Origin of the sequence: Streptomyces sp. NPDC015661, assembly GCF_043077765.1 — a bacterium.
Classification (GTDB): Bacteria; Actinomycetota; Actinomycetes; order Streptomycetales; family Streptomycetaceae; genus Streptomyces.
On record NZ_JBIBST010000010.1, the window covers coordinates 55,218 to 110,218 of the forward strand.

Sequence of the window (55,001 nt, forward strand, 5' to 3'; positions counted from 1 at the left end):
AGGTCGGCCTCGGCTCCGACCCCGCCGACCCGGTCTTCGCCCGCCAGGACGGCATCGGCATGTGGGACCCGTACAACCACTACTTCCACCTGCGGAACACGGCGAACGCGGGCGGCAACGACGCCGGTGACTTCGTCTACGGCGGTACGGGGATGAAGCCGCTGACCGGCAACTGGGACGGTATCGGCGGTGACGGCGTCGGCATGTGGGACCCGGCCACGCACACCTTCTACCTGCGCAACTCGCCCAACCAGGGCGGCAACAGCTACGAGATCAGCTTCGGCAGCCTCGGCGACATCCCGGTCGTCGGTGACTGGGACGGCAACGGCACCGACACGATCGGCGTGTGGCGCCCCTCCAACCACACCTTCTACCTGCGCAACTCCAACACCGCGGGAGCGGCGGAGAAGGTCTTCGTCTACGGCGGCGACGGGATGATCCCGCTGGCCGGCGACTGGGACGGCACCGGCGGAAGCGGCATCGGCATGTACGACCCCGCCACCCGCAAGGTCTACCTCCGCAACGCGCCGAACTCCGGCGGCAACGACTTCGAGTTCGTGTACGGCACCGTCGGCCACAAGCCGGTCGTCGGCGACTTCGACAAGGACGGCAAGGACACGGTCGCGGTGTGGATGCCGAGCAGCCACGTCTTCTCGATCAACAACCAGAACACGAACAACGACGCCGACTACGAGTTCAACTTCGGCGGCGACGGAATGATCCCGGTCGCCGGCGACTGGGACGGCAAGTAGGACCTACCGCCGCGGCGCCGGGCATCGCCCCGGCGCCGCAGCGGGCTGTCAGGACAGCCAGCCCCGCTGCACCGCGCGCACGCCCGCCTCGAAGCGGCTGCGCGCGCCCAGGCGTTCCATGAGGAGGGTCGCCGTCCGGCGGGCGGTCCGGTGGGAGACGCCGAGGCGCTTGGCGATCGCCTCGTCGGTGAGACCGTTGGCGAGCAGCCGCAGCGTCGTCGCCTCGGTGTCGGTCAGCTCGCCGGCTTCCTCGATCACCGGCTCGCCCAGGGGCTTCGCGCCCTCCCACACCGTCTCGAAGAGGGCGCAGAGCGCGGTGACGGTGCCCTGGCCGGTGATCACCACCGCGCCGGCCGCCGAATCGTCACTGCTGACCGGCATCACGGCGGTCGCACGGTCGATGATGATCAGCCGTACGGGCAGGGCGGCGACGGTACGGGCCTGCCGGCCGAGAGTGCCGAGCCACTCGGCGTACGCCATGGTGTGCGGGCTGTTGCGGACGCTGTCCAGATAGACCGTCCGCATCCGGATCCCGCGCTCCAGCAGGGCGAGGTCCAGCGGTTTCGAGGCCTCCAGATTGTCCGGCGACTGCGCGCCGTCGGGAGAGAAGATCATCACCTCCTCCCGGACCTGCCGGTGCAGCGCGGTGAGGCGGTCACGGATCTCGTCCAGACCGATCAGGTGCTCGACCCCCGCCTCCGGGGCCTGCGGGCGCAGCTGGGTGTACTCCGCGATCAGCTGGGCCGCGGCGGCCCGGCTCTCCTCCACCCGTTGCTGCTGGGCGAGCAGCTCGGCCTGCTGCCGGGCGAGCAGCAGCTCCATCCCGACGTCCGGGCTCACCGCCCGCAGCGTCCCGGGGGAGTCGTACGAGGAGCGGACCAGGCCGATCTCGCTGAGCCGGTCGAGCGCCCCCCGTACGTCCTCCTCCGCGAACCCGATCCGTCTCCCCAGCGCGACGACCCCGTCGCCCGGACACGCCAGCATGGCGCGGTAGACGGACTCGGTCTTCTGGTCCAGTCCCAACAGCGTGAGCATCCTGGAGGCCCCCCCTCGCACGATGGTTGATCACAGGGATCGTCGCACGACGCCCGTGATCTTGTCGGACCGGAGGGGAGGGTTGGCCGTTTCAGTCCAAGGCAGCAAGGGGCCACCCGGAGTTGTCGTGGAATGACCTCCCGGCTTGACACTCTGGATCCCATGTACCTGATCCACGCCCAACTCGCCTCGCCCGCCGGAATGTTGATGCCCTGCGACGCCGCCGCCAAGGCCCTGCGGCTCGCCCGGCCCGAGGAGGGCGTCGAGCACGTCAGCGCCCACGCGAACGGGCCCCGTGGCCCCGTCCTCGGGGTCTACCTCCTCGCGGACTCACTGGCCCAGGCGGAGGCCCGTACGGCGGCGCTCTGCGAGCGGCTGCTGACCAGGCACCCGGGCTTCACGGGCTGGTCGCTGCGGCGGGCGGAAGCGGCCTTCCTGGCCCCATTGGGTCATGGCCTCTTGGGGCCACCCGCCAGGCCTACCGGGGGCCCCGCCGGGCGAGCAGAGTAGGACGTGCCGAAGGGGCGAGGAGCTCCGGAGGCAACCACCGGCCCGCACCACCGCGGGGTACGAGGCCGGACCCGTTCCCACTTCTGCAGTCCCGAAAGGTTCCTCCCGTGATCAGCACCCGTATCGCCCGGACCACCGCGGTCGTCGTCTGCTCCCTCGCCGCCCTCCTGCTCCCCGCGGTGGCCGCGCAGGCCGCCCAGGACCAGCCCGTCGACCGGATCGAGGCGTCGGCGCAGCCCGCCACCGGCGACACCGGCACCGGCACCGGTACCGACGACTTCGGCTGGCAGTAGGCCGGGGCACGTCACTCGGCGGCGATGGCGTCGAGCCGGCCGCGCAGGTACGCGTGCGACTCGATGCCGTGGATGGTCGTCCCGGGCGTGCACTCGTAGAAGTAGACCAGCGACATCAGCTCCTCGGCGGGCGCGTCCGCCGGTGGTGGCAGCACCCGGTGCCGCCCCGAACGCCACCGCCCTCCCGTCCAGCCCGCCATCAGATCGCCGATGTTGACGGTGAACGCGGCCGGATCGTACGGAGCGTCCTGCCAGCCCCGCGCGTCGGTGAACACCTGGAGCCCGCCCTTGCCCGCCTCCCGGTCGAGGACGGTGACCGTGCCGAAGTCCGTGTGCGGGCCGATGCGGAACTGCCCCGGCTCCGGATCACCGGTCCGCTCCCGCCCCGGATACCAGTTGACGTTGAAACCGAAGGTGGGATGCCCGGTGTGCCGGGTGAAGAAGTCCCGCTCCTCGCCGAGCGCGACGCCGAGCAGATCGAGCACCCGGTCGGAAAGCGACTTCATGGCCACCAGATAGCTCTCCACGAGCGGCCTGAGCTCGGGCACCTCGGAGGGCCACGTGTTCGGCAGGAACCACTCCGCGTCCACGACCGGGTCCCCGGTCGGCTCGTCGGCCGCGAAGGAGAGCGACTCCTTCAGGTCGGGCGGGGTCGCCGTGCCCTCCGCGTACCCGTTGGCCTCCGCCCCCGGACCGAGCCACCCCCGCCCCCCGACCCGCACGGCGTACGGCTCCTTGACGGCGGCGGGCAGATGGAAGAACCGCCGGGCGACGGCCCGGATCTCCGCCCGCAGCCCCGCGTCGACACCGTGCCCGGTGACCAGCAGGAACCCGGCCTCGCGCAGGGCCCGGTCGACGGCCGGCAGCTGGGGGCCGGGATCGCGCGCCAGGTCGATCGTGGGCAGACTCGCCTCAGTCATCGCCGATGTCCTCGTTCCACAGGGCCGGGTTCCCGTCGATGAACTCCCGCATCAGGCCGACGCAGGCGGGATCACCGAGCACGGTGACCTCCACCCCGTGCTCCGCGAGCCACTCGTGCCCGCCGTGGAAGGTCTCGGCCTCCCCGACGACCACCCGTGAGATCCCGAACTGCCGCACGAGCCCGGAGCAGTACCAGCAGGGCGAGAGGGTCGTGACCATCGTCGTCCCCCGGTACGAGCGCTGCCGGCCGGCGGCCCGGAAGGCGGCCGTCTCGGCATGCATGGCCGGGTCCCCGTCCTGCACCCGGCGGTTGTGCCCGCGTCCGAGCAGCGCCCCGTCGGCCCCGTAGAGCGCGGCCCCGATCGGGATCCCGCCCTCGGCGAGCCCGGCCCGGGCCTCGTCGAGCGCGGTGCCGAGCCACCGCCGTGCCAGTTCCAGATCCATGCGGGGAGCCTTCCCCGGCGCGGGCCTGGCCTCACACGGGGGAACGTCGGACGGGTTACTCCTCGACGGGCCACTCCTCGACGGGCTACTCCTCGAAGGGGAAGCGGGCGAGCGGGGTCTCGCTCTCGAAGAAGGTCTTGGCGCGGGTCATCGCCCGCTCGTCGGCGTGGATGCGGCCGGGGCGGGACGCGGTGCCGGTCAGGACGCCGCCGAAGCGCATCCCCAGGTAGGCCGCCGAGTGGTTCAGTGCCGTCACCAGGCCGTCCGCGACCTCGTACTCCTCGTGCGCCATCGCCGTCACGCCCCACAGCGTGCCGCCCGCCATGCGCTCCTTGAAGTCCGAGCCGGGCACGTTCAGCCAGCCCGACCAGTAGTCGAGGTAGCGCTTGGTCTGCGCGGAGAGGGTGTACCAGTACAGGGGCGAGGCGATGACGATGTCGGTGGCGTCCAGCGTGGCCTGCCGCAGCAGCTCCTCGTTCTCCCCGTCCTGCCGGTCCGCCGACTCGTGCCGTCCGTCCTGGAAGTCGGGCAGGGTCAGCTCGTTCAGGTCCACCCAGCGCTGCGGTGTGCCGGCGGGGAGTTGCGCGGCGGCGGCGCGGGCGAGGATCTCGGTGTTTCCGTCGGAGCGCGAGCTGCCGAGGACGAAGAGGAACGAGCGGTCCGTGCCACGTACGGTGTCGAGGGTCATCTCTGCTCCGCCTCCTGGGGGTGGGTGTCACGTTGCCAACTCCCGCCTCCCCGACGGTATTCCGGGCTCCATCGGCCGAGCCGATCGGGGCCATCGGGAGGACGCCCCACTGGCCCGTGGACCCGCCCCCGCTCCTCTTCGTAGCGTCGGCGGCATGAGAAACGAGACCAGAGGAACCGTCGAACTGACCCTCGCCATGGTGCTCTCCGGCACCCTCGGCGTCTTCGTCGTCGAGTCCGGCGCCTCGCCCTTCGAGGTGGTGTTCTTCCGCTGCCTCTTCGGGGCCCTCGCCCTCGGGGCCTACAGCCTCGTCCGGGGGTTCTTCACGGGGCACGGGTTCACCGCGAGGAAGCTGGGGCTGGCCGCGCTCGGCGGTGTCTTCATCGTCTTCAACTGGGTGTTCCTGTTCGAGGCGTACGAGGCCAGTTCCATCTCGCTGGCCACCGTCGTCTACCACACCCAGCCGTTCTTCCTCGTGCTCCTCGGCGCCGTCGTCCTGCGGGAGCGGATCCCCGGATCCAAGCTGGCGTGGCTCGCCCTCGCCTTCGTCGGGCTCGTGCTCGTGTCCGGGGTGCGGCCCGGCGACACCGCCTCCCTCAAGGGGCTCGGGTTCGCGCTCGCCGCCGCCGTGCTCTACGCCCTCGCGACCTTCGTCACCAAGCGGATCACGGGGGTGCGACCCCACCTCATCGCCCTGGTGCAGGTGCTCGTCGGGATGCCGCTGCTGCTGCCCTTCGTCGACTTCGGCGGTGTCGGCGGCGGTGGCTGGGGCTGGCTCGTCGGCCTCGGGTTCATCCACACGGGGCTCATGTACGTGCTCATGTACGCCGCCTACGCCAAGCTGCCCACCGCCAAGATCGCCGTCCTCGCCTTCACCTACCCCGCCGTCGCCATGGGCGTCGACTGGGCGGTGTACGGGCACCACATCGGGCTCGTCCAGGCGCTAGGCGTCCCGCTGATCGTGCTCGCCAGCCTGAAGGTCACCCTCGCTGCTCGGACACCAGCCGCCGCGCCTGCTCCACGAACAGCCGCACATGCGCCGGAAGCCGCTTCCCCCGCCGCCACGCGAGCTGCGTGAACAGGGTGAAGGGGGCCTCCCAGGGGAGCGGAACGAGGGTCCCGTCCGCCAGCTCCCGTTCGACCGTCACCCTCGGCAGCAGCGCCACCCCCAGGCCCGCCGCCACCCCCCGCTTGGTCGCCTCGATCGTGCCGAACTCCATGAACGGCGGCGCCCACGCCCGCAGCTCCGCCTCGAAGAGGTCGCGGTACGGGCAGCCCGGCTCGGTGCCCACCAGTTGGGCGTCGGCCAGGTCCGCGCTCGTCAGATCCGTACGGCCGACGAGGGCATGGCCCGGGCCCGCCACCAGGACCAGGGGCTCCGGCGCGAGGATCTCCGACTCCAGGCCCTCGTGCTCCGTCTCCGGCTCCATCAGGAAGCCGACGTCGTACGTGCCCTGCCGCAGCGCCTGCCGGGTCTCGTCGCCGAGCGTGGGGCGGAGCGTCAGCCGCACCTTCGGGTAGCGGTGGTGGAAGTACTCCAGGAGGGGCGGCAGCCGGTAGGAGGTGAGGGACTCCATGGTGCCGACCGCGATCGGGCCCGAGGGTTCCGCCGTGGCCGCGACGGCCGTACGGGCCTCCTCCGCCAGGTCCGCCATCCGGCGGGCGTACGGCAGCAGTCGTTCCCCCGCCTCGGTCAGGCGGATGCGGGAGCCGAGGCGCTCGAAGAGTTCCACCCCGAGGGAGGATTCGAGCGACCTGACCTGGGCCGTGACGCTCGACTGGGCGTAGCCGAGCTCCGCCGCCGCCCGGGTGAAGGAGAGGACGTCGGCCACCTTCTCGAAGGTGGCCAGGAGCCGCAGCTCCATCAGTTCTCGCCCTTGTCCTCGCCCTGCTCGCGCTTCTTCAGCTCCTCCTCGCGGCGGCGCAGGTCCGCCTCCCAGTCCTTGAGGAGGGACTCGTCCTTCTTGTTCTCTTCCTTGAGGGACTTGAGGAACTCCGGGTTGTCGTCCGGGGCGACCCACTCGGAGCGGTGGTTCCGGTGCCACTCGGAGGGCGTACGGCCTCCGGCGGGGGCGCGGCGCAGCTTGCCGGCGGCGAACCACACGATCGGGCCCACGATCCAGAAGAGCAGGATGATGATGACCCAGACCACCTTCGGCAGGTGCTTGACCTCGTCCTCGGGGGTGTTCAGGCAGTCGATGAAGGCATAGATCGTCAGCGCCAGCGGCAGGATGTACATCAGTGCCCTGAGCATGTGGTGCAGCCCCCTGGAAGCAGCGGCGGGGCCGGTTGTGGCGGCCCCGGTGACGAGTCAAGCCTAGCCCGTGGCGGATACTGCCCCTATGGCTTACGACGATCTCCGCTCGCTGCTCAGGGCCCTGGAGCGCGAAGGCGACCTCAAGCGCATCAAGGCCGAAGTCGACCCGTACCTGGAGGTCGGGGAGATCGTCGACCGGGTGAACAAGGCGGGGGGTCCGGCGCTTCTCTTCGAGAACGTCAAGGGCTCCTCGATGCCCCTCGCGATGAACGTCTTCGGCACGGACCGCCGGCTGCTCAAGGCCCTCGGCCTGAAGTCGTACGGCGAGATCAGCGAGAAGATCGGCGGGCTCCTCAAGCCGGAGCTGCCGCACGGTTTCGTCGGGGTCAGGGAGGCCTTCGGCAAGCTGGGCTCGATGGTCCACGTGCCGCCGAAGAAGGTGAAGGAAGCCCCGGTCCAGGAGGTCGTCCTCACCGGGGACGACGTCGACCTCGACCTCCTTCCGGCGCTCTTCACCTGGCCCAAGGACGGCGGCTCCTTCTTCAACCTGGGGCTCACCCACACCAAGCATCCCGAGACCGGTGTGCGGAACCTGGGGCTCTACCGGCTCCAGCGGCACGACAAGCGCACCATCGGCATGCACTGGCAGATCCACAAGGACAGCCGCAACCACTACGCGGTCGCCGCCGAGCGCGGCGAGCGGCTGCCGGTCGCGATCGCGTTCGGCTGCCCTCCGGCCGTCACCTACGCCTCGACGGCGCCGCTGCCCGGCGACATCGACGAGTACCTCTTCGCCGGCTTCGTGCAGGGCAAGCGGATCGAGATGGTCGACTGCAAGACCGTCCCGCTGCAGGTCCCGGCCCACGCCGAGGTCGTCGTCGAGGGCTGGCTGGAGCCCGGCGAGATGCTTCCGGAGGGTCCCTTCGGCGACCACACCGGCTTCTACACCCCGCAGGAGCCCTTCCCCGCCCTGAAGATCGACTGCATCACGATGCGGAAGCGTCCGCTGCTCCAGTCGATCGTCGTGGGCCGGCCGCCGACGGAGGACGGGCCGCTCGGGCGGGCGACGGAGCGTTTCTTCCTGCCGCTCCTCAAGATCATCGTTCCGGACATCGTCGACTACCACCTGCCGGAGTCGGGCGGCTTCCACAACTGCGCGATCGTCTCGATCGACAAGAAGTACCCGAAGCACGCGCAGAAGGTCATGCACGCCATCTGGGGCGCGCACATGATGTCGCTGACCAAGCTGATCATCGTGGTCGACAAGGACTGCGACGTCCACGATCTGCACGAGGTGTCCTGGCGGGCGCTCGGGAACACGGACTACGCCCGGGACCTGACGGTGGTGGAAGGCCCGGTCGACCACCTCGACCACGCCTCCTACCAGCAGTTCTGGGGCGGCAAGGCCGGCATCGACGCCACGAAGAAGCTGCCCGAGGAGGGCTACACCCGGGACGGCGGCTGGCCGGACATGGTCGAGTCGGACCCGGCGACGGCGGCTCTGGTGGACCGCCGCTGGAAGGAGTACGGGCTGTGACGACCGCGGCCGTTCCCGGCGCCGAGCCGGGACGTACGAAGGCCTTCCTGCGCCTGGTGATGATCGAGCACTCGGTCTTCGCGCTGCCCTTCGCCTACATCGCCTCCCTCACCGCGATGTTCCAGCTCGACCGGAACATCCACTGGTGGACGCTCTTCCTCGTCACCGTTTGCATGGTGGGCCTGCGGACCTTCGCCATGGCCTGCAACCGGATCATCGACCGCGAGATCGACGCGCGTAATCCGCGGACCGCGAACCGGGAGCTGGTGACCGGCGCGGTGTCCGTGCGCTCGGCGTGGACCGGGGCCGGGATCGCCGTCGTCGTCTTCCTCGGCGCCGCCGCCCTCCTGAACCCGCTCTGCCTGGCGCTCGCCCCGCTCGCCGTCATCCCGATGGTCGTCTATCCGTACGGGAAGAGGTTCACCAACTTCCCGCACGCGATCCTGGGGCTCGCCCAGTCCATCGGCCCGATCGGCGCCTGGCTCGCCGTGACCGGCGAGTGGTCCTGGGACGCCGTCATCCTCGGCCTCGCGGTCGGCATCTGGATCGGCGGCTTCGACCTGATCTTCGCCTGCCAGGACGTGCAGGCGGACCGGGCGCACGGCGTCATGTCGGTCCCGGCCCGCTTCGGCGTGCCGGCCGCGCTGTGGGGCGCCCGCGCCTCGGCGGTCGTGACGACGGGCCTCCTCGTCTGGTACGCCCTGGCGACGGACGCGGGCCTCTTCTTCTGGGTCGGTCTGGTGATCGTGGTCGTCGCCTTCGGGTACGAGCACACGATCGTGAAGCCGCACGACCTGTCCCGGCTGAACAGGGCGTTCTTCACGACGAACGGCTTCATCGGGATCAGCCTGTTCGTGTGCGCGCTGCTCGATCTGCTGGTCCGCGGGCTCACCCCGTAGCCCGGTGCGAGGACGGATAGGCTCGACGGCATGAACGACGGCAAGCGCACCCCCTGGATCGTGGGGGTTTCCGGGGCGTCGGGTACGCCGTACGCCGCCGCCGTGCTGAGGGGGCTGCTCGACGCGGGGGAGAGTGTCGACCTCGTCGTGTCGCGGGCCTCGCGGCTGACGCTGCTCGACGAGACGGGGATCGCCTTCCGGGACGCGCACTGGCGCGAGGACCTGGCGGCCTGGCTGGCGCGGGGTGCGGACGGGAAGCCGGACACCTTCGACGTGTCGGACCGGCTCGACGACGTGCGGTACTGGGCTGCCGGGGACCTGGCCGCGGGGCCGTCCTCCGGCTCGTACCCGGCGAAGGGGATGCTCGTGGTGCCGGCCTCGACCGCCGCGGTGGCGGGAGTGGCACTCGGGCTCTCGAAGGACCTGCTGCAGCGGGTCGCGAGCGTGACGCTGAAGGAGCGGCGTCCGCTGGTGGTCGCGGTGCGGGAGACTCCGCTGAACGGACAGACGCTCAAGCACATGGTGGCGCTGGACGAGGCGGGCGCCGTGGTGCTGCCCGCCTCTCCGGCGTTCTACGCGGGGGCGACGCACATCCAGGATCTGGTGGACTTCGTCGCCGGGCGGGTGCTGGACGCGGCGGGAGTGCCGCACCAGCTGTACCGCCGGTGGGAAGGAGAGCTCGGTGCGGCTCTCCAGGCTGATTAGCGCTTCTTGGCGTGCTTCTTCGCGGCGCGCTTCGAGGCGGCGGACTGCTGGTGGGCACGCGAGCGGCTGGCCAGCTCCTGCAGCTCACGCATGCGGGCGTAGGCCATCTCGATCGTGTACACGGTGATCACCACTCCTGAAAGATCGTCTTTGATCCACTGAAAGATTCACAGGGTGTCGCCCCTGTGTGCCTTAGATTCTATACCTAAACTCGCTGTACCGCTGGACAATGGAAGGTCTATTCCTATGGATGCCGTGGACAGGCAGCTCATCCAGGCTCTGCGCGAGAACGGCCGTGCCTCGTACGCCGAGCTCGGCCGGCTCGTCGGGCTCTCCGGCCCCTCCGTCACCGACCGCATCAACCGACTCGAGGCCGCCGGAGTCATCACCGGCTACCGCGCCACCGTCGACGCCGCCTCGCTCGGCCTCGGCGTCACCGCCCTCATCGGCATCTCCCTCTCGGACGCCGCCGACCACGAGGACGTGGCCCGCCGCCTCAAGGACCTCGCCGAGATCGAGGACTGCTGGTTCATCGCCGGCGACGACTCCTTCATGCTCAAGGTGCGCGCGAACGACGTCGACGGCCTGGAGAAGACGATCCGCCGGCTCTCCGGCACCAAGGGCGTCTCCCGCACCCGTACCACGATCGTGCTCTCCACCAAGTGGGAGAACCGGGTCGGAGAGCTGCCCGAGGAGGGCTGAGAGTACGGTGGGCAAAGCTTGATTTCGGAGACAAAGGGAGGCGGCCGTATGGACGCGGGGCTCAAGCGTGAGCTGGAGCAGAAGGTCCGGGACGGTGAGCGGCTGAGCCGTGAGGACGGCATCGCCCTGTACGAGTCCGACGACCTCGCCTGGCTCGGCGGTCTGGCCCACGAGGTCCGGACCCGCAAGAACGGCGACGTGGTCCACTTCAATGTCAACCGGCATCTGAACATGACCAACGTCTGCACCGCCTCCTGCGCCTACTGCTCCTTCCAGCGCAAGCCGGGCGAGAAGGACGCGTACACCATGCGCATCGAGGAGGCCGTGCGCCTCGCGAAGGCGATGGAGAACGAGAACCTCACCGAGCTCCACATCGTCAACGGGCTGCACCCCAACCTGCCCTGGCGCTACTACCCGCGCTCCCTCTCCGAGCTCAAGAAGGCCCTGCCGAACGTCTCCCTCAAGGCGTTCACGGCCACCGAGATCCACCACTTCGAGACGATCTCCGGCCTCTCCGCCTCCGAGATCCTCGACGAGCTGATCGAGGCCGGCCTGGAGTCGCTGACCGGCGGCGGCGCCGAGATCTTCGACTGGGAGGTCCGGCAGCACATCGTGGACCACAAGACCCACTGGGAGGACTGGTCCCGGATCCACCGGCTCGCCCACGAGAAGGGGCTCAAGACCCCCTCGACCATGCTCTACGGGCACATCGAGGAGCCGCGCCACCGCGTGGACCACGTGCTGCGGCTCCGTGAGCTCCAGGACGAGACCGGCGGCTTCCAGGTCTTCATCCCGCTGCGCTACCAGCACGACTTCGTCGACATGCAGGACGGCAAGGTCCGCAACAAGCTCCAGGCGCGCACCACGATGGCGACCGGCGCCGAGGCCCTGAAGACCTTCGCGGTCTCCCGGCTCCTCTTCGACAACGTGCCGCACGTCAAGGTCTTCTGGGTCATGCACGGCGTCCAGACGGCGCAGCTGGCGCTCCAGCACGGCGCCGACGACATGGACGGCTCGGTCGTCGAGTACAAGATCACGCACGACGCCGACAACTACGGCACGCCGAACAAGCTGGGCCGTGAGGACCTGCTCGAACTGATCCGTGACGCGGGCTTCCGGCCGGTCGAGCGGAACACGCGGTACGAGATCATCCGCGAGTACCCGGGCCCGGACGCGGACCGGCGCGAGTCGCCGCAGTCGATGCGGTTCTGACGCGATCACGAGGAAGGGCCGGCGGGATCACCCGCCGGCCCTTTCGCGTCCGCCGCTCACGTCAGCGGCAGCAGCATGATGATGTCGTCGCGGTCGTCCCCGGGTGCGACCCGGATCGCGTCGGGGACGCGGCCGACCTCCTTGTAGCCGGACTTGGCGTAGAAGCCGTCGACCCCGGTGCCGCCGCGGCAGGTCAGCCGGATCGCCTCGACCGCCTCGAAGCCCTCGGCGGTACGGGCGGTGTGCTCGACCGCCGCCATGAGGTCGCGGCCGTACCCCTTGCCCTGGTACCGGGGGTGGACCATCACGGTGTAGAGCCACACCCAGTGGGTCATCAGGCGGTGCTTGTTGAAGGTGAAGAAGGCGGTGGCGGCGACCCTCCCCTCCTCGTCCCGGCCGACGAGCAGGCGCGTGCCGCCCTCGGTCATCGCGACGAGGTGCTTGAGCAGCGCGGGGCGTATCTCGTCGGGGGTCACGGGGGGTACGAAGCCGACGGCGCCGCCCGCGTTGGAGACGTCGGCCCAGAGGGAGAGCACGCCGTCGCGCAGGGCCGGGTCGACTGCCGGGTCCACCTCGAAGGTAAGGGTCATAGGGGTAGCGTACTTATTACTTCTGGGGTGCTCAAGAGGCCCGGTCCCGGACCGTGCGCCGCCGCGTGCTTCACTGGAGGGCGCTCGTCCCTCATGGGAACTTTGGGATCTTTCGGAACGGAAGAGTGGACTGACATGCTCCGCTACACGCTGATGCGGCTCGGGATCTTCGCCGGGTGCTTCCTCGCCCTGTGGGGTCTCGTCTACGCCGGCGTGCTGCCGCGCGGCCTGGGCGACTCGAACCTCCTCTGGGTCCTCGTCCTCTCCATCGTCGTCTCCGCCCCGCTGAGCTTCGTCCTCCTGCGCAGGGTGCGGGACGAGGCGAGCGCCGAGATCGTGGCGAAGGTCGACCGCGCGAAGGGCCGCCTCGACGCGAACCGGTCCCAGGAGGACGCGCTGTAGTCGTATAAGGGCTGCGTAAGCTTCCTCACAGACATCCACCCCGGGCAGAGCCTTCCAAGGCTCCGGCCTGGGGTGTTCTGCGTTTCAGAGGCGGATGGGCCTCTCCGGGTCTCAAAGAATGGCTTTGAGGTTCTCAAAGTTCAAGTGTTAACGTGTTCGCCATGAAGACAGCAGTGCGCACCTCTCACGCCGCGAGCACCCCGCTCGTGGCGCGCCTGCACGTCGATCTCTGCCGCTGTATGTCCGCGGTCTGTTGCCGCGCCTTCTGATCCGGCATCATGCAGCGGCCCGCGCCCGAGCGCGTGCGTGCCGCACCCCCGTCCCGTATTCACCCGATACGCACCTGTGGAGTGTGCCCGTGTCCTCGTCCGCTTCCGCGACCGAGTCCAAGCCGTCCCGGATACCCAAGGTCCCCTTCTGGGCCCAGATCATCGCCGGTCTGGCCCTGGGCGCCCTGCTCGGCTGGGTCGCCCGCAGCCAGGACGTCTCCTGGCTGAAGGAGACCCTCGGCCAGATCGGCGACATCTTCGTCCAGCTGCTCAAGCTGGCCGTCGCGCCGCTCGTCTTCTTCGCGATCCTGGTCTCGATCACCAACCTGCGGAAGGTGAACAACGCCGCCCGGCTCGCCACCCGCACCCTCCTCTGGTTCATGATCACCTCGCTGATCGCGGTCGGCATCGGCCTCGCCATCGGCCTGATCACCAACCCGGGCGCCGGCACCGGCCTCACCCCGCAGGACGGCAAGCTGCCCAAGCGCGAGGGCTCCTGGATCGACTTCCTCACCGGCATCATCCCGACGGACGTCATCACGCCCTTCACCGAGCTGAACGTCCTTCAGATCGTCTTCATGGCCGCCGTCGCCGGCATCGCCGCCCTCAAGCTCGGCGACCGCGCCAAGCCGATCCTCACCCTCTCCGAGTCGGTCCTGGAGCTCCTCCAGAAGGCCCTGTGGTGGGTCATCCGCCTCGCCCCGCTCGGCACCGTCGGCCTCATCGGCTTCGCCATCGCCGACTACGGCTGGGACCTGATCGGCAAGTACGCCACCTTCACCGCCGACATCTACGTCGGCTGCGCCCTGGTCCTCTTCGTCGTCTACCCGACGCTGCTCGCCACGGTCGCCAAGGTCAACCCGCTCCACTTCTTCAAGGGCGCCTGGCCGGCCATCCAGCTGGCCTTCGTCTCCCGCTCCTCGGTCGGCACCATGCCGGTCACCCAGAAGGTCACCGAGCGCCTCGGCGTCCCGAAGGAGTACGCCTCCTTCGCCGTCCCGTTCGGCGCCACCACCAAGATGGACGGCTGCGCCGCGATCTACCCGGCGCTCGCCGCGATCTTCATCGCGCAGATCTTCGACGTGCAGCTCGGCATCGGCGACTACCTGCTGATCGCCTTCGTCTCCGTCATCGGCTCGGCGGCCACCGCCGGTCTCACCGGCGCGACGGTAATGCTCACCCTGACCCTCTCCACCCTGGGCCTCCCCCTGGAGGGCGTCGGCCTCCTCATGGCGATCGACCCGATCCTCGACATGATGCGCACGGCCACGAACGTGGCGGGCCAGGCCCTGGTCCCGGTGGTCGTCTCCGCCCGCGAGAAGATCCTCGACCACACCGCGTACGAGAACGCCTCGGCCTCCCCGATCGACGACCTGGCCGCGATCGGCGAGAAGGACGAGAAGGTCGCGGTCACGGCTGCCGCCTGACCCTCCCCGCGCAGTGCCTCGGTGCCCCGGACCTCCCCGGTCCGGGGCACCTGTGCGTCCGGGGCGCCCGCGTGTCAGGGGCACTCGTGCGTCCGGGGCGCCCGCGTGTCAGGGGTACTCGTGCGTCCGGGGCGCCCGCGTGTCAGGGGTACCTGCACAGCAGGGGCCCCCGCGCGTCAGGGCCCGAGCTCGGCGATGCGGTGGCGGCACCACTCCGCGCTCTCCTCCTTGCCGACCTCGCCGTAGATGTCGGCCGCGGACCGGTACAGCTCGGCGGGGTCGCCCTGGCCGGGTTCCTCGACGGCGACGGCGGCCAGGAGGGCCAGGGCGTACGCCTGGTTGAGCCGGGTCCCCATGGTCTCGTAGCGGACCAGCGCCTCCCGGCAGGTGGCCGCCGCCTCCGCGTGCAGCCCGAGGTCGAGTTCGAGCCGCGCCAGACCGCACAGCGCGTCCCCTTCGCCGCCCGGGTCGTCGATGTCCCGCCACAGACCCAGGGACTCGTGCAGGGCCGTGCCCGCCGCGTCGAAGTCCTTGTTGCCCAGGTGGACATAGGCCATGCCGAGGAGCTCGATCGCCTGTCCCCGGCGGTCACCGATCTCGCGGTGGATCCGGTGCGACCGCGTGTGGAAGCGCAGGGCCTCCTCCGGCCGGTCCTGCGCCCGGCTGACGTGGGCCAGGCCGCTCAGCCCGATCCCCTGGCCGCGGAGGTCGCCGAGGGCCGTGTAGATGTCGAGGGCCTCCTGGGCGTTGGCGAGCGCCTCGGTCAGGTGGCCCTGGTCCAGGCGGGCCAGGGCCAGGATCGCGAGCGCGTCCGCCCGGCCCCCCTGGTCGCCCAGGGAGTCGAAGAGGCGGTACGACTCCTCGAACATCCCGGTGGCCTCCGCGTACTGCTGCTGGTACCGGAGGATGCTTCCGTAGCCCATGCCCACCTTGGCCTGGCCGCCGCGGTTCCCGAGGGTCCGGTACAGCTCCATCGCCCGCCGGTAGTGCTCCTCGGCCTCGTCGAGCCGGTGCTGGTACCGGCGGGTGTCGCCCAGGCGCAGCAGCGCCTCTGCCTGGCCGTGCTGGTTCCCGTCCTCGAGGTACAGGACACGGGCCCGGACGAATCCCTCGGCCGCCGTGTCGCTCCGCTCGCTCAGGTAGTCGATCGTGGCGATCTCCAGGACGGCGTCGGCCCTGCCGCCGACGGCGCCGTGGACCTCGTAGAGGGCGAGGGCCTCGCGCTGGCGGTCCATGGCCTCCGTGTGACGCTCCTGCAGACGGTACGTCCGGCCCAGTCCGGTCAGCGCGTGGGCGTGCTCCAGCGATCCCTCCGCCGCGGCGTCGAGCAGGAGGTCGAACAGTCCCTGGGCCTCCACGACCCGGGACTCGCGGCTGCAGAGCCGGCCGACCGCGCGCAGGAAGGCGGGCGCGTCCTCCCAGCCGCCGACGGCCGCCGCGCGGGCCGCCGCGCTCAGCTCCTGGGCGTGGCCGTCCAGCCAGCGCCGGGCCCGGCGGATCGGCTCGTCGTCGTCCGGGCTGCTGCGCAGGGCCTCCCGCTCCCGCTCCAGCCGGGCGAGGAGAGAGGTGTACAGACGGTTCCGGCTCGGCTCGGCCTCGTCCGGGGCGTCCTGGGCCGCGCGCTCCCTCGCGTATCCCAGGCTCAGGTCGTGGAAGCCGTAGCGGCCCTCGCGGTGGGTGAGGAGCTGCTCGATCTCGGTGAGGCGCAGCTGCGTCACGTGCTCCGGGAGGCCGCTCATGGCGGCGAGCGAGTCCGCGCCGAAGTCCGGGCCCGGGTGCACCGCCGCGTGGCGGACGAGGGTGCGCAGCTCCGGGTCGAGGGCGTCGTAGGCGCTGGTGAAGGCGGCTCGTTCGGCGGCGTCGATGTCGGGGAACGCGCGGTACGGGGAGGAGTCGGCGAGGGAGGCGAGCACGGCCTCGGGCGGGGCTCCGCGGCGCAGGCGGGTGCTGAGGGCGCGGACGGCGAGGGGGCTGCCGTGGACGCGGTCGGCGATCTCGCCGAGTCCGGTGGTGGATTCGGGGACGCCCATCCGGTGCCAGGCGTCGGCGCATTCGGCCTTGCTCAGGGGCTTGAGCTCGCGGCTCCAGTCCCAGGTCAGGTCGGTGAGCGCCGAGCGGCTGGAGACCAGGACGAGGCTCTGCGAGCCGGCTCCGGGGAGGAGCGGGGCGAGCTGGGCGGCGTCGCGGGCGTTGTCCAGGATGAGGAGGACGGCCTTCCGCTCCAGGGACAGGCGCCAGGACTCGGCGCGTGCGACGGGGTCGGACGGGATGTCCTGGGCCGCGTGCCCGAGGTGGAGGAGCTGTTCGGCGATCACGGCGTCGGGGCTGCGGGGCGTCTCGCCCGGCGTCCAGCCGCGCAGGTCGATCTCCAGGCAGCCGCCGGGGAAGCGCTCGGAGACGCGGGCGGCGACGGTCCGGAGGAGTTCGGACTTGCCCAGGCCGCCGCGGCCGTGGATCAGGCAGACGGCGGGGGCGGCCGCCGCCATAGCCTCCAGCTGGGCGACCTCCTCCGTGCGGCCGGTGAAGTACTTGGTGGGGGCGAGCTGGGTGCGGGGCGCGAAGGCCGATGCGGTGCGGGGGCGGCCCGGGCCCATCTCGCCCGGCCGGTCCAGGGCGGCTCCGCGGCCGGGCTGGAGCGCGGGGACCGGCGTGCCGAAGGAGCGGTTCGCCGCGAGGCGGATGCGGTGGCCGTTGTCGCGGGTGCTCATGCGCGGCTTCGGGATCGTGTGGCCGTCGATGACGCGGCCGTCGAGCCGGGCGCACAGGGTGTCGTACAGATCGGCCATGGTGAGGGCGGGCTGCTGGTCGCCGCGCCGGCCGTCGGGCAGGACGGCGGGGAGGCCGCCCGCGAGGACGGCGAGCAGTTCGAGGGTGAAGACGCTGCCGTCGGTGAGGCAGAGGGAGCGTTCGGTCTGGGCGGCCGAGGTGAGGACGCAGGCGCCCTCGATCTCGAAGTCCCCTTCGATCGAGGCCGGGTTGACGGCCATGTGGAGGGCGCCGCCGCTGAAGCAGGAGTCGACGATCACGATCTTGCGCTGGGCCCGGGAGGCGGCCACGATCGCGCGCACCTCGTCGTACGGGACCGAATGGAAGGGCCGCGCCTTCCGGGACTCCCGGGTGGAGAGCAGTAACTGCTTGTCGTCGCGCCCGACGTGGCCGTGTCCGGCGTAGTAGACGAGGAGCAGGTCGTCCGCCTCGTCGGCCGCGTCCTGTACGGCGTCGAGGAAGCCGGCGGCGGTGCTGTCGGGCGGGACGGTGACGCAGTGGGCCGGGTCGAGGCCGCCGAGGTCGTCCGCGACGAGCAGGGAGCGTAAGGCGGGGGCGTTGTGCCGTACCCCGTCCAGGGCGGCGAGGTGCCGGTAGGCGTGGACGCCGAACAGGACCGCGCGGGAGGTGCGGGCCGGTGTCATGCCTCACCGCTCGTGATCCGGACCTGCATGTGGCGTGCCCCCGTATCCGCTTCGTCGCTGCGATCCCGGCCGAGTCTAGGAGCTTTGCAGGCCTGCGGAGGGAGTACTGGGGAAGGTTGGACGCCGTGGCCGGTGGGGCGAGGGCGCGGCGTCTGCCGCGGGTGGTGCGGGAACGGCAGATGGTGGACGCGGCCGTGCGGTGCTTCGCGCGGCAGGGGTGTCAGGCGGCGTCCATGGACGGGATCGCCGAACTCGCCGGGGTCTCCAAGCCCTTGGTCCATCTGTACGTCGGGTCCAAGGAGGAGCTGTTCACCTCCGTCATCCGGCGGGAGGCCGGGGCGCTGCTCGCGGCCGTGGCCGCCGGGGTCGACGGGCCGGAGGCGCCGCCCGACCAGCGGCTCCGGGCGGGGCTGCTGGCCTTCTTCACGTACGCCGCCGAGCACCCGGACGCGTGGGTGGTGCTGAGCCGGCAGGCGCGGACGCACAGGGGAGCCGTTCGCCGGGGAGGTGGCGCGGATGCGGGACGGGATCGTGGGCTTCGTGGCCGGGCTGATCGGGGAGGCCGCGGGGGAGGCGGGTGTCACGGCGCGGGACGCCGACGCGCTGGCGCAGGCCCTGGTGGGGGCGGCCGAGTCCTTGGCCGGCTGGGCGAACGAGACCCCCGGGGTGACGGCGAAGGAAGCCGCCGTGACGCTGATGAACTTCGCCTGGGCCGGGCTCGGAAACCTCATGAAAGGCGAGCGCTGGTCTCCCCGTTGAGGCTTACCCCACAGTAAGGTTACCGGCTAGTCAAGGCAGTCAAGGCAGTCAAGGCACCGCAGGGCTCAACGCACCGACGCACGACCTCAGTTCATCGCGCAGACCGAGGAGCCGCCCGTGTCCGTCGTCACCGCCGCAGCCGGGACCGAGCCCGTCGAGCCGCACAAGGTCCTGGTGGACGGACGGGTCCGGGAGGTCTCCGTCCCCGCCCTCGTGCCCCGGGTCGCCCGCGGATCGCTCGCCGACCTGCCCTACGACAACGCCCGGCAGGAACCCGAGGCCGTCCTCTTCTCCCGGAAGGACGCCGAAGGGGAGTGGTACGACGTCACCGCCGCCCGGTTCGCCGCCGAGGTGCACTCCGTCGCCAAGGGCCTCATCGCCCACGGCCTGCGCCCCGGCGACCGGCTCGCCCTCATGGCCCGCACCACCTACGAGTGGACCCTGATCGACTTCGCCGCCTGGGCCGCCGGACTCGTCACCGTCCCCGTCTACCCCACCTCCTCCGCCTTCCAGACCCGCTGGATCCTCCAGGACTCCGGCGCCACGGCCTGTGTCGTCGAGGACGCCGAGCAGGCGCGGCTCGTCTCCGCCGAGCGGCGGCAGCTGCCCGGCCTCGCCCATCTGTGGGTGATCGGGACCGGCGCCGTCGAGCAGTTGCGGAAGGCGGGCGCGCGGGTCTCCGACGAGGCCGTGACCGCGCGGCGCGGGCTGCTCACGCCCGAGACCCTCGCCACCCTCATCTACACCTCCGGCACCACCGGCCGGCCCAAGGGCTGCGCCCTCACCCACGCCAACTTCTTCGCCGAGGTCGACAACGCCGTCCGGCTCCTCCACCCCGTCTTCGTCTCGGAGAGCAAGGAGCCGGCCGCCACCCTCCTCTTCCTGCCGCTCTCCCACGTCTTCGGCCGGATGGTCGCCGTCGGCTGCGTCCGCGCCCGCGTCCGTGTCGGGCACGCGCCCTCCGTCGAGGGCGAGGAACTCCTCACCGACCTCGCCGGCTTCCGGCCCACCTTCCTCCTCGCCATCCCGTACGTCCTGGAGAAGGTCTTCAACAAGGCCCGCGCCACCGCCGAACGCGGCGGGAAGGCCGCCGCCTTCGACCGGGCCGCGAGGATCGCCCGCCGGTACGGGCAGCAGGCCTCGCCCCCGCTCTCCCTGCGGGCCGCGCGGGCGCTCTACGACCCGCTCGTCTACCGGCGCATCCGCAACGCGCTCGGCGGCCGGGTGAAGTACGTGATCTGCGGCGGCTCCCCGCTCGGCGCCCCGCTCGCCGAGTTCTTCGCGGGCGCCGGCGTCGAGGTCTTCGAGGGGTACGGCCTGACGGAGACCACCGCCGCCTCGACGGTCACCCCGCCGCGCCGGCCGCGCACGGGGACCGTCGGCTGGCCGCTGCCCGGCACCGCAGTCCGGATCGCCGACGACGGCGAGGTCTGGCTCAGGGGCGGCCACGTCTTCGCCGGCTACTGGGACGCACAGCGCGGAGCGGCCCTGCCGTACACCGACGAGGGCTGGTTCCCCACCGGGGACCTCGGCTCGCTCGACGAGGACGGCTACCTGCGGATCACCGGGCGGAAGAAGGACATCCTCATCACCTCGGCCGGCAAGAACGTGGCCCCGGCCCCGCTGGAGGACTGGCTGCGCGCCCATCCGCTGGTCGCCCAGTGCATGGTGATCGGCGACGACCGCCCGTACGTCACGGCCCTGATCACCCTGGACCACGAGGGCCTGACGCACTGGCGGCGGATGCGGCGCAAGGACCATCTGGCGCTCTGGGAGCTGGCCCGGGACCCGGAGCTGCTCGCCGCGCTCCAGCGGGGGGTGGACGACGCCAACCGGCTGGTCTCGCGGGCCGAGTCGATCCGCGGCTTCCGGGTCCTGACCACCGAGTTCTCGGAGACCTCCGGACATCTGACGCCCTCCCTGAAGCTCAAACGGCGAGCGGTGCTGCGGGACTTCGCCCGGGACATCGAGGAGATGTACGGGACGGGGGCCGAATAGGGCTCACGGCCAGAGGAGTTCGCGGGTCCAGTCCCCGTCCGCCGTGCGGCGGTAGCGGAGGCGGACGTGGCGGCGGCGGGCGTCCCCCTGGAAGAACTCGACCTCGGCCGGTTCGACCACGTACAGGGTCCAGCTGGGGGCGGGCGCGTCCGGCTCCGCCTCGGCCCGGCGCCAGGCCGCCTCGCTCGCCTCGGCGAGGGTTCCGGGGGAGTCGAGGACCTCGCTCTGCCGGCCCACGAGCGCCGCGGCGAGGGCGCCGGTGGTGCGGGCGTGGAGGTCCTCGTACGCCTCCTCGGGGGTGCCGGTGGTGACGTGGCCCCGGATCCGGACCTGGCGGGCCTGGACCGGCCAGTAGAAGCCGAGCGCGGCCTCGGGGCGGGCGGCGAGCTGGCGGCCCTTGGCGCTGCCGGCGTGCGAGGCGAAGTGCCAGCCGCGGGCGTCGGCGTCGTGCAGCATCACCGTACGGACGTCGGGCCTGCCGTCCTCGTCCGCGGTGGCCAGGGAGAGGGTGTGCGGCTCGGTCTGGCCGGCCGCGACCGCCGCCGTGAACCAGTCGTGGAAGAGGGGGAGCGGCTCGGGCGGGGCGCTCGCCGGGTCGAAGGACGGCAGTTCGGTGTCCCAGACCCGGAGGGAGCGGAGGGCGTGGTGGAAGTCGGTCATGCGGTCACGGTAGGGCGTGCGGTGGTGCCGGCGGCGGCCGGTGCCGTGTAGTCGACCAGCGGGACCGCGTTGGCCGCGGACTGGATGCCGTCGCGGATCTTCTTCGCGATGAGGTTCTTCCAGGGGGTCTTCGGCAGGGTCCGGACCATGAACATGCGCAGGGCGATCTTCCACTTCGAGCCGACGGTCATCTCCTTGACGAAGCCCTCGGCCATCTTCTGGTTCTGCTCGACGCCCGGCCGCATGTGCTGCTCGTAGCGGGCGAAGGCCACGGTGTGGTCGCCGCCGGCGCGGGCCAGTTCGCCCGCCAGGACGTAGGCGCCGATGAGGGCGAGGCCGGTGCCCTGGCCCGAGGCGGGGGAGGAGCAGTGGGCGGCGTCGCCGAGGAGGACGACGCGGCCGCGGGACCAGCTGTCCATCTCGACGAGGGACATGGAGTCGAGGTAGAAGTCGTCGGCCTCGGCGGCGTGTCCGAGGAGCCGGGGGATCTCCCAGCCGTCACCCGTGAAGCGGTCGGTGAGGGCGCGCTTCTGGGCGGTGACGTCCCGGTGGTCGTGGGTGAGTTCCTCGGGCGAGGAGAAGATGAAGAGGTTCTTGGCGTCGGTCTCGCCGGACGAGCTGTAGACGCAGACCAGCTTCCCGGGGAGGGCGTGGTAGGTCTCCCAGCGGTCCAGGCCCAGGTGGTTGGGGGCGGTGAAGATGGAGATGTACGCGCCGAGGTGGCGCTTGAACCGCTCCTCCGGGCCGAAGGCGAGCTTCCGGGTGTTCGAGTGGAGGCCGTCGGCGCCGACGACCAGGTCGAAGCGGCGGACGGTGCCGGACTCGAAGGTGACGGTGACGCCGTCGGCGTCCGCAGGGTCGTCTGCGATTTCGGCGATCGAGTCGCCGAAGACGTACTCGACGTCCTCGCGGGTCCGGTCGTACAGGATGCGGGCGAGCTCGCCGCGCATGATCTCGTCGTCCTCCTCGACGCGGCCGCCGAAGATGTCGGCGGGCAGCTCGCCGATGGTGCGGCCGGCGCCGTCGACGTACGAACCGCCGCGCATGTCGGTGGACTTGGCGCGGATCTCGTCGAGGATCCCCATCCGGCGGCAGACCTCGATCGCGGTGCCGCGGATGTCCACCTTGTAGCCGCCGGTGCGCAGTTCGGGGGCGCGCTCGACGACGGTGGGGGCGAAGCCGTAGCGGTGCAGCCAGAGGGCGAGGGCGGGGCCGGCGATCGAGGCGCCGGAAATCAGGACGGTCTTGGCGGTCTTGGCGGTGCCGGTCGTGGCGTTGTGCGTCATGGCAGGACTCCTTGTCGGGTGTCTGCGGGCCGTTCCCCTGCCCGCGGACATGACTATACGGATGTCCTACACGGTTGTCTATGACGCTTGTATAGATTCTTCGCCGGGGGTCAGCCGCGGCCCAGGACCACCGTCCCCGAGGAGCAGAACCAGCCCCCCGTCCCCGAGGCCACCGCCAGCTCCGGCAGGGAACCGTCCGGCCGCCGGACCTGAAGTCCCGGTGCCTCCCCGCGCAGTTGGCGCACCGCCTCCACCAGCAGGAACAGCCCCCGCATTCCCGGATGGCAGGCCGAGAGCCCGCCGCCGTCCGTGTTCACCGGAAGGCTGTCCTTCTCCTGGACGAACGCCCCGCCCTCGCCCTTCGCGCAGAAACCCAGGTCCTCCAGCGTCACCAGGGTCATGTAGGTGAAGGCGTCGTAGATCTCGGCGACGTCGATGTCGGCGGGCCGCACGCCCGCCCGCTCGAAGGCGAGCCGGCCGCTGACCGCCGCGGGGGAGACCGTGAAGTCCTCCCACTCGGACATCGTGGTGTGCGAGACGTGCTCACCCGTCCCGAGCACCCAGACCGGGGCCGTACGGCAGTCCTGGACGTACTCCTCGGCCACGAGCAGCACCGCGCAGCCGCCGTCGCTGCGGATGCAGCAGTGCAGCTTGGTGAACGGGTCCGCGATCATCGGCCCGTCCAGGACGTCGTCGACGGTGATCGGCTCGCGGAACATCGCCTCCGGGTTGAGTGCCGCGTTCGCCCGCGCCCGGACCGCCACCTCCGCGAGCTGCTCCAGCGTCGTGCCGTACTCGTGCATGTGGCGGCGGGCGGCCATCGCGTACTTGGCGATCAGGGTGTGCCCGTACGGGACCTCGAACTGGAGCGGGCCGCGCGAACCGAAGGAGAGGTTCGCGGTGCGGCGCCGGGCCCGGATGTCGGCGCGGGCGGTGGAGCCGTACACGAGCAGGACCGCGTTCGCGTGGCCGGCGGCGATCGCGTCGGCGGCGTGCGCGGCCATGACCTCCCAGGTGGCGCCGCCGACGGCGGTCGAGTCCACCCAGCGGGGGCGCAGGCCCAGGTACTCGGCGACCTCGACCGGGGCGAGCGTGCCGAGGCCCGCGGAGGCCAGGCCGTCGATCAGGGAGCGGTCGAGCCCGCTGTCCGCGAGGGCGCGCCGGGCTGCCTGGGCGTGCAGGGCGTAGGGGGTGGCCTCGTCGACCCGGCCGCAGTCGGAGAGGGAGACGCCGACGACGGCGACGCGGCGGGAGCTGCGTGTGGTGGTGGGCATGAATCTGACGGTACATCAGATTCTCTGAATCGGGACCGGCGCTTCTCTGGGCAACCGGCCCCGCACCGCCCTAGCATGACGCACCGTCAGATACGGAGGGAGCTCCATGGACACCTCGCCATCCGCCCCGCCGGCGGAACCGCTCACCGTCCCGCTCACCCAGGAGCAGCAGGAGATCCGCCGCACCCTGCGCGAGCTGCTCGCCGAACGGGCCGGACCGCCCGCGAACCGCGCCGCCACCGCCACCCCCGAGGGGTACGACACCGCGCTCTGGGCCCATCTGTCCGCCACCCCCGGCCTCGCCGGACTCGCCCTCCCCGAGGAGTACGGAGGCGCCGGCCGTGGCCCCGCCGAACTCGCCCTCGCCTGCGAGGAGACCGGCCGCGCCCTCGCCCCCACCCCGCTGCTCGCCACCACCGTCCTCGCCGCCCCGCTCCTCGCCGCCCTCGGCACCCCCGCCCAGCGCGCCGAACTCCTCCCGCGGATCGCCGCGGGCGGCCTGACCTGCGCCCTCGCCGTTCCCACCGCCCTCGCCCTCGCCCTCGGCCTCACCGGCGACAACACCGCCGGGGACTGGTCCGGCGGCGGCCGGGCCGGCGGCATCCAGGCCGCGCGCGCCACGGACGGCGGCGGCTGGCGCCTCTACGGCGAGGCCGCCCAGGTCATCGACGGACACAGCGCCGGACTGCTCCTCGTCGCCGCCCACGCCGGCGGCTTCGCCCGCAGCCGGACCCTCCTCTTCCTCGTGCCCGCGGACGCCCCCGGGCTCGTACGGACCCGGGAGCCCGCCCTCGACGTCACCCGGACCCGGGCCACCGTCCAGTTCCGGGACACCGAAGCCGAACTCCTCGGTGAGGAACCCGCCGACGTCCTCGGCGCCCTCGCCGCCACCGGCCGCGCCGCCGCCGTGATGCTCGCCGCCGAGGCCGTCGGCGCCGCCGGGGCCGCCCTCGACCGTGCGGTCGGGCACCTCGGCCCCCGGGCGCACGCGGCCAGACACCGCCTCGCCGACCTGTACGTCCAGGTCGAGGCGGCCCGCGCGCTGACGTACTGCGCGGCCCGCGAACCCGGCCCAGGACCCGACGGCGGGCCGCTCGCCCTCGCCCACGCCCTGGAGGCCCTGCGCGCCACGGCCGACGAGTCCCACGCCTGGGAGGGCGAGGCGCACCTCTGCTTCCGGAGGGCCGCCTCCGACGAACTGCTCTTCGGCCCCGCCCGGCGGCTGCGCGCCCGCGCCGCGGAACGGACCGGAATCTTCGGAGAGGAGGCGGCGTAGATGCCCGCCGGACGGAAGTTCGTGCAGAAGGTGTCCTCGACCAGGACCTTCGCCAAGGTCGCCCCGCACCTCATCCCCGCCATGGACCGGGCCGTGCACCGGCTGACCGGGGGAAAGGTGCTGCTCAGCGCACGGATGCTGCCCGGGGTGATCCTCACCGCCCGGGGCGCGAAGAGCGGGCAGCCGCGGGTCACCCCGCTCGCCTGCATGCCGGAGGGCGACGGCCGCTGGCTCCTGATCGGCTCCAACTTCGGCCGCCCGGGCCACCCGGCCTGGACCGCGAACCTGCTCGCCCATCCGGACGTCGAGGTCAACTGGCGGGGCGAGGACGTGCCCGTACGGGCGGAGCTGCTCACCGGCGAGGAACGGGCGGCGGCCTGGAAGGCGGCCCTCGAGTTCTGGCCGCCGTACGCCACGTACCAGGCGCGGATCGAGCGCGAGATCCGGCTCTTCCGGCTGACGCGGAGATGAGCGGCGGCGTGGAGACGGGCGCCAGGCCCGGAGACGGGCGCCAGGACCCGAGGCGAGCGCCAGGGCCCGAGGCGAGCGCCAGGGCCCGAGGCGAGCGCCGGCCCGGAGACGGCGTCCGGCCCGGAGACGGGCGTCCGGCTCGGAGACGGGCGTCCGGCCCGGAGGCAGGCGTCCGGCTCGGAGCCGGGCGTCCGGCCCCGGACACGGCGACGCCGACGGTGGTCCCGCTACGGTTCGGGGGAGCGGGCCCGCCGTCGGCGTCGGCGACAGGACGGGTGAAGGAGAGAGGTCTCGGGCTATCTGGTCGGCTTCTTGCCGGTGATGCCCAGGTGTACCAACAGGGCGAGGTTCGGCTTGAGTTCGGCCTGCTTCACGCCCCAGGTCTGGAAGCCCTTCTGGTGACCGGCGACCGAGGCCAGCATCGCCACCAGGGAGCCGGCCATCGCGGCGGGGCTGACGTCCTTGTCGACCTTGCCCTTGGCCTGGAGCTCCTTCACCGCGTCCGTGAGGGAGTTGGTGACCGAGTTCAGGATCTTCATGCGGATCTTGTAGAACCGCTTGTCGCCCTCGGCGGCGCCGAGGTCCACGACCCGCAGGATCGCGTCGTGCTTCCGCCAGAAGTCCAGGAAGCCCTCGACGAGTTCCTCCGAGGTCTGCCAGCCGGCCTTGCCGACCCAGGAGCGGCCGGAGACCAGCTCGGTCAACGCGGCGCCCTCCTTGGCCATTTCCTCCGCGATCTCGAGGACCGCTCCCTCGACGTCCGGGAAGTACTGATAGAACGTCGCGGGTGAAGTACCCGCCTTCCGGGCCACATCGATGACCTTGACGTCCCGGTAGGGCGAGGAGCTGAGCATCTCACCGAGGCAGTCGAGCAGCTTCTGCCGCGTCGCCTGACCGCGTCGTCCGGCCACGCGGCCGTCGACGGTGCGTACTTGTCCTGTCATGCCGTCAGCTTACCGAGGGGGGGTCGGCGCGCGATTCGGCCGACTGCAAATGGGGTGCACGCCCGTTCCACGAGGTCGGCACGGGTCCGGCGCGGGAGCGCGGGGGCGGGTTCGAGCCACTTCGGAGCCGGCTGCGAGACCCCCGTACCCGAATAGGCTTATGAACAGGCTGTGGACAACTTCGGTGGACAACCCCGCCACCGCAAGGGTTCCGTCCCGATAAATCGCCTCTTTGTTCGCATGTCGGGGCGTGCGGGACCGCCCCCGCCGTCCTAGCGTGGGGACATGGCCGTACGTACTGAGGGCACCCCCTCCTGGGTGGACGCACAGCTCCCCGACCTCGAAGCGGGCAAGCGCTTCTACGGCGAGCTCTTCGGCTGGACCTTCGACCCCTCGCGCGACGAGGCCCTCCTCGACGGCCGACGGGTCGCCGGGCTCGTCCCCAAGCGCGACGGGCGCATGCCCACCACCTGGACCCTCTACCTCGCCACCGACAACGCGGGCACCCTCGCCGCCCGGATCACGGCCGCCGGCGGGCAGATGGTCATGGACCCCTACCCCGTCGGCCCCTTCGGCGTGTACGCCCTCGCCGCCGACCCCGGCGGTGCGGTCTTCGGCATCCGCCAGGAGGGCGACGACGACGGCTTCGAGGTCACGAACGAGCCCGGCGCCTTCTGCTGGATGGAGGTCTACACCCGCCGTCCGGAGGCCGTCGACACCTTCTACGCCAAGGTCTTCGGCTACCTCGGCCGCCAGGCCGACGCCGAGGAGGAGGGCCGGGACAGCGGCTTCGACTACCGCGTCTGGTCGCCCCCCGGCTCCCGGCCCGGCGACGACAGCGCCTTCGGCGGGCGGGCCGTCATCACCGAAGAGTTCCCCGCGGAGATGCCCGGCCACGTCCTCGTCTACTTCGCCGTCGCCGACTGCGACGAGGCCTGCGAGACCACGGTCCGGCTCGGCGGCCGGATCGCCACCCCGGCCTTCGACACCCCGCACGGCCGCATCGCCGTCCTCCACGACAACCAGGGCGCCCGCTTCGCCGTCCTCGCGGAACCGAAGCCGGAGCCGGAACCGAAGCCGGAGCCGGAACCGAAGCCGGAGCCGGAACCGAAGCCGGAACTGTAGCGAGCCGAAGCCGGAACCGAAACCGTCCGCTACGGACCGATCCGTCCGGGCCTGCGCTGCCCGGTGCTTATGACCTGTGACACCCCGATCCGCCCCCGGGTTCGCAACCGGGCCCTCGGACAGGAAGAATCAGGGGCCACGGGGCCGTACCCTCATGGCCCGTACGGGGAGGTGGCAGGCAAGTGGAACAGCTGACGCAGCACGACCCGAGACGTATCGGGCCCTTCGAGGTGCTGGGCCGGCTCGGCGCGGGCGGAATGGGCCTGGTCTATCTCGCGCGCTCGGCCTCGGGCCGGCGCGTGGCGATCAAGACCGTGCGCACGGAGCTCGCGGAGGACCAGCTGTTCCGGGTCCGCTTCACCCGGGAGGTGGAGGCCGCCCGGGCGGTCTCCGGCTTCTACACGGCCGCCGTCGTCGACGCCGACCCGCGCGCCGCCGTGCCCTGGCTGGCCACCGCCTACGTCCCGGCGCCCTCCCTCGAAGAGATAGTGAACGAGTGCGGGCCGCTCCCGGCCCAGGCCGTCCGCTGGCTCGCCGCGGGCGTCGCCGAGGCCCTGCAGTCCATCCACGGCGCGGGCCTGGTCCACCGCGACCTCAAGCCCTCCAACGTCCTCGTCGTCGAGGACGGCCCCCGGGTGATCGACTTCGGCATCGCGTCGGGCGTCTCCAACACGCGCCTGACCATGACCAACGTCGCCGTCGGCACCCCGGCCTACATGTCGCCCGAGCAGGCCCGCGACTCGCGCAGCGTCACCGGCGCCAGCGACGTCTTCTCGCTGGGCTCGATGCTGGTCTTCGCCGCCACCGGGCACGCGCCCTTCCACGGCGCCAACCCGGTCGAGACCGTCTTCATGCTGCTCCGCGAGGGCCCGGACCTGGAGGGCCTCCCGGACGAGCTGCGGCCCCTCATCGACTCCTGCATGCAGATGGACGTCACCCGCCGGCCCACCCCGGCCGACCTCCAGGCGCAGCTCGCCCCGCACCTCTTCGGTCCGGGCAGCGACGACAGCGGCACCGCCTCCGCCTGGCTGCCGCTGAGCGCCACCGCCATGATCGAGCGGCGCCGCGGCGGCGGCAGGTCGCTGCCCGGCCCGACCGCGCCGCCCCGGCCCCCGGCGGACCCGCCGGGCCCCCGCTCCGACCCCCGCTTCCCGGACCGCGCGCCCGAGCGGCCGGAGCACGCCCCGGACCACGCGGCCGTCGGCGGCCGGCACGCCGGTCCCGCCGAGAGCGCGGGCGGTCCCGTGCGCCTCGGCGGCGCGACCGTGCCGATCGGCCCCGGCCCCCGGGTCGCCGACACCCGGGCGGCGCTCGCCGTCGGCCGGGGCGCCGACGCGGGCCCGGCGACCGGCTGGATCCGCCCGCCCGGCGGCGGCCCGCACGGGGCCGAGCACGCCCCGCAGCACGGCTCCCGCCCGGTGTCCGTGCCCGCGCAGGGCGCCGACCAGGCGGCGCCGCAGCCCCCGCCGGAGCCCGGCCCCTGGCGGCCGTGGCGCTTCCGGATGTCGAACGACGTCTGGGGCACCCCGGTCGTGGACGGCGACCTGCTGTACGTGACCTCCTTCGAGGTGCACGCCCTGGACACGGGGAGCGGCCGGCGCCAGTTCAAGACCCGGGACGTCGCCTGGTCGATGGCGGTCGCCTCGGGCCGTATCCACGCCTCGGACGGCCCCACCCTGTACGCCCTGGACGCCGCCGACGGTGGCGAGCGCTGGCGGCTGCACACGGACGCCTGGGTGTACTCGCTCCAGGTCGACCGGGGCACCGTCGTGACCGGTACCCGCGGCGGCGGGGTCCAGGGCTGGGAGGCGTCCAACGGCGCCAAGCTGTGGGAGCTCACCGGCGCCCAGACCGACTTCGAGACCCCGGAGGCGGGGCCCGCCGTGCACGGCGACACCGTGTACGTGTGGCGGGACGCCCGACTCCAGGCCCTCGACGCCCGCACGGGCGTGGAGCGCTGGTCGTACCCGATCGGCGACGCCGCCTCCTGCGGCAACGTGCCGGTCCGGGTGGCCCCGGCCGAGGACGGCTGCGTGTACGTCTCCGCCGGGACCCGGGTCCTGTCCATCGACATCGCCGCCGGTCACGTCCGCTGGCACTTCGAGGCGCCGGCGGTCTTCCTCTCCCCGCCCACGTTCGCGCCGGGACCGGCCGTCACGGGCGGCGGGGTGTACCTCTCGGACCACCTCGGCACGGTGTACGCGCTGGACGCGACCACCGGGCAGGACCGCTGGCGGATCGCGACCGAGCCGCGCCAGTCCATCGAGCCGGTGCTCGTCGCCGACGGCAACGTCCACGTCGGCAGCGGCAGCGCGCTCTACACGCTCGACGCGGTCACCGGCACCCCCCGGTGGCGGTTCGCGGCGGGCGGCGAGCTGGTCGGCTCCCCGGTCGTCGCCGACGGCCGGGTGCACTTCGGCTCGGCCGACCACGTCCTGTACACCCTGGACGCGACCGGCGGGCAGCTCCGCTGGAAGCTCGCGACCGGCGGCGAGATCACCGGCTCGCCGGTGGCGAAGGGCGGGGTCGTGTACGCCTGCAGCAAGGACCGCTGCGTGTACGCCCTCGACGCGGTCAAGGGCACGGCGACCGGCAGGGGCGCGGGCGCGCCGCGGATCTAGGGCCTGTCCGGACCCCGGGAGCCGTCCGTCGTGGGCGGCTCCTCCGGGGGCCACGTCAGCGTCTGCTCCGACGGGCTCGGGTCCGCCGGGAACGCACCCGGCGTCCGGTCCGCCGGGGGCCGGTCCGTGGGAGGCGCCGAGGGCCCCGGCGGCTGACCGTCCAGGGGCGGGTGGGCGTGCCGTGGCGCCCGGTCCACCCGGTGCGTACGGCTCCGGCCCGACATGACGAGCGCGCCGAGGAGCAGCAGGATCCCGCCGCCGAAGGCGTTCGCGACCCCGTCGCCGAGCCCGGTGCCGTCGGCGTCGATGGTGAGGCTGCCCTCCGCCTCGCCGACCCGCACCATCCACAGGATCGTGAAGCCGAGGACGACGAGCCCGGCGAGGGCGACGAGGAGCCGGGAGCGGAGTACCACGCCGACGAGCGTGAGGAGGGCCGCGAAGGCGAAGGGCAGCAGGATCGAGCCCAGGACCTCGGCCTTCTCGTCGGTGATGCCGGTGAACAGCTCCCCGATGGCGTAGTCGCGCCCGTGACGGCCGTCGTACCAGGCACGGAAGGGGCTCCAGACGGCGGCCGTCGCTCCGGCGAGAGCCAGGACCGAGCCGGCGATGTTGCGGATCATCGATGCGGCCTCCTCGGCGGTCCCGCTCTCGTTCCCGACGCTACGCCGGGTGTGGGGCCCCCGCCACGTGGCGGGAACCCGGGGCTAGGGTGGCGCGGACACGACATGAAGAAGGGGGCGGCGGCGATGGTGCGGACACGCCTGAAGCTCGCGGCGACGCTCACGGTGGTGGTCCTCGCGCTGACCGGTTTCCACACCGGCAAGGGCGGCCACGGCAGCAGCGGCGGCAGCGGGAAGAGCAAGAGCGGCAAGAGCAAGAGCCGGAGCCACTCGGACTCCGACGACGACGATTCGGGCGGCGGCTGCTCCAGCGACGAGCAGGGCAACAACGACTACAGCGGCTCGGGCGGCTCCACGCCGAGCATCAGCCCTTCCCCCACCTCCGCCGCGGTCGAGGTCGTGGTCGTCGACTGCGTGAAGCCCGCGCAGAAGAAGCGCAAGGGAAAGCCCGCCCGCAAGGCGGACACCACGTCGACCCTGAAGATCACCTCGCACGACGCGCTGGCGGGCACGTACGAGGTGACCCTGGAGTTCAAGGGCGTCACGGGTTCGGCGGTCGACTCGGCCACGGCCGTCGTCACCGTCGGGCCCTACGAGGAGAAGACCTTCGAGGTCGCGATGAAGACCCCGAAGGCGGTCGCCTCGGTCAAGAACTGCTGGGTGTACGACGTGCGGAAGAAGTAGCAGTGGCGGGGACCGCCCCGTCCGTCACCGGAGCCGGTACTCGCCACTCCTTCGGGTGAACAGCTCCGCCTGCCGGTCCGCCGGGAGGTTCCCGAGCGTCACCAGGTGCGGGGCGTGCGCGAGGGCCGGGGTGCGGGAGGCGTCCCTGGTGGACCAGAGGGCCCGGACCGTGCCCTGGACGGCCCCGGTCGGGTACGAGGCGATGACGGCGGCGGCCCGGACGGCGGCGTCGAGGGCTCCGCCCGGCTCCGTCACCTCGCTGACCAGGCCCGTCTCGTAGGCGCGTCGGGCGGAGACCCGTTCGGCGGTGCCCATGAGGGCCATCCGGGCGATTTCTCCGTACGGCATCCGCTGCGCCATGTGGACGGTCTCGAAGGCGCTGACCATCCCGTAGGTGGTGTGCGGGTCGAAGAAGGTGGCGCTCTCGCCGGCGATCAGGAACTCGGCCTCGCCGAGCAGGTAGAAGGCCCCGCCGCAGGCCATGCCCTCGACGGCGGCGATCACCGGTTTCCACAGGTCGTTCGCCTTGGGGCCGATGGTGAGGAGGGGGTCGTCGATCGTGTACGGGGAGGAGGGCTGCGGGATCCTTCCGGCGTCCTCGCGGTCGATCCCGGTGCAGAAGGCCCGCCCGCCGGCCCCGGTGACGACGATCGCCCGGACCTCGTCCTCGTACCGGAAGCCACGCCAGACGGCGGAGAGTTCGCGGGCCATCTCCAGGGTGAGGGAGTTGTGCTTCCCGGGCCGGTCGAGGGTGACGACCGCGACACCGGTCTCCTTGTCGCGCTCGACCCGGATGCTCATGCGCGCTCCAGGAGCCAGCGGGGGACGGCGATGCCGTCGATCTCGGTGAAGGCGACCCGGACGGGGGCGCCGATGCGGAGCCGGGCCGGGTCGACCGAGTTCAGGGGGGCGTCGGGGGCGGCGACGACGTTGCCGGCGAGGCGGATGCGGGGTGCGTCGGCGAGTTCGACGAGCACCGCGTTGTACGGGGCCTGGGCGGCGTAGTCGGGCAGGAGCGGCGGGTGGGGGAGGACGTACGACCAGATCCGGCCGCGTCCCGACATGAGCCGCCACTCGCTGTCGAAGGACCGGCAGTGCGGGCAGCAGGGCCGGGGCGGAAAGCGGAGCTCGCCGCAGGCGGCGCAGGCCTGGACGCGGAGTTCGCCGCGGGCGGCGTACTCCCAGAAGGGGGCGCCGTCTTCGTCGATGACGGGGTTCAGCACGGTGATCAGCTCCTGAGGAGGATGGCCGATGTGGGGACGCCCTCGCCGGCCGTGACCAGGCAGGTGGCCGCGTCGGGGACCTGGGCGGTGGAGGTGCCGCGGAGCTGCTTCACGCCCTCGTTGATGAGGTTGAAGCCGTGCACGTACGCCTCGGAGAGCCCGCCGCCGCCGGTGTTGAGCGGCAGCCGCCCGCCGATCTCCAGGGCGCCCCCTTCGGTGAAGGCGCCGCCCTCGCCGCGTCCGCAGAAGCCGTAGCCCTCCAGGGAGAGCGGGACGAGCGGGGTGAAGGCGTCGTAGATCTGGGCGACGTCGACGTCGTCCGGGCCGAAGTCGGCGGTCTTCCACAGATGGCGGGCGGCGGTCCAGGCGGGCCCGGAGAGCGGGTCGTCGTTCCAGTAGTTGACCATGCCGTGGTGCTGGGCGGGCAGGCCCTGGGCGGCGGAGTGCACGTAGACGGGCTTCTGCCGGCAGTCACGGGCGCGCGCGGCGCTCACGATCACGCAGGCCAGCGCCCCGTCGGTCTCCAGGCAGTTGTCGAAGAGGCAGAGGGGTTCGCTGATCCAGCGGGCGGTCATGTACATCTCGCGGGTCAGCGGCCGCTCGTACATGATCGCGGCGGGGTTCTGGTTGGCGCGGTTGCGGCAGGCCAGGGCGACGTTGAAGAGGTGGTCGCGGGTGGCGCCGTACTCGTGCATGTAGCGGCGGGTGAGCATGCCGATCTCGTCGGCGGGGCGGAGCAGTCCGAAGGGGCGGGTCCACTGGCCGGGTGTGGGCAGCTGGACGGCGGTGTTCTTCCAGGGGCGCGGGCCGCTGCCCCGCTTCCGGGACCGCCAGGCGACGCCGACGCTCGCCTGGCCGGTGGCGACGGCGGCGGCGAGGTGTCCGACGGTGGCGCAGGACCCGCCTCCTCCGTACCCCACCTTGCTGAAGAAGGTGACGTCTCCGGCCCCGATGGCCTTGGCCACCTCGACCTCGTCGGTCTCCTCCATCGTGTACGAGGCGAAGGCGTCGACCTCGGACGGGTCGATCCCGGCGTCGTCGAGAGCGGCGAGGATCGCCCGGCAGGCGAGGGTCTTCTCGGTCTCGTGGAGCTGTTTCGCGAAGGCGGTCTGTCCTATCCCGACGATGGCCGTGGCGTCCTTGAGCACCGAACCTCCTCATGGGGCAGCACTGCTGACAGCGCGTCAGGCTACAACTAATCTGACGGATAGTCAGCTACTGGAGGTGGGGCATGGACGCGGGCAGGAACGCGGGCATGAACGTGGGGACGGGCGTGGGGACGGGCGTGGGGACGGACGTGGGTACGGACCCGGGCGAGGACCTGCGCGGGGACCTGGAATGGGGCACGATCCCCGGCCTCGTACGGGCGGCGACCGAGCGGTACGGGCAGCGGGAGGCCGTCGTCGACGGCCGCGTCCGCGTCACCTACGCCGAACTCGGGACGCGCGTCGAACGGGCGGCCGCCGCCTGCCTCGCCACCGGCATACGCACCGGGGACCGGGTCGCGATCTGGGCCCCCAACACCCTCGACTGGATCGTCTCCGCCCTCGGCGCGGTCACCGCCGGCGCCGTCCTCGTCCCCCTGAACACCCGCTTCAAGGGCACCGAGGCCGCCGACGTCCTCCGGCGCTCCCGGGCCAGGCTCCTCTTCGTCACCGGCACCTTCCTCGGCACCTCGTACGTGGCCTCCCTGCGCCGCTCGGGCATCGAACTCCCCGACCTGGAGCGGGTGGTGGTCCTCGGGGACACCGCCCCCGACGAGGCGGGCTGGACCACCCTGAAGGCCTTCCTCGCGGAGGGCGACACCGTCCCGGCCGCCCGGGTCCGCGCCCGCGCCGACGGCATCGACCCCGACGCCCCCTCCGACATCATCTACACCTCGGGCACCACCGGCCGCCCCAAGGGCGCCGTCATCAGCCACGCCCAGTCCCTGCGCTGCTACGCGATCTGGTCCGGGCTCGCGGGCCTGGCGGAGGGCGACCGCTACCTCGTGGTCAACCCCTTCTTCCACACCTTCGGCTACAAGGCCGGCATCCTCGCCTGCCTCATGCGGGGCGCCGTGATCGTCCCGCAGTCCGTCTTCACGGTGGACACCGTCCTCGCCAACATCGCCGCCGAACGCATCACCGTCCTCCCCGGCCCGCCCACCCTCCACCAGTCCCTCCTGGACCACCCGGCCCGCCCCGCGTCCGACCTGGCCACCCTCCGCCTCGTCGTGACGGGCGCGGCCGTGGTCCCGCTCCGGCTCGTCGAACGCCTCCGCTCCGAACTGGGCGTGGGCACGGTCCTCACGGCGTACGGCCTCTCCGAGGCGAGCGGCATCGTCACCATGTGCCGCCGCGACGACCCGGACGGGACGATCGCCGAGACCTCGGGCCGCCCGATCCCCGGCACGGAGGTACGCCTCTCGGAGACGGGCGAGGTCCTGGTCCGGGGCCACCACGTGATGAAGGGCTACTTCGAGGACGAGGAGGCGACGGCGGCGACGATCGACGCGGACGGCTGGCTGCACACCGGCGACATCGGCGTCCTGGACGAGGCCGGCAACCTCCGCATCACCGACCGCCTCAAGGACATGTTCATCGTCGGCGGCTTCAACGCCTACCCGGCCGAGATCGAACAGCTCCTCGGCCTGCACCCCGACATCGCGGACGTCGCCGTCATCGGCATCCCGGATCCGCGCCTCGGCGAGGTCGGCAAGGCCTTCGCGGTACGCCGGGCCGGGGCCAGGGTCACCGCGGACGACCTGATCGCCTGGTCGCGCCGGGAGATGGCGAACTACAAGGTGCCGAGGGAGGTCGAGTTCGTGACGGAGCTGCCGAGGAACGCGAGCGGGAAGGTCGTGAAGGGGGAGCTGAGGAAGCGAGCCTGACCGGGGGAGGAGGGCACCGCAACCAACTCCCATCGTGTACACGTCATACGGGCAAGCCTTCGTGTACGTACCTTCTCCCCTCAGGAGCAGCCGGTGCCGACGCAAGAGATCCCCCTCGCGCTCACCCCGCAACAGGCCGCCCAGGGCGTGATCCTCACCGTCCAGCTGCCGTCCGGCCCCGCCCACATCACCGTCCGCCCCTGCCGCCACGGCGAACTCGTCGCGGCGAGGCTCGGCGAGGGCACGGTGTACCTGCGCATCACGGTCGCAGGGGCCCCGGCGGCCCCCAAGAAGTCCGGCGGCCTCGGCTGCCTGGTCACCCTCGCCGTCGTCGGAGCCCTCGTCGGCGGCTCGTACCTCCTGAACCACGACAAGGACGAGACCCCCGGCAGCGCGGGCCCGGGCCCGATGCCGACCTACTCGTACGAGCCGTTCCCGAGCACGACCCCCACGGAGAAGGAACCCGACCCGTACGAGAAGGGCACCTGCCTCAACGGCACCCTCCCGAACTCGGAGACCGCGCAGAGCGTCAGCGGCGTGGAGGAGGTGTCGTGCTCGGCCTCGGACGCCCACTACAAGGTCATCCAGGCCTTCCCGTTCACCTCCGACATGAACAACTGCAACGCGAACCCGAAGACGGAGTACGCCTTCTCCCACCGCTACACGATGAACGGCACGACCATCAGCGAGTACGTCTACTGCCTCATCGGCCTCGGCTCGTACGCCCGCTGACGGGCCGGGGCACACGCTCCCCGCGTCCGCCTGCCCGGCGGACGCCCGGCGTATCCGCCGCCCGTGAGCGCGCACGCCGGAGGGGCCGGGCAGTTGCCCGGCCCCTCCTTTGTGCGGTGGTCCGATCGCGTTGCGCACGGGCCCTGCCCGGGCGGATCCCCCCTGGTTCCGCCGGGCGTCCCCCGAGCCCGTGTGCTCCCCCGTCGACCGGACCTCCCTCGGCTGGCCCCGGCAGCTCCCCCGAAGTCGCCGCCGCGGCCGTTCCCCGTCGGGAGTGGCTTAGTTGGCCGGCTCGGACGTGATGTGGATGTTGTCGGTCGTGGCGGTGCCGGTGTCGGCGGAGGCGGCCTGCGCCTCGGCGCCGCCCGCGACGTGGATGCCGATCTTCTCGGCTATCGCGGCGCCGTCCTCGCCGTCGGTGATGTGGATGTTCTTGGTGGTCACATCAGTGGTCTCGTCACCGGTGATGTGGATGTTGGTGGGGCTGACGGTGTCACTCACGGTGTGCAACCTCTCGCAGAATCGGGTGAGTCGGTGCTGAGGTGCCCGTCCGGCTGTTCCCCCGTGGACTGCCGGACGGGCACCTGCTGCAGGGCCGCTCACCCTAGTGCGTCCGAGTGAGGGTCTCCTGGGCGACCCGTCTGCCCCCCGACGCGACGGATCGACTGCTTCAGAGCATGTCGGACCGCGATAAACGAACGATGAACGTCCAGGCCAGGGAGGTCAGGCGACCGCTGCCGGATCGAGCAGTGCCCGTACGGTCTCGGCCTCGGGGGAGCCCAAGGAGTCGAAGACCTCCAGCGCGTCACGCCAGCAGACCTCCGCGCGCCCTGTCTGGCCGATGCCGGTGAGGGCGTGGCCGAGAACGGTCAGGACGTTGCCCCGCCTCCATTCGCCGCCGATGCCGCGCAGGACGGTCAGGGCCAGCTCCGCGTTCGACGCGGCCTGGGCGTACCGCCTTTCCGTGACCTCGGCCTCGGCGAGCCGGTACAGCGTCATCCCCTCCCAGAGCCGCTGCCGGCTGTCGCGGAAGACGGCGAGGGCTTCCTTGAGCCGCTCGGCGGCGGCGCTGAACTGACCGCTCTGAGCCAGCGCCATGCCCAGTGCATAGCGTCCGTTGGCCCCCTTCAGGGCGTGCCCGAGGGCGTCGTACGTGTCCGTGCCTTGTTGGGCGAGGCGCACCGCGCTGTCGGTGCGTCCTGTGATCAGGTGGATGCGGGAGAGGTTGCACAGCGCACTCGCCTCACCGGCAAGGTCCTCGCAGCTGCGGAAGTGTGCGATGGCGCCGGCGAAGTGCTGCTCCGCCTCTGCGTGGTTGTTCTGGTAGAACGCCATGACGCCCAGGATGTTCGGCGCCCAGCACAGGGGCAGCGGGTCGTCCACCGAGGTGGCCAGCCGCATGGCGGTGCGGGCCTCTTCGTCGGCCTGGGTGAAGCGGCCCGAGACGTGATGGCCGTACGCGAGGGCGATCGAGGCCCGGCACTCGGCACGGGAGTCGCCCTGACCGCCCGCCGCCCCCCGCAGCACCGTCGCCACCGCCTCGTACTCCTTCGAGTTCGCGCCCGACTCCGCCAGGTCCAGCGACGCCCACAGCAGGTCCACTCCCCTGCGGAGGGTGGACGGGGACGCCGCCGACTGGCGGACCGTTGCCAGGAGGCAGTTCGCTTCCGCGTACAGCCAGTCCTGGGCCTCGTGGCGGTCCGTGAAGGCGAGGCCCTCGTACGACGTCGGTTCCAGGTGGTCCACCAGGCGGTCGCCGGGGCGTTCGATGGCGTAGACGCGTGCCGCCGTCGAGAGGTAGAAGTCCAGGAGGCGGGAGAGCGCCGTCTCCTTCTCCGACGGGGGCTGTTCGTCGCGGTCCGCGCACGCACGCGCGTAGAGGCGCACCAGGTCGTGGTACCGGTAGCGGCCCGGAGCGGCGGACTCCACCAGGGACGTGTCGACCAGGGCCTCCAGGAGGTCCTCCGTGTCCCAGAGGGGGAGGTCGAGGACCGCCGCCGCTGCCGCCAGCGAGATGTCGGGGCCGTCCGCCAGCCCCAGGAGGCGGAAGGCGCGCGCCTGGGCCGGTTCCAGCTGCCCGTAGCCGAGTTCGAACGTCGCCTTGACCGCCAGGTCGCCCGCCTGGAGCTCGTCCAGCCGGCGGCGTTCGTCCGCCAGCTTCGCCGCGAGCACCGAGACCGTCCACGTGCGGCGCGCGGCGAGGCGCGACGCCGCGATGCGGATCGCCAGGGGGAGGAAGCCGCAGGCCGCGACCACGTCCAGGGCCGACTCCCGCTCGGCTCCCACCCGCTCCTCGCCGACGATGCGGGTGAACAGCTGGAGCGCCTCCTCCGGGGACATCACGTCCAGGTCCACCAGGTGCGCCCCCGCCAGGTCGACCATGCGGATGCGGCTCGTGACCAGGGCCGCGCAGCCCGCCGTACCCGGCAGGAGCGGGCGGATCTGCGCCGCGTCCCGCGCGTTGTCCAGGAGGACCAGGACCCGGCGGCCGTCCAGCGTCGAGCGGTACAGCGCCGCCCGGTCGTCGAGGGAGTCCGGGATGGCCGAGTCGGGGGTGCCCAGGGCCCGCAGGAACGAGCCGAGGACCGTTTCCGGTGCCGCCGCCCGCGAGCCCGCGCCCTGGAGGTCCACGTACAGCTGGCCGTCCGGGAAGTGCGGCCGGGCCTCGTGGGCGACGTGCACGGCGAGCGTCGTCTTGCCGACGCCGCCGATGCCCGCGAGTGCCGAGACCGCCATGACGTGCCCCTCGGCGGTGGCGAGCCGGGCCCCCAGTTCCCGTACGAACGCGGCGCGGCCCGTGAAGTCCGGGACCGTCGCCGGGAGCTGCGCCGGGCGGGCGACGGCCGCCGCCGTCGGCGCCGGCTCCTCGACCGGGCGGGCGAGTTCGGCGTCGGCCTGGAGGATCCGCTGCTGGAGACGGGAGAGTTCCGGGGTCGGGTCCACTCCCAGTTCGTCCGCGAGCAGCCGGCGCGTGTCCGCGTACACCGCGAGCGCCTCCGCCTGCCGGCCGCTGCGGTAGAGCGCGAGCATGAGGAGTTCGCGCAGGCGCTCCCGCAGCGGGTGCGCGGCGGTGAGCGCGGTGAGTTCGGAGACGGCCTCCGCGTGCGCGCCGACCTCCAGGTCGATGTCCAGGCGGGTTTCGAGGAGGGTGAGCCGCCACTCCTCCAGGCGGGTCCGCTGTGTCTCGGCGTACGGGCCGGGCAGGGAGGCCAGTACTTCGCCGTCCCACAGGTCCAGCGCCTCGGCGAGCTTCGCCCGCGCGGCCGTCCGGTCCCCGGCCGCGCGCAGCCTGTCCGCCTCGGCGGCCAGCTCCTGTGCCTCGGTCACGTCGAGCGCGGTCGTCCGCAGGGCGTATCCGCCGGACTCGCTGACCAGGACCTTCGGGTCGAGGGCCTTGCGGAGCCGGGAGGCGTACGTACGGACAGCGGCGAGCGCCTGGGAGGGCGGTTCCTCGCCCCAGAGCGCGTCGATCAGCTCGTGCGCGGTGGCGGTGCGGCCGCCGCGCAGGAGCAGTGCGGCGAGCAGGGCGCGCTGCTGCGGGGAGCCGGTGGGGACGGGTTCGCCGTCGCGCCAGGCGCGGACGGGGCCGAGCACGCCGAAGCGGAGCCCGTCGCCGGTCGGCTGCTGCGCGAGGGCTGTCTCCTCGGTGCCGGCCGCGCCCGGGTTCTGTTCACCACCGGCGGTGGCCGTCACCCGGCCGTTCCGCTGGGCGGGCACGCCAGGTCCGGCCTTGGCGTCGCTTTCGCCCGGGAATCGCGCCGGAACTCGCGGCCCGTTCTCACGGTCCATCGCTCCCCCTGCCCTTACCGCTGGTTTCGCCCAGGACAGTCTGCCTTGTCCGGAGGGAGTCCGTCAGCATCGGGTCGGCCGTTGTGCGGGCTGTTGCGGAGCCGTTGCACGGCCGTTCTGGCGCCCACTAGCTGACGGACCGTCAGATCGGCGCTACCGTGAAACCCATGGAGACCTTCCCGAAGATCATCTCGGTGGACGACCACACCGTGGAGCCCCCGCACGTCTGGCGGGACCGGCTCCCGTCCCGGTACCACGACACCGGCCCCCGGATCGTCCGCGCCCCGCTCAAGGAAATGACCTTCCTCGGCGGCAAGTTCGCCCCGGTCATGGGCGCCAAGGGGGACGACGGACCGATCGGCGACTGGTGGGTGTACGAGGACCTCCACCGGCCCCTCACCCGGCTCGACACCGCCGTCGGCTACGACCGGGACGAGATACGCCTCGAAGTCATCACCTACGAGCAGATGCGGCCCGGCTCCCACTCCGTCCCGGACCGGCTCGCCGACATGGACGTCAACCACGTCCAGTCCGCGCTCTGCTTCCCCACCTTCCCCCGCTTCTGCGGGCAGACCTTCACCGAGGCGAGCGACCGCGAGCTCGGGCTCCTCTGCGTCCGCGCCTACAACGACTGGATGGTCGAGGAGTGGTGCGGGCCCGAGGCGCACGGGCGGCTCATCCCGCTCACCCTCATCCCGCTCTGGGACCCCGAGCTCGCCGCCGCCGAGGTCCGGCGGAACGCCGCGCGAGGGGTCCGGGCCGTCGCCTTCTCCGAGATCCCGCCGCACCTCGGGCTCCCCTCGGTCCACACGGACCACTGGGACCCCTTCTTCCGCGCCTGCGACGAGACCGGCACGGTCATCGCCATGCACATCGGCTCCTCCAGCCGGATGCCGTCCACCTCCGCCGACGCCCCGCCGGCCGTCGGCTCCACCATCACCTTCGCCAACTGCTGCTTCTCGATGGTCGACTGGCTGATGAGCGGCAAGTTCGAGCGCTTCCCGAACCTGAGGATCATGTACGCCGAGGGGCAGATCGGCTGGATCCCGTACATCCTGGAGCGCGCCGACGTCGTCTGGGAGGAGAACCGCGCCTGGGGCGGCGTCGCCGACAAGGTCACGCGCCCGCCGTCCGAGCTCTTCGCGGACCACGTCTTCGGCTGCTTCTTCGACGACGCCTTCGGGCTCCGCAACCTCGACGCGATCGGGGCGGGGAACGTCCTGTACGAGACGGACTACCCGCACTCGGACTCCACCTGGCCCAAGTCGAAGGAGGTCGGCGAGGCCCAGATGGGCCACCTGCCCTCCGACGTCGTCGAGCGGATCGTCCGCGGCAACGCGATCGACCTCCTCGGGCTGTCCCCGGAAGGGCTCTGGCGGCCGTAGCCCCCGTGACCTCGGCCGGGTCCCCCGAGGGGCCCGGCCGAGGTCGTCGCCCCATTGGCCCAACGTGAACCACCCCTGATGGCGGAGTGTCACAGGCTGTGCGCGAATAGTAGTCAAGTGTGCGTTTCTTGCACATACGAGACAGCCACGGTGGACGTCCCCCGGGATGTTCACGAACGGAGCCTGTGACATGACCACCGACCTCCCGCACATACATCCGGCGGACGACGACATCGCACCGACCACAGAGCCCACGACAGAGCCCACAGAGCCCCGCCCGTCGGTTGTCTTCTCGTCCCCGGTCCTCGGCGCACCTCCCCTCCCCGGGCTCCCGCCCGAGCCGGAGTCCCCGGCCGGCCCCGAGCCGCAGACCGCTTCCGAGTCCCCGGTCGCCCCCGAGCCGCAGATCCCTTCCGAGGCCCTGGTCGCCCCCGAGCCGCAGAACGCCTTCGAGTCTCCGGTCGCCCCCGAGCCGCAGACCGCTTCCGAGTCCCCGGAGGAGTCCGGTGACGAAGCGGTGCACACCCTTCTGCGGACGGCGGCCACCGAGCGGCCCGTCGAGGAGGTCGCCACGCTGGTCGCCCGTCTCCAGGAGACCGGCGAGCTCTCCAGCCCCGCGGACGTGGCGCTCCGCGCGGCCGCCGTCACCCGCCCGCTCGACGAGGTGCGCCAGCTGCTCGCGCTCCTGAACGCCTCCGGCTACGACCTCCACCAGGCCGAGACCACGCTGCGCGCCGCGGCGGTGGGCCGGCCGGTCGAGGACGTGGTCCGGCTCGTCGGCATCCTCGGTGCCGACAGCAGCGACTGGCGGTCCACCACGGGCGGGGGCGACGACGTGGCGCGGAAGGCCGAATCCGGCGGAGCCGCACCGGTCGCCACCGTCCCCGGGCGCGCCGGCGGCGCCGCCAAGGGGCGGAAGTCCCCGCTGGACGGCGCCCTGGCCGCGGGTCCCGGCAGTCATGTCTCCTCTCCCGCGCTGCGGTCGGTGCTGCGCTGGCCCGCGGCGGTCGCGCTGTTCGCCTGCGGTCTCATCCATCTGCCGACGGACCTCGACGGCCTCCGCTCGGGCGGTGACGCGCAGGCGCTGTCCGTGGTCGTCACCGTGCTCTGCCTGGCGTGCGCGGTGTGGCTCGCGGCCCGGGACACCCTGATCGCCTGGGCGGCCGCCGCAGGGGTCGCCGTCTTCGTCATCGCGCTCCACGGAGTCGCGGGCGTGCGCACCGTCGAGCTGCTGAGCGGCAGCCTCGGCACCGCCTTCGCCTGGGCGAAGGCGCTCGCGCTCCTGAGTGCCGTGGCCATCGTCTGCCTGGCCTGCGCGGCCGTGGTGCGCCATGTGAGGACGGCCGGCGCGGCGGACGGCGCCTGACCCGCCGCCGTACGAAGACCGCTGCCTTACGAAGACCAACGCCGTACGAAGACCACCGCCGTACGAAGACCGCCGCCGTACGAAGACCGTCCCCGCCCGGGCAGCTCCGCGCTGTCCGGGCGGGGGCGTGCCGGGCACCCGGAAGCTCCTACCCCTTGCCTGATGGATCGTCAGGTACGAGCATGGCCCTGCTCGTTGAAGTGACGGTCCGTCAGGTAAGGGGTTCCCCATGGTGGTCTACGGCATGCAGCTGCCGGTCCAGTCGCAGAGCACCCTCTACGCCGAGCCCTGGGAGGCGGCCGCGGGCCCGGCGGATCTGCTCGCCGTCGCCCGGGCCGCCGACGCCCACGGCTTCGACTACCTCGCGAGCTGCGACCACGTCGCCATCCCGCGCCGGCTCGCCGGGCCGATGAGCACGGTCTGGTACGACCCGGTCGCCACGCTCTCCTTCCTCGCCGCCGCCACCGAGCGGGTCCGGCTGCTCTCGCACGTCGCCGTCGTCGGTCTGCGCCATCCGCTCGTCACGGCGAAGGCGTACGCGACGCTCGACCACCTCTCCGGCGGCCGGCTGGTCCTCGGGGTCGGCGCCGGGCACGTCCAGGAGGAGTTCGAGGCGCTCGGCGTGGACTTCGCCCGCCGGGGCGCCGTGCTCGACGAGACGGTCGACGCGCTGCGGGCGGCCCTCGGGCCCGAGGAGTACCCGGAGCACCTGGGGGAGCGGTTCGCCTTCAAGGACCTCGGGCAGCTGCCCCGACCCGCGCAGGAGCGGGTCCCGCTCTGGGTGGGCGGCTCCTCGCCGGCCGCCGTGCGCCGTGCCGCCCTCAAGGGTGACGGCTGGCTGCCGCAGGGCGACCCGCGCGAGAAGCTCGCCGGGCAGGTCGCGACGCTGCTGCGGCTCCGTACCGAGGCCGGGATCGCGGAGCCGATCACCGTCGGCGCGATCACCGAGGCGCTGTACGTCGGCGCGCCCGGCTGGGAGGTCGGCAGGCGCACCCTGAGCGGCCGTCCGGAGGAGCTCGCCGCCTCCCTGCGGGCGTACGGGGAGATGGGCGTGCACCAGATCCAGGTCCGGTTCCGGTCCCGGAGCCGTGCCGAACTCATCGACCAGATGGCGGCCTTCGGTACGGAGGTCGCACCTCATCTCTAAGGAGTGCGGACATGGGCAAGCTCGACGGGCGGGTCGTCCTCGTCACCGGGGCGGCGCGCGGGCAGGGCGAGCAGGAGGCGCGGCTGTTCGCCGCCGAGGGGGCGAAGGTGGTCCTCGGGGACGTCCTGGACGACGCGGGGGAGGCGCTGGCCAAGGAGCTGGGGGAGGACCGGGCCGCGTACGTCCGTCTGGACGTGACGAGCGAGGGGGAGTGGGCGGCGGCCGTGGCGGCGGCCAAGGAGCGGTTCGGGAAGATCGACGGGCTCGTCAACAACGCGGGCATCCTCCGCTTCAACGAGCTGGTGGCGACACCCCTGGAGGAGTTCCAGGCGATCGTGTCCGTCAACCAGACCGGCTGCTTCCTGGGCATCCGCACGGTCGCGCCCGAGATCGCGGCGGCCGGCGGGGGGACGATCGTCAACACCGCCTCGTACACCGGTCTGACGGGGATGGCCGGGGTCGGCGCCTACGCCGCCTCCAAGCACGCCGTGCTCGGGCTCACCAGGGTCGCCGCGCTGGAGCTGGCCGCCAAGGGCGTACGGGTGAACGCCGTCTGCCCGGGCGCGATCGACACCCCCATGAGCAACCCGGAGGGCGTGGACCCGGCGGCCACGGCCGAGCTGTACCGCAAGCTCGTGCCGCTCGGCCGGATCGGGCGGCCGGAGGAGGTGGCGGCCCTCGCGCTCTTCCTGACCGGGGAGGACTCGGCGTACATCACGGGCCAGCCGTTCGTGATCGACGGCGGCTGGCTGGCCGGAGTGAGCCTCTTCTGACGCCTCGTCAGGTATTGACGCACCTGCGTGGCGGTGCGAGAGTCGGGCACATCAAGGAATCTGACGGATCGTCAGAAACAATGAGGACGGTGAACCCCCTTGGAATTCGGGATCTTCGTACAGGGATACGTCGGCAAGCGCGCCGAGACCGATCCCGAAGCCGAGCACAAGGCCCTCATGGAGGAGACCGAGTACGTCATCCAGGCCGACAAGTCCGGCTTCAAGTACGCCTGGGCCTCCGAGCACCACTTCCTGGAGGAGTACTCGCACCTCTCCGCCAACGACGTCTACCTGGGCTACCTCGCCCACGCCACCGACCGGATCCACCTCGGCTCCGGCATCTTCAACCCCCTCGCCCCCGTCAACCACCCGGTCAAGGTCGCCGAGAAGGTCGCGATGCTCGACCACCTCTCCGGCGGCCGCTTCGAGTTCGGCTCCGGCCGCGGGGCGGGCTCCCACGAGATCCTCGGGTTCATGCCGGGCATCACCGACATGAACCACACGAAGGAGATCTGGGAGGAGACCATCGCCGAGTTCCCCAAGATGTGGCTCCAGGACGAGTACGTGGGCTTCCAGGGCAAGCACTGGTCGCTGCCGCCCCGCAAGGTCCTCCCCAAGCCGTACGGGAAGTCCCACCCCGCCATGTGGTACGCGGCCGGGTCCCCCTCCTCGTACGCCATGGCCGGGAAGATGGGCCTCGGCGTCCTGGGATTCAGCGTCCAGAAGGTCTCCGACATGGAGTGGGTCGTCGAGTCCTACAAGAACGCGATCAAGGAGGCCAAGGCGGTCGGCGACTTCGTCAACGACAACGTCATGGTCACCTCGACCGCGATCTGCGCCGAGACCCACGAGAAGGCCGTCGAGATCGCGGTCGGCGGCGGACTGAACTACCTCCAGTCCCTCCTCTTCCGCTACCACGACACCTTCCCGCGGCCCGAGGGCATCCCCGAGTGGCCCGAGCTCCTCCCCGAGTACTCGGCCGAGATCATCGAACTCCTCATCCAGGAGGAACTGATGATCTGCGGCGACCCGAGCGAGGTCCTGGCGCAGTGCAAGCGCTGGGAGCAGGCCGGCGCCGACCAGCTGTCCTTCGGCCTCCCGATCGGGATCTCGTACGAGGACACGATGAACTCGATCAAGCTGATCGGGGAGCACGTGATCCCGGAGATCGACACGGACCCGGTCCACCGCACGACCCGCTTCCGCCGGGCGGCGGGGAACTGACCCCACCCACGAGCGCGGGGCGGTGCCTTCCCGGACCGCCGCCCCGTACCGGCCCCGGCCGGGGCCCCGCGGCGGCCCCGGTCCGGGGCACACCCACGTTCATGAGAGGGAACGGCATGCTCGACCACCTGATCAAGGGCGCCACCGTCGTGGACGGCACCGGTGCCCCCGCCCGGATCGCCGACGTGGGGATACGCGACGGCCGGATCGTCCTCCCCGGGCCCGGCGCCACGGCCCGTACCACCGAGGACGCCACCGGCCTCGTCCTCGCGCCCGGCTTCGTCGACCCGCACACCCACTACGACGCCCAGCTGTTCTGGGACCCGTACGCCACCCCGTCCATGAACCACGGCGTCACCACCGTCGCCGGCGGCAACTGCGGCTTCACCCTCGCGCCCCTCCACCCGGACCGGCCCGAGGACGCCGACTACACGCGCCGCATGATGTCCAAGGTCGAGGGCATGGCCCTCAAGGCCCTGGAGGAGGGCGTCGACTGGAGCTGGTCCTCCTTCGCCGAGTACCTGGACGCCCTCGACGGCCGCATCGCCGTCAACGCCGGCTTCATGGTCGGCCACTGCGCCCTGCGCCGGTACGTGATGGGCGCGGACGCCGTCGGCGGACAGCCCACCGAGGAGCAGCTCGCGCAGATGGTCGCCCTCCTCAAGGAGGCCATGGACGCCGGCGCCTGGGGGCTCTCCACCACCCAGTCCTCCACCCACTCCGACGGCGACGGAGCCCCCGTCGCCTCCCGGCACGCCACGCCCGCCGAGCTGATCGCCCTGTCGAAGGCCGTCGGCGAGCACGAGGGGACGCAGATCGAGGCCATCCTCGCCGGCTGCCTCGACCAGTTCTCCGACGACGAGATCGAGCTCTTCGTCGAGATGACCGCCGCCGCCGGGCGGCCCCTCAACTGGAACGTCCTCACCATCGACGCCGCCGTCCCCGAGCGCGTCCCCCGCCAGCTCACCGCCTCCGAGCGGGCCCGCAAGTCCGGCGGCCGGATCGTCGCCCTCACGATGCCGATCCTCACCCCCATGAACATGTCCCTCGGGACCTTCTGCGCCCTCAACCTCATCCCCGGCTGGGGCGAGATCCTCGCCCTCCCCGTCCCCGAGCGGATCGCGAAGCTCCGCGACCCCGAGGTACGGGCCGAGATGCTGCGGCGCGCGGACTCGAAGGAGGCCGGGGTCTTCCGGCGGCTCGCGCACTTCGGCCGGTACGTCATCGGCGACACGTACAGCCGGGAGAACGAGGGCCTCACCGGCCGGGTCGTGAAGGACATCGCCGCCGAGCGCGGCCAGGACCCCTTCCAGGCCCTCGTCGAGATCTGCGCCAACGACGACCTGAGGACCGTCCTGTGGCCGATGCCCAGCGACAACGACCCGGCCTCCTGGGCGCTGCGCCGGGAGACCTGGGACCACGAGGACGTCCTGCTCGGCGGCTCGGACGCGGGCGCGCACCTGGACCGGATGTGCGGCGCCCCGTACACCACCCGCTTCCTCGGCGACTGCCTCCGCGGCCGGAAGCTGGTCCCCCTGGAGCGGGCCGTGAAGATGCTGAGCGACGACCCGGCCCGGCTCTTCGGGCTCCGGGAGCGCGGCCGGATCGCGGAGGGCTTCCACGCCGACCTGGTCCTCTTCGACCCGGAGCGGATCGACGCGGGCCCGGCGACCCTCGTGCACGACCTGCCGGGGGACAGCCCGCGCCTCGACTCGCGCGCGGTGGGGATCGTGTCGGTGCGGGTCAACGGCGTGGAGACGGTACGGGACGACGAGGTGACCGGCGCGGTACCGGGGAAGGTGCTGCGCTCGGGCCGCGACACGAGGACGGTGAGCACACGATGACCCGGATCGAGCGCCTCTACATAGGGGGAGAGTGGGTCGAGCCCGACGGTGGCCACTACGAGGTGATCGACCCGGCCTCGGAGGAGGTCGTCGGCCTGGCGCCCGAGGCCTCCCGGGCCCAGGTGTACGAGGCGGCCGCCGCCGCCCGCGAGGCCTTCGCGACCTGGTCCCGTACGCGACCGGAGGAGCGGGCGGCGATCCTCGACCGGGCCGCGGACCTGATGGCCCGCGACGCCGAGGCGAACACGCTGCTCGCCCGGGCCGAGACCGGCGCCACCACCGGCACCGCGCGCGGGATGCAGGTCGCGGTCGGCTCCTCCCGCTTCCGCCGGTACGCGCGCGGGGCGATGGAACCGGTCGAGCAGGCGCTGCCCCCGCAGATCAACGAGGCCGGCCCGATGGGGAAGGCCGGGGTGTTCGGCGCGGTGGCGGCGCGGCGCCCCGTCGGCGTGGTCACCTGCATCACCTCGTACAACAACCCCTGGGCCAACCCGGCGGGCAAGATCGCCCCGGCGCTCGCGATGGGCAACACGGTCGTGGTGAAGCCGGCCCCGCAGGACCCGCTCTCCGTGTACGCGATGACCCGCGCCCTGGAGGAGGCCGGGGTCCCGGCAGGGGTGGTGAACGTCGTCACCGGCTCCGCACAGGCGGTCGGCGAGGCGGCCGTCGACTCCCCGGACGTCGACATGGTCTCCTTCACCGGCTCCACGGCCGTCGGGCAGGCGATCGGCGAGGTCTGCGGCCGCTCGCTCAAGCGGCAGCTGATGGAGCTGGGCGGGAAGGGGGCCGCGCTCGTCTTCGACGACGCCGACCTGGACTCGGCGGTGATGGGCATCGGGACGACCTTCGCCTTCTACAGCGGGCAGATCTGCACCGCCCCGACCCGGGTCCTCGCCCAGCGCGGTGTGTACGAGCGGCTGATCGAGAAGCTCACCGGCTATCTGGCCTTCATGAAGGTGGGAGACCCGGCGGAGCAGGGGACGGTGGTCGGCCCGGTGATCTCGGCGGCCCACCGCGACCGGGTGGAGTCGTACGTCGAGGTGGGGAGGAAGGAGGGGGCCCGGGTCGTCGCGGGCGGCGAGCGTCCGGACTTCGACCGGGGCTTCTACGTGGCCCCGACGCTGCTCGCGGACTGCACCAACGAGATGCGGGTGGTCCGGGAGGAGATCTTCGGGCCGGTCGTGGTGGTCGTGCCCTTCGACGACGAGGAGGAGGGCATCGCGCTCGCGAACGACAGCGACTACGGGCTGATCGACTACGTGTGGTCCGGTGACGTGGCCCGTGCCTTCCGCGTCGCGGCCCGGCTGCGGGCCGGTGGGGTGGGCGTGAACACGATCGGCCGGAACATGGAGGCGCCGTTCGGCGGCTTCAAGAAGAGCGGTGTCGGGCGGGACGTGGGCTCGTACGCGCTGCACGCGTACAGCGAGCTGCAGGCGGTCGTCTGGCCGGGGTGAGAACCCGGGACGGCCCGGGTGAGAACCGTCTCCAAATTTCCACGGGAAATTTTTGAAACGGACATTTGGGGCACAGCTGCGGTTCCCGCATATCGGACACTCGTCGCCGGACCTACCGGTTGGTCGGCTCGCTCGGTTGGTCGATCTTTCAATCATTGGCGAGTGTCCGATTCGACCCTCGCAATGCAAGGTCATGATCGATCAAGTGAGCGGAGTCCGATCCTCCGGATATGGAAACCGCAGCATTTAACGTCGAGTTCATGACTCAGGTGGATGTACGGCAGCAGGCCGGAGACACGGTTAGGGGCGCCGACGCCCCGGGCAGCGCCTCCGGCGTGCGCACCAAGGGCCTCGGCGGCAACTCCGTGGGCCTCCTCGGCAGCGCCGTCATCGGCATCTCGACCGTCGCCCCCGTCTACTGCCTGACCTCCACGCTCGGCTCCACCGCCGGCGAGGTCGGACTGCAGATGCCCGCCGTCTTCCTCGCGGGCTTCCTGCCGATGCTGCTCGTCGCGTTCGCGTACCGCGAACTCAACAAGCGCATGCCCGACTGCGGCACCTCCTTCACCTGGACCGTGAAGGCCTTCGGCCCCAAGGTCGGCTGGATGTGCGGCTGGGGCCTGGTCATCGCGACGATCATCGTGTTGTCCAACCTGGCCGGCGTCGCGACCTCGTACTTCTGGCTGCTCGCCGGTGAGATCAGCGGCAACGACTCGATCGCCGCCCTGGACGACAACAAGGCCGTCCACATCCTCACCTGCCTCACCCTGATCGCCGCCGCGACCGCGATCAGCTACCGCGGCATGACCGCCACCAAGGGCGTGCAGTACACCCTGGTCGGCCTCCAGCTGGCCGTCCTCCTGGTCTTCGTCGTCATGGCCTTCTCCAAGGCCGGCTCGGTCGACTTCCCGACCGGGGCGAGCTTCTCCTGGTCCTGGCTGAACCCCTTCTCCGTCGGCTCCTTCGCGGCCTTCACCGCCGGCCTCTCGCTGTCGATCTTCATGTACTGGGGCTGGGACACCTGCCTCACGGCCAACGAGGAGACCACCGACAGCGACAAGACCCCCGGCCGCGCCGCGCTCATCTCGATGGTCGTCCTGGTCGGCTCCTACCTGGCCACCGGCATCGCCGCCCAGATGGTCGTCGGCTCCGGCGACAAGGGCCTCGGCCTCGCCAACCCGGAGACCTCCGACAACGTCTTCGCCGCCCTCGCGGGCCCGGTCATGGGCCCCGTCCTCGGCATCGCGCTCTTCGTCGCCGTCCTCGCCTCCGCCGCCGCCAGCCTGCAGACCACCTTCATCCCGGTCGCCCGCACGGTCCTCGCCATGTCCAGCTACGAGGCGCTGCCGCCGTCCTTCGCCCGGGTCCACCCCGTCTTCAAGGTCCCCGGCAAGGCCACGATCGTCGCCGGCGTCGCGACCGGCGTCTTCTACACCGTGATGACCCTGGTCAGCGAGAACGTCCTGGTCGACACCATCTACGCGCTCGGCCTGATGATCTGCTTCTACTACGCGCTGACGGCCTTCGCCTGCGTCTGGTTCTTCCGCGCCGAACTCTTCCGCTCCGCCCGCGACCTCGCCTTCAAGGGCGTCATCCCGTTCCTCGGCGGCCTGATGCTGACCGCCGTCTTCGGCAAGACGCTCTACGACATGTGGGACCCGGCGTACGGCTCCGGCTCCGCGGTCTTCGGCGTCGGCTCGGTCTTCGTGATCGGCGTCGGGCTGCTGCTCCTCGGCGTGGTGATCATGCTGGTCATGCAGCGCAGGAGCCCCGCGTTCTTCCGCGGCGAGATCCTCACGAAGGAGACCCCGTCCCTGGTGGTCGCCGACTGACGCCCTCCTGAGGCGTCCGAGAAACGCGAAGGCGGCGGGCCCGTGGGGGGTCCCGCCGTCTTCGTCCTTCTCCGTGTCGGTCAGTGGTGCCCGGGGAGCAGGCGTTCCACCGCTGCGTTGGCGGGCGGGAGGTCGGGGGTGTGGGCCGGCTTCGCCTTGGGGGTCAGGACGCCGCTGAGCGGGACGACCGAGGGAAGGTTCAGGCCGCCCGTGTCGGCGGCGGCGGTGCCGGCGGTGGCGCCCGCGGCACCCGCGGCGGCGAAGACGGTCAGGGCGGCTGCGGTGAGGATCCTCTTCATGCCCGGCGTAACGCGGACGGCCCGCGTCCGGTTACGACTACCAGGTCCCGCCGGCCGGCTGCCGGGTCGTCGCGTTGAGCCGGTTGAAGAGGTTGCTGACGCCGATCCACAGCACGATCCGGGCCAGCTGCTTCTCGTCGTAGTACCGGGCCGCCTCCTCCCACACCGCGTCCGGCACCGCGTCCGGGCGGTCCGCGAGCCGGGTCGCGTACTCGGCGAGGGCGAGCGCCGCCCGCTCCTCGTCCGTGAAGTACGGCGTCTCCCGCCAGGCCGCGACGGAGTGCAGCCGCTCGTCCGTCTCGCCCTCCTTCCGCGCGGTCAGGGCCCCTCCGACCACGCAGTACCCGCAGCCGTTGATCTGGCTCACCCGGAGGTGGACCAGGCCCAGGGTGGTGCCGGGCACGTCGCCGCCCGACTGGACGGCCTTGATCAGCTGGAAGATCGCCGGGCCGGCCTCGGGCAGGACGGAGGCGGGGTTGGGCATGCGTGCGGACACGGAGGGCTCCTTAGGATGCGTACATGTATCGGGAAACGAACTGGGCGCTGCGCCCGGGCCGCGCGGAGGACGTCGAGCCGATGGCCGAGCTGCGGGCCCGGGTCATGCGCGAGGACCTGGTGCGCCTCGGCCGCTACGACGAGCACCGGGTGCGCCAGCGGTTGCGGGACGGCTTCTCCCCGGCGCACACCTCGGTGATCGAACTGGACGGCGCGCTCGCCGGATGCGTGACGGTGCGCCCGTACGAGGACGGCGAAGGGCTCTACCTGGAGCACTTCTACCTGGCCCCCGAGACCCAGGGCCGGGGCCTCGGGACGGCGGTGCTGCGCGGGCTGCTCGACCGGGCCGACGCGGAGGGGGTACCCGTACGCCTGGTGGTCCTGCAGGGCAGCGCGGCCCGCCGTCTCTACGAGAGGGAGGGGTTCACGTTCGAGTCCGAGGACCCGGTGGACGTGGTGATGGTCAGAAACCCACGCCCGCCGGCTGCCGCACGGTGACGTTGAGCCGGTTGAAGAGGTTGGTGACGCCGACCATCAGGACGATCGCGGCGAGCTGCTTCTCGTCGAAGTGGTCGGCGGCCGCGTCCCACACCTCGTCCGGCACCGCGTCCGCGGCGTCCGCGAGCCGGGTCGCCGCCTCCGCGAGGGCGAGGGCCGCCCGCTCCTCGTCGGAGAAGTACGGCGCCTCGCGCCAGGCGGCGACGGCGAACAGCTTCTCGTCGCTCACGCCGGTCTTCCTGGCGCTCTTGGCGCCGTAGTCGACGCAGAAGCCGCAGTTGTTGATCTGGCTGGCCCGCAGGTGCACCAGCTCCAGGATCGTCTCGTCGACCCCGCCCTGACGGGTGGCCTTCAGCAGGTTCTGGATCGCCGGACCGGCGTCGGCCAGGACGTAGGCGGGGTTGGTCATACGGGCCTCGGGCTGGTGCGCCATGGTGATCGCTCCTCGGTGTCGGCGTCTCGTTCGCTGCTTCCACTGCACTGACGGAGCGCGCGCCGGGGATGTGACACGGCGGGAGGACTTTTTCGAGATTTTCTTCCGGACCCCCGCGATGAGGCCTCCGCGGCTCAGGTCGCGCCTCAGTCCGTGGCGCCTCCGTCTGTGGCGCCTCAGTCTGTGGCGCCTGAGTCCGTGGCGCCTGATTCCGTGGCGCCTCAGGCCGTGGCGCCTGATTCCGTGGCGCCTCCGTCCGTGGCGCCTGAGGCCTCCGCGCCTCAGGCCTCCGCGATGAGGGCGGTCGCGACCGTGCGGAAGCCGAGCCGTCCGTAGAGGCGGGCCACGTCCGCGTCCGAGGCCGTCAGGAACACGAGCTCCGTCCCGTGGGCGCGGGCGTCCGCGACGAGGGCGGCCGTGACCGCGAGCCCGAGGCCCTGCCGCCGGGCCGTCGGGACGGTGCCGACGCCGACGACCTCGGAGACGGCCCCGACGGGCTGGTGCTGCCCGGCCGCGAGGGCGTTCCCGGTGCCGTCCAGGGCGGCGGCGAGCCGGGTCAGGCCGGCCGTGATCCGGTCGGCGATCCGCGCGGCGGTGCCGGGCGGCGGGACCGGGGCGCCGAAGGCGGCGGACGGGGCGGCGACGGCGCTCTCCAGGGCGGGGTCGTCGGCGCCCACGAGACGCACGGTGAAGCCCTCGGGCTCCGGTACGGGGAGCGGTGCGCCCTCCAGGACCATCAGCGGGTGCTCGTGCACGGTGAGGCCGGTCGCCTCCACGGCGGCCCGCAGCCCCGGGGCCGTCTCCGCGACCCACTCGAAGGCCTCGGGCACCCCGAGCTCCCGCTGCCGGGCCCGTACCTTCTCCACGGCCGCGACGGGGACCTCGCCCGCGTGCCCGAGGGCCGGGCGGGCGTAGTAGGGCCAGCCCTTCCCCTCCTGCACGAACAGGGTCAGGGGCCCGAACTCCTCGGCACGGGCGGAGGAACGGGGAACGGCGTCGTAGTACGTCTCGATTCGCGTCAGCACCTGATCATCCAAGCAGCCGGGTTGCGGAAGGACAGGCGGATTTCCTGAGCGGGGTGGCGCGAGAAGCCTGCCGCGGGCCTCGGAAATCGGGGCCGTACCCCCTACCGTGCCGCTATGCGGATCTCGACCACGATCTTCCTGACCGACGAGACCATCAGCCCCGTACGGCTCGCGCGCGAGCTGGAGCAGCGCGGGTTCGCGGGGCTCTATCTCCCCGAACACACCCACATCCCCGTCTCCCGGGAGACGCCTTATCCGGCGGGCGGGGAGCTGCCCCGGGAGTACGCGCGGACGCTCGACCCGCTCGTGGCGCTGGGGCAGGCCGCGGCCGTCACCGAGCGCCTCGGCCTCGGCACCGGCATCACCCTGGTCACCCAGCACGACCCGATCGTGCTCGCCAAGCAGGTCGCGACGCTCGACCATCTCTCCGGGGGCCGGTTCACCCTGGGCGTCGGCTTCGGCTGGAACCGGGAGGAGGCCGCCGACCACGGCGTCGACTGGTCCACCCGGCGCGAGCTGGGCCGGGACCGCCTCGACCTGATGCGGGCGCTGTGGGCGGCGGAACCGACGGCGTACGAAGGGGAGTACGGCGGCTCCGTACGCGCCTCGGAGGTCTGGCCCAAGCCGGCCGGCGGCGCCCCGCGGGTCCTCCTGGGCGGTGCGGCGGGCCCGAAGCTGTTCGCGCAGATCGCCGCGCAGACCGACGGATGGATGCCGATCGGCGGCCGCGGCCTGACGGAGTCCCTGCCGGTACTCCGCGAGACCTGGGAGAAGGCCGGCCGGGCCCCGGAGACCCTGCAGCTCGTCCCGTACGCGGTGCTCCCGAACCCCGGCAAGCT

General features: G+C 72.1%; 52 protein-coding genes and 1 pseudogene (2 of these 53 cut by a window edge). 30 read left to right on the forward strand and 23 right to left on the reverse strand.

Annotation, left to right across the window (positions count from 1 at the left end; translation table 11 throughout):
- Positions 1-752, forward strand: partial view of a transglycosylase family protein gene (locus ACF07V_RS26375; RefSeq protein WP_392157727.1) — the 3' portion only. It extends 328 nt beyond the left edge of the window; 752 of the gene's 1,080 nt are visible here — the last part of the coding sequence; its start codon lies off the left edge, out of view; it ends in the stop codon at positions 750-752.
- A gap of 48 nt (positions 753-800) precedes the next feature.
- Here ACF07V_RS26375 and ACF07V_RS26380 read toward each other — a convergent pair whose 3' ends face one another.
- Entirely contained in the window at positions 801-1,787 is a 987-nt protein-coding gene (locus ACF07V_RS26380; protein WP_392157728.1) for a LuxR C-terminal-related transcriptional regulator, read from the reverse strand.
- Positions 1,788-1,949: 162 nt separating this feature from the next.
- On the opposite strand from ACF07V_RS26380, the gene ACF07V_RS26385 reads away from it, so the two are divergent.
- Together ACF07V_RS26385 and ACF07V_RS26390 are read left to right on the forward strand one after the other, a co-directional pair.
- Complete coding sequence (locus ACF07V_RS26385; protein WP_392157730.1) at positions 1,950-2,297, forward strand: hypothetical protein; 348 nt, start codon at positions 1,950-1,952, stop codon at positions 2,295-2,297.
- A 107-nt stretch (positions 2,298-2,404) separates the two neighbouring features.
- On the forward strand, positions 2,405-2,590 hold the full coding sequence (locus ACF07V_RS26390; protein ID WP_392157731.1) for a hypothetical protein: 186 nt from the start codon (positions 2,405-2,407) through the stop codon (positions 2,588-2,590).
- 11 nt (positions 2,591-2,601) lie between these two features.
- On the opposite strand, the gene ACF07V_RS26395 is transcribed toward ACF07V_RS26390, so the two are convergent.
- From ACF07V_RS26395 to ACF07V_RS26405, 3 genes are all read right to left on the reverse strand, one after another.
- A complete protein-coding gene (locus ACF07V_RS26395) occupies positions 2,602-3,510 on the reverse strand; it encodes an isopenicillin N synthase family dioxygenase (protein WP_392157733.1) in 909 nt (302 codons plus the stop codon).
- Positions 3,503-3,955, reverse strand: a complete 453-nt coding sequence (locus ACF07V_RS26400) for a nucleoside deaminase (protein WP_392157735.1) — start codon at positions 3,953-3,955, stop codon at positions 3,503-3,505. Before ACF07V_RS26400 ends, ACF07V_RS26395 begins: the two co-directional genes overlap by 8 nt.
- An 85-nt stretch (positions 3,956-4,040) precedes the next feature.
- On the reverse strand, positions 4,041-4,643 hold the full coding sequence (locus ACF07V_RS26405; protein ID WP_392157737.1) for a flavodoxin family protein: 603 nt from the start codon (positions 4,641-4,643) through the stop codon (positions 4,041-4,043).
- A 154-nt stretch (positions 4,644-4,797) separates the two neighbouring features.
- Here ACF07V_RS26405 and ACF07V_RS26410 point away from each other — a divergent pair, with 154 nt between their 5' ends.
- Positions 4,798-5,721, forward strand: coding sequence for a DMT family transporter (locus ACF07V_RS26410; RefSeq protein ID WP_392157739.1), 924 nt, complete (start codon positions 4,798-4,800; stop codon positions 5,719-5,721).
- On the opposite strand, the gene ACF07V_RS26415 is transcribed toward ACF07V_RS26410, so the two are convergent.
- Together ACF07V_RS26415 and ACF07V_RS26420 are read right to left on the reverse strand one after the other, a co-directional pair.
- Positions 5,624-6,508: a LysR family transcriptional regulator gene (locus ACF07V_RS26415; protein ID WP_392157741.1), complete on the reverse strand. Its 885-nt coding sequence runs from the start codon at positions 6,506-6,508 to the stop codon at positions 5,624-5,626. The two genes, ACF07V_RS26410 and ACF07V_RS26415, sit on opposite strands and share 98 nt — an antisense overlap.
- Positions 6,508-6,897: a PLD nuclease N-terminal domain-containing protein gene (locus ACF07V_RS26420; RefSeq protein WP_392157743.1), complete on the reverse strand. Its 390-nt coding sequence runs from the start codon at positions 6,895-6,897 to the stop codon at positions 6,508-6,510. The genes ACF07V_RS26415 and ACF07V_RS26420 overlap by 1 nt, the downstream gene beginning before the upstream one ends.
- A gap of 88 nt (positions 6,898-6,985) precedes the next feature.
- Here ACF07V_RS26420 and ACF07V_RS26425 point away from each other — a divergent pair, with 88 nt between their 5' ends.
- From ACF07V_RS26425 to ACF07V_RS26435, 3 genes are read left to right on the forward strand one after another with little or no spacing between them, the layout of a single operon-like run.
- Positions 6,986-8,437 (forward strand): menaquinone biosynthesis decarboxylase, encoded by a 1,452-nt coding sequence (locus ACF07V_RS26425; protein WP_392157744.1) that lies wholly within the window; start codon positions 6,986-6,988, stop codon positions 8,435-8,437.
- Positions 8,434-9,336 carry a menaquinone biosynthesis prenyltransferase MqnP gene (gene mqnP, locus ACF07V_RS26430; RefSeq protein WP_392157746.1) on the forward strand — a complete coding sequence of 301 codons (903 nt, stop codon included), beginning with the start codon at positions 8,434-8,436 and terminating at the stop codon, positions 9,334-9,336. The genes ACF07V_RS26425 and mqnP overlap by 4 nt, the downstream gene beginning before the upstream one ends.
- Positions 9,337-9,366: 30 nt before the next feature.
- Complete coding sequence (locus ACF07V_RS26435) at positions 9,367-10,041, forward strand: UbiX family flavin prenyltransferase (protein ID WP_392157748.1); 675 nt, start codon at positions 9,367-9,369, stop codon at positions 10,039-10,041.
- Here ACF07V_RS26435 and ACF07V_RS26440 read toward each other — a convergent pair.
- On the reverse strand, positions 10,038-10,175 hold the full coding sequence (locus ACF07V_RS26440) for a hypothetical protein (RefSeq protein WP_181924608.1): 138 nt from the start codon (positions 10,173-10,175) through the stop codon (positions 10,038-10,040). The genes ACF07V_RS26435 and ACF07V_RS26440 overlap by 4 nt on opposite strands.
- Before the next feature lie 112 nt (positions 10,176-10,287).
- Here ACF07V_RS26440 and ACF07V_RS26445 point away from each other — a divergent pair, with 112 nt between their 5' ends.
- On the forward strand, positions 10,288-10,743 hold the full coding sequence (locus tag ACF07V_RS26445) for an Lrp/AsnC family transcriptional regulator (protein WP_017241016.1): 456 nt from the start codon (positions 10,288-10,290) through the stop codon (positions 10,741-10,743).
- 48 nt (positions 10,744-10,791) lie between these two features.
- Positions 10,792-11,955 (forward strand): aminofutalosine synthase MqnE, encoded by a 1,164-nt coding sequence (gene mqnE / locus ACF07V_RS26450; RefSeq protein ID WP_392157750.1) that lies wholly within the window; start codon positions 10,792-10,794, stop codon positions 11,953-11,955.
- Positions 11,956-12,011: 56 nt separating this feature from the next.
- Here the strand turns inward: mqnE and ACF07V_RS26455 are convergent, their stop codons facing one another.
- Positions 12,012-12,545 carry a GNAT family N-acetyltransferase gene (locus ACF07V_RS26455; RefSeq protein ID WP_392157752.1) on the reverse strand — a complete coding sequence of 178 codons (534 nt, stop codon included), beginning with the start codon at positions 12,543-12,545 and terminating at the stop codon, positions 12,012-12,014.
- 135 nt (positions 12,546-12,680) lie between these two features.
- On the opposite strand from ACF07V_RS26455, the gene ACF07V_RS26460 reads away from it, so the two are divergent.
- Both ACF07V_RS26460 and ACF07V_RS26465 read left to right on the forward strand, forming a co-directional pair.
- Positions 12,681-12,947 carry a DUF4229 domain-containing protein gene (locus ACF07V_RS26460; protein ID WP_392157754.1) on the forward strand — a complete coding sequence of 89 codons (267 nt, stop codon included), beginning with the start codon at positions 12,681-12,683 and terminating at the stop codon, positions 12,945-12,947.
- 358 nt (positions 12,948-13,305) lie between these two features.
- Positions 13,306-14,643, forward strand: a complete 1,338-nt coding sequence (locus ACF07V_RS26465) for a dicarboxylate/amino acid:cation symporter (RefSeq protein WP_392157756.1) — start codon at positions 13,306-13,308, stop codon at positions 14,641-14,643.
- A 176-nt stretch (positions 14,644-14,819) separates the two neighbouring features.
- On the opposite strand, the gene ACF07V_RS26470 is transcribed toward ACF07V_RS26465, so the two are convergent.
- Complete coding sequence (locus ACF07V_RS26470) at positions 14,820-18,053, reverse strand: tetratricopeptide repeat protein (protein ID WP_392157758.1); 3,234 nt, start codon at positions 18,051-18,053, stop codon at positions 14,820-14,822.
- 179 nt (positions 18,054-18,232) lie between these two features.
- Here ACF07V_RS26470 and ACF07V_RS26475 point away from each other — a divergent pair.
- Positions 18,233-18,812 (forward strand): annotated as a pseudogene (locus tag ACF07V_RS26475) (TetR/AcrR family transcriptional regulator).
- A gap of 117 nt (positions 18,813-18,929) precedes the next feature.
- Entirely contained in the window at positions 18,930-20,810 is a 1,881-nt protein-coding gene (locus ACF07V_RS26480; RefSeq protein WP_392157760.1) for an AMP-dependent synthetase/ligase, read from the forward strand.
- A 3-nt stretch (positions 20,811-20,813) separates the two neighbouring features.
- Here ACF07V_RS26480 and ACF07V_RS26485 read toward each other — a convergent pair whose 3' ends face one another.
- From ACF07V_RS26485 to ACF07V_RS26495, 3 genes are all read right to left on the reverse strand, one after another.
- Positions 20,814-21,470, reverse strand: a complete 657-nt coding sequence (locus tag ACF07V_RS26485; RefSeq protein WP_392157761.1) for a pyridoxal 5'-phosphate synthase — start codon at positions 21,468-21,470, stop codon at positions 20,814-20,816.
- Positions 21,467-22,756 carry an FAD-dependent monooxygenase gene (locus tag ACF07V_RS26490; RefSeq protein WP_392157762.1) on the reverse strand — a complete coding sequence of 430 codons (1,290 nt, stop codon included), beginning with the start codon at positions 22,754-22,756 and terminating at the stop codon, positions 21,467-21,469. Before ACF07V_RS26490 ends, ACF07V_RS26485 begins: the two co-directional genes overlap by 4 nt.
- Positions 22,757-22,866: 110 nt before the next feature.
- Positions 22,867-24,030 (reverse strand): acetyl-CoA acetyltransferase, encoded by a 1,164-nt coding sequence (locus ACF07V_RS26495; RefSeq protein WP_392157764.1) that lies wholly within the window; start codon positions 24,028-24,030, stop codon positions 22,867-22,869.
- Positions 24,031-24,136: 106 nt separating this feature from the next.
- On the opposite strand from ACF07V_RS26495, the gene ACF07V_RS26500 reads away from it, so the two are divergent.
- Both ACF07V_RS26500 and ACF07V_RS26505 read left to right on the forward strand, forming a co-directional pair.
- On the forward strand, positions 24,137-25,306 hold the full coding sequence (locus tag ACF07V_RS26500) for an acyl-CoA dehydrogenase family protein (RefSeq protein ID WP_392157765.1): 1,170 nt from the start codon (positions 24,137-24,139) through the stop codon (positions 25,304-25,306).
- The gene (locus ACF07V_RS26505; protein ID WP_392157767.1) at positions 25,307-25,777 is read left to right on the forward strand and encodes a nitroreductase family deazaflavin-dependent oxidoreductase; all 471 of its coding nucleotides are present in this window, start codon (positions 25,307-25,309) and stop codon (positions 25,775-25,777) included.
- A 296-nt stretch (positions 25,778-26,073) separates the two neighbouring features.
- Here ACF07V_RS26505 and ACF07V_RS26510 read toward each other — a convergent pair whose 3' ends face one another.
- Positions 26,074-26,721, reverse strand: coding sequence for a TetR family transcriptional regulator (locus ACF07V_RS26510; RefSeq protein WP_041129739.1), 648 nt, complete (start codon positions 26,719-26,721; stop codon positions 26,074-26,076).
- A 285-nt stretch (positions 26,722-27,006) separates the two neighbouring features.
- Here ACF07V_RS26510 and ACF07V_RS26515 point away from each other — a divergent pair, with 285 nt between their 5' ends.
- Both ACF07V_RS26515 and ACF07V_RS26520 read left to right on the forward strand, forming a co-directional pair.
- Positions 27,007-27,846 carry a VOC family protein gene (locus ACF07V_RS26515; protein WP_392157768.1) on the forward strand — a complete coding sequence of 280 codons (840 nt, stop codon included), beginning with the start codon at positions 27,007-27,009 and terminating at the stop codon, positions 27,844-27,846.
- 182 nt (positions 27,847-28,028) lie between these two features.
- Complete coding sequence (locus ACF07V_RS26520) at positions 28,029-30,467, forward strand: PQQ-binding-like beta-propeller repeat protein (RefSeq protein WP_392157769.1); 2,439 nt, start codon at positions 28,029-28,031, stop codon at positions 30,465-30,467.
- Here ACF07V_RS26520 and ACF07V_RS26525 read toward each other — a convergent pair.
- A complete protein-coding gene (locus tag ACF07V_RS26525) occupies positions 30,464-31,087 on the reverse strand; it encodes a hypothetical protein (protein WP_392157770.1) in 624 nt (207 codons plus the stop codon). The two genes, ACF07V_RS26520 and ACF07V_RS26525, sit on opposite strands and share 4 nt — an antisense overlap.
- A 126-nt stretch (positions 31,088-31,213) precedes the next feature.
- On the opposite strand from ACF07V_RS26525, the gene ACF07V_RS26530 reads away from it, so the two are divergent.
- Positions 31,214-31,771, forward strand: a complete 558-nt coding sequence (locus tag ACF07V_RS26530; protein WP_392157771.1) for a hypothetical protein — start codon at positions 31,214-31,216, stop codon at positions 31,769-31,771.
- Between the two features lie 24 nt (positions 31,772-31,795).
- Here ACF07V_RS26530 and ACF07V_RS26535 read toward each other — a convergent pair whose 3' ends face one another.
- The 3 genes from ACF07V_RS26535 to ACF07V_RS26545 are packed head-to-tail and all read right to left on the reverse strand — an operon-like array spanning position 31,796 to position 34,142.
- Positions 31,796-32,572: an enoyl-CoA hydratase/isomerase family protein gene (locus ACF07V_RS26535; protein ID WP_392157772.1), complete on the reverse strand. Its 777-nt coding sequence runs from the start codon at positions 32,570-32,572 to the stop codon at positions 31,796-31,798.
- A complete protein-coding gene (locus tag ACF07V_RS26540; protein ID WP_392157773.1) occupies positions 32,569-32,994 on the reverse strand; it encodes a Zn-ribbon domain-containing OB-fold protein in 426 nt (141 codons plus the stop codon). The genes ACF07V_RS26535 and ACF07V_RS26540 overlap by 4 nt, the downstream gene beginning before the upstream one ends.
- Positions 32,995-32,999: 5 nt before the next feature.
- Positions 33,000-34,142, reverse strand: coding sequence for a lipid-transfer protein (locus ACF07V_RS26545; protein ID WP_392157775.1), 1,143 nt, complete (start codon positions 34,140-34,142; stop codon positions 33,000-33,002).
- A gap of 173 nt (positions 34,143-34,315) precedes the next feature.
- Here ACF07V_RS26545 and ACF07V_RS26550 point away from each other — a divergent pair, with 173 nt between their 5' ends.
- Positions 34,316-35,866 (forward strand): FadD3 family acyl-CoA ligase, encoded by a 1,551-nt coding sequence (locus ACF07V_RS26550; protein ID WP_392158153.1) that lies wholly within the window; start codon positions 34,316-34,318, stop codon positions 35,864-35,866.
- 93 nt (positions 35,867-35,959) lie between these two features.
- The gene (locus tag ACF07V_RS26555; RefSeq protein WP_392157777.1) at positions 35,960-36,598 is read left to right on the forward strand and encodes a hypothetical protein; all 639 of its coding nucleotides are present in this window, start codon (positions 35,960-35,962) and stop codon (positions 36,596-36,598) included.
- Positions 36,599-36,877: 279 nt separating this feature from the next.
- Here the strand turns inward: ACF07V_RS26555 and ACF07V_RS26560 are convergent, their stop codons facing one another.
- Together ACF07V_RS26560 and ACF07V_RS26565 are read right to left on the reverse strand one after the other, a co-directional pair.
- Positions 36,878-37,099, reverse strand: coding sequence for a hypothetical protein (locus ACF07V_RS26560; RefSeq protein WP_392157778.1), 222 nt, complete (start codon positions 37,097-37,099; stop codon positions 36,878-36,880).
- A 222-nt stretch (positions 37,100-37,321) separates the two neighbouring features.
- Positions 37,322-40,387, reverse strand: a complete 3,066-nt coding sequence (locus ACF07V_RS26565; RefSeq protein ID WP_392157779.1) for a BTAD domain-containing putative transcriptional regulator — start codon at positions 40,385-40,387, stop codon at positions 37,322-37,324.
- Between the two features lie 167 nt (positions 40,388-40,554).
- Between ACF07V_RS26565 and ACF07V_RS26570 the strand changes: the two genes are divergently transcribed.
- The 8 genes from ACF07V_RS26570 to ACF07V_RS26605 all read left to right on the forward strand — a co-directional run bounded on the left by ACF07V_RS26570 (position 40,555) and on the right by ACF07V_RS26605 (position 51,412).
- Positions 40,555-41,772: an amidohydrolase family protein gene (locus tag ACF07V_RS26570; protein ID WP_392157780.1), complete on the forward strand. Its 1,218-nt coding sequence runs from the start codon at positions 40,555-40,557 to the stop codon at positions 41,770-41,772.
- A 190-nt stretch (positions 41,773-41,962) separates the two neighbouring features.
- Positions 41,963-43,138, forward strand: coding sequence for a hypothetical protein (locus ACF07V_RS26575; RefSeq protein ID WP_392157781.1), 1,176 nt, complete (start codon positions 41,963-41,965; stop codon positions 43,136-43,138).
- 229 nt (positions 43,139-43,367) lie between these two features.
- The gene (locus tag ACF07V_RS26580; RefSeq protein ID WP_392157783.1) at positions 43,368-44,285 is read left to right on the forward strand and encodes a TIGR03619 family F420-dependent LLM class oxidoreductase; all 918 of its coding nucleotides are present in this window, start codon (positions 43,368-43,370) and stop codon (positions 44,283-44,285) included.
- An 11-nt stretch (positions 44,286-44,296) separates the two neighbouring features.
- On the forward strand, positions 44,297-45,058 hold the full coding sequence (locus tag ACF07V_RS26585; protein ID WP_392157784.1) for an SDR family NAD(P)-dependent oxidoreductase: 762 nt from the start codon (positions 44,297-44,299) through the stop codon (positions 45,056-45,058).
- A 99-nt stretch (positions 45,059-45,157) separates the two neighbouring features.
- On the forward strand, positions 45,158-46,282 hold the full coding sequence (locus ACF07V_RS26590; protein ID WP_392157786.1) for an LLM class flavin-dependent oxidoreductase: 1,125 nt from the start codon (positions 45,158-45,160) through the stop codon (positions 46,280-46,282).
- 116 nt (positions 46,283-46,398) lie between these two features.
- On the forward strand, positions 46,399-48,126 hold the full coding sequence (locus ACF07V_RS26595) for an amidohydrolase family protein (protein WP_392158154.1): 1,728 nt from the start codon (positions 46,399-46,401) through the stop codon (positions 48,124-48,126).
- On the forward strand, positions 48,123-49,580 hold the full coding sequence (locus ACF07V_RS26600; protein WP_392157787.1) for an aldehyde dehydrogenase family protein: 1,458 nt from the start codon (positions 48,123-48,125) through the stop codon (positions 49,578-49,580). Before ACF07V_RS26595 ends, ACF07V_RS26600 begins: the two co-directional genes overlap by 4 nt.
- A gap of 260 nt (positions 49,581-49,840) precedes the next feature.
- The gene (locus tag ACF07V_RS26605) at positions 49,841-51,412 is read left to right on the forward strand and encodes an APC family permease (RefSeq protein ID WP_392157788.1); all 1,572 of its coding nucleotides are present in this window, start codon (positions 49,841-49,843) and stop codon (positions 51,410-51,412) included.
- Positions 51,413-51,492: 80 nt separating this feature from the next.
- Here the strand turns inward: ACF07V_RS26605 and ACF07V_RS26610 are convergent, their stop codons facing one another.
- Both ACF07V_RS26610 and ACF07V_RS26615 read right to left on the reverse strand, forming a co-directional pair.
- Positions 51,493-51,711, reverse strand: a complete 219-nt coding sequence (locus ACF07V_RS26610; RefSeq protein ID WP_392157790.1) for a hypothetical protein — start codon at positions 51,709-51,711, stop codon at positions 51,493-51,495.
- A gap of 37 nt (positions 51,712-51,748) precedes the next feature.
- Positions 51,749-52,207 carry a carboxymuconolactone decarboxylase family protein gene (locus ACF07V_RS26615; protein WP_392157792.1) on the reverse strand — a complete coding sequence of 153 codons (459 nt, stop codon included), beginning with the start codon at positions 52,205-52,207 and terminating at the stop codon, positions 51,749-51,751.
- Positions 52,208-52,230: 23 nt separating this feature from the next.
- Between ACF07V_RS26615 and ACF07V_RS26620 the strand changes: the two genes are divergently transcribed.
- Entirely contained in the window at positions 52,231-52,704 is a 474-nt protein-coding gene (locus tag ACF07V_RS26620) for a GNAT family N-acetyltransferase (RefSeq protein WP_392157794.1), read from the forward strand.
- On the opposite strand, the gene ACF07V_RS26625 is transcribed toward ACF07V_RS26620, so the two are convergent.
- Together ACF07V_RS26625 and ACF07V_RS26630 are read right to left on the reverse strand one after the other, a co-directional pair.
- Positions 52,670-53,137: a carboxymuconolactone decarboxylase family protein gene (locus ACF07V_RS26625; protein WP_392157796.1), complete on the reverse strand. Its 468-nt coding sequence runs from the start codon at positions 53,135-53,137 to the stop codon at positions 52,670-52,672. The two genes, ACF07V_RS26620 and ACF07V_RS26625, sit on opposite strands and share 35 nt — an antisense overlap.
- 281 nt (positions 53,138-53,418) lie before the next feature.
- Positions 53,419-54,162 (reverse strand): GNAT family N-acetyltransferase, encoded by a 744-nt coding sequence (locus ACF07V_RS26630; RefSeq protein WP_392157797.1) that lies wholly within the window; start codon positions 54,160-54,162, stop codon positions 53,419-53,421.
- A 114-nt stretch (positions 54,163-54,276) separates the two neighbouring features.
- On the opposite strand from ACF07V_RS26630, the gene ACF07V_RS26635 reads away from it, so the two are divergent.
- Positions 54,277-55,001, forward strand: partial view of an LLM class F420-dependent oxidoreductase gene (locus tag ACF07V_RS26635; RefSeq protein ID WP_392157799.1) — the 5' portion only. It continues 106 nt past the right edge of the window; the window shows 725 of its 831 coding nt (coding positions 1-725); the start codon lies at positions 54,277-54,279; its stop codon lies beyond the right edge, outside the window.

What these genes read in the sequence shown, in the direction of transcription:
- ACF07V_RS26425 (WP_392157744.1), top strand. Translation starts at nt 6,986, where the DNA reads ATGGCTTACGACGATCTCCGCTCGCTGCTCAGGGCCCTGGAGCGCGAA.
- ACF07V_RS26485 (WP_392157761.1), bottom strand. Translation starts at nt 21,470, where the DNA reads ATGACCGACTTCCACCACGCCCTCCGCTCCCTCCGGGTCTGGGACACC.
- ACF07V_RS26445 (WP_017241016.1), top strand. Translation starts at nt 10,288, where the DNA reads ATGGATGCCGTGGACAGGCAGCTCATCCAGGCTCTGCGCGAGAACGGC.
- ACF07V_RS26500 (WP_392157765.1), top strand. Translation starts at nt 24,137, where the DNA reads ATGGACACCTCGCCATCCGCCCCGCCGGCGGAACCGCTCACCGTCCCG.
- mqnE (WP_392157750.1), top strand. Translation starts at nt 10,792, where the DNA reads ATGGACGCGGGGCTCAAGCGTGAGCTGGAGCAGAAGGTCCGGGACGGT.
- ACF07V_RS26510 (WP_041129739.1), bottom strand. Translation starts at nt 26,721, where the DNA reads ATGACAGGACAAGTACGCACCGTCGACGGCCGCGTGGCCGGACGACGC.
- ACF07V_RS26535 (WP_392157772.1), bottom strand. Translation starts at nt 32,572, where the DNA reads ATGAGCATCCGGGTCGAGCGCGACAAGGAGACCGGTGTCGCGGTCGTC.
- ACF07V_RS26620 (WP_392157794.1), top strand. Translation starts at nt 52,231, where the DNA reads ATGTATCGGGAAACGAACTGGGCGCTGCGCCCGGGCCGCGCGGAGGAC.
- ACF07V_RS26525 (WP_392157770.1), bottom strand. Translation starts at nt 31,087, where the DNA reads ATGATCCGCAACATCGCCGGCTCGGTCCTGGCTCTCGCCGGAGCGACG.
- ACF07V_RS26400 (WP_392157735.1), bottom strand. Translation starts at nt 3,955, where the DNA reads ATGGATCTGGAACTGGCACGGCGGTGGCTCGGCACCGCGCTCGACGAG.
- ACF07V_RS26515 (WP_392157768.1), top strand. Translation starts at nt 27,007, where the DNA reads ATGGCCGTACGTACTGAGGGCACCCCCTCCTGGGTGGACGCACAGCTC.
- ACF07V_RS26420 (WP_392157743.1), bottom strand. Translation starts at nt 6,897, where the DNA reads ATGCTCAGGGCACTGATGTACATCCTGCCGCTGGCGCTGACGATCTAT.
- ACF07V_RS26605 (WP_392157788.1), top strand. Translation starts at nt 49,841, where the DNA reads ATGACTCAGGTGGATGTACGGCAGCAGGCCGGAGACACGGTTAGGGGC.
- ACF07V_RS26395 (WP_392157733.1), bottom strand. Translation starts at nt 3,510, where the DNA reads ATGACTGAGGCGAGTCTGCCCACGATCGACCTGGCGCGCGATCCCGGC.
- ACF07V_RS26415 (WP_392157741.1), bottom strand. Translation starts at nt 6,508, where the DNA reads ATGGAGCTGCGGCTCCTGGCCACCTTCGAGAAGGTGGCCGACGTCCTC.
- ACF07V_RS26565 (WP_392157779.1), bottom strand. Translation starts at nt 40,387, where the DNA reads ATGGACCGTGAGAACGGGCCGCGAGTTCCGGCGCGATTCCCGGGCGAA.
- ACF07V_RS26570 (WP_392157780.1), top strand. Translation starts at nt 40,555, where the DNA reads ATGGAGACCTTCCCGAAGATCATCTCGGTGGACGACCACACCGTGGAG.
- ACF07V_RS26455 (WP_392157752.1), bottom strand. Translation starts at nt 12,545, where the DNA reads ATGACCCTTACCTTCGAGGTGGACCCGGCAGTCGACCCGGCCCTGCGC.
- ACF07V_RS26460 (WP_392157754.1), top strand. Translation starts at nt 12,681, where the DNA reads ATGCTCCGCTACACGCTGATGCGGCTCGGGATCTTCGCCGGGTGCTTC.
- ACF07V_RS26585 (WP_392157784.1), top strand. Translation starts at nt 44,297, where the DNA reads ATGGGCAAGCTCGACGGGCGGGTCGTCCTCGTCACCGGGGCGGCGCGC.
- ACF07V_RS26575 (WP_392157781.1), top strand. Translation starts at nt 41,963, where the DNA reads ATGACCACCGACCTCCCGCACATACATCCGGCGGACGACGACATCGCA.
- ACF07V_RS26530 (WP_392157771.1), top strand. Translation starts at nt 31,214, where the DNA reads ATGGTGCGGACACGCCTGAAGCTCGCGGCGACGCTCACGGTGGTGGTC.
- ACF07V_RS26595 (WP_392158154.1), top strand. Translation starts at nt 46,399, where the DNA reads ATGCTCGACCACCTGATCAAGGGCGCCACCGTCGTGGACGGCACCGGT.
- ACF07V_RS26380 (WP_392157728.1), bottom strand. Translation starts at nt 1,787, where the DNA reads ATGCTCACGCTGTTGGGACTGGACCAGAAGACCGAGTCCGTCTACCGC.
- ACF07V_RS26385 (WP_392157730.1), top strand. Translation starts at nt 1,950, where the DNA reads ATGTACCTGATCCACGCCCAACTCGCCTCGCCCGCCGGAATGTTGATG.
- ACF07V_RS26405 (WP_392157737.1), bottom strand. Translation starts at nt 4,643, where the DNA reads ATGACCCTCGACACCGTACGTGGCACGGACCGCTCGTTCCTCTTCGTC.
- ACF07V_RS26505 (WP_392157767.1), top strand. Translation starts at nt 25,307, where the DNA reads ATGCCCGCCGGACGGAAGTTCGTGCAGAAGGTGTCCTCGACCAGGACC.
- ACF07V_RS26580 (WP_392157783.1), top strand. Translation starts at nt 43,368, where the DNA reads ATGGTGGTCTACGGCATGCAGCTGCCGGTCCAGTCGCAGAGCACCCTC.
- ACF07V_RS26470 (WP_392157758.1), bottom strand. Translation starts at nt 18,053, where the DNA reads ATGACACCGGCCCGCACCTCCCGCGCGGTCCTGTTCGGCGTCCACGCC.
- ACF07V_RS26490 (WP_392157762.1), bottom strand. Translation starts at nt 22,756, where the DNA reads ATGACGCACAACGCCACGACCGGCACCGCCAAGACCGCCAAGACCGTC.
- ACF07V_RS26610 (WP_392157790.1), bottom strand. Translation starts at nt 51,711, where the DNA reads ATGAAGAGGATCCTCACCGCAGCCGCCCTGACCGTCTTCGCCGCCGCG.
- ACF07V_RS26600 (WP_392157787.1), top strand. Translation starts at nt 48,123, where the DNA reads ATGACCCGGATCGAGCGCCTCTACATAGGGGGAGAGTGGGTCGAGCCC.
- ACF07V_RS26410 (WP_392157739.1), top strand. Translation starts at nt 4,798, where the DNA reads ATGAGAAACGAGACCAGAGGAACCGTCGAACTGACCCTCGCCATGGTG.
- ACF07V_RS26495 (WP_392157764.1), bottom strand. Translation starts at nt 24,030, where the DNA reads ATGCCCACCACCACACGCAGCTCCCGCCGCGTCGCCGTCGTCGGCGTC.
- ACF07V_RS26625 (WP_392157796.1), bottom strand. Translation starts at nt 53,137, where the DNA reads ATGGCGCACCAGCCCGAGGCCCGTATGACCAACCCCGCCTACGTCCTG.
- ACF07V_RS26435 (WP_392157748.1), top strand. Translation starts at nt 9,367, where the DNA reads ATGAACGACGGCAAGCGCACCCCCTGGATCGTGGGGGTTTCCGGGGCG.